56 protein-coding genes and 3 pseudogenes (1 of these 59 only partly in view) are annotated in these 55,478 nt (G+C 70.4%); 34 read left to right on the top strand and 25 right to left on the bottom strand.

Annotated features, from left to right (window positions below; translation table 11 throughout):
• Positions 1–212 precede the first annotated feature (212 nt).
• Both OHS70_RS16590 and OHS70_RS16585 read right to left on the bottom strand, forming a co-directional pair.
• Positions 213–470, bottom strand: a complete 258-nt coding sequence (locus OHS70_RS16590) for a hypothetical protein (protein ID WP_328398206.1) — start codon at positions 468–470, stop codon at positions 213–215.
• Between the two features lie 183 nt (positions 471–653).
• Positions 654–1,075: pseudogene (locus OHS70_RS16585) on the bottom strand (ATP-binding protein).
• A gap of 916 nt (positions 1,076–1,991) precedes the next feature.
• Here OHS70_RS16585 and OHS70_RS16580 point away from each other — a divergent pair.
• Complete coding sequence (locus OHS70_RS16580; RefSeq protein WP_328398204.1) at positions 1,992–2,327, top strand: MerR family transcriptional regulator; 336 nt, start codon at positions 1,992–1,994, stop codon at positions 2,325–2,327.
• A 206-nt stretch (positions 2,328–2,533) separates the two neighbouring features.
• Here OHS70_RS16580 and OHS70_RS16570 read toward each other — a convergent pair whose 3' ends face one another.
• Positions 2,534–3,094 carry a hypothetical protein gene (locus OHS70_RS16570; RefSeq protein ID WP_328398202.1) on the bottom strand — a complete coding sequence of 187 codons (561 nt, stop codon included), beginning with the start codon at positions 3,092–3,094 and terminating at the stop codon, positions 2,534–2,536.
• Between the two features lie 261 nt (positions 3,095–3,355).
• Here OHS70_RS16570 and trhA point away from each other — a divergent pair, with 261 nt between their 5' ends.
• From trhA to OHS70_RS16520, 10 genes are all read left to right on the top strand, one after another.
• Positions 3,356–4,141, top strand: coding sequence for a PAQR family membrane homeostasis protein TrhA (gene trhA / locus OHS70_RS16565; protein WP_328405670.1), 786 nt, complete (start codon positions 3,356–3,358; stop codon positions 4,139–4,141).
• Positions 4,142–4,555: 414 nt separating this feature from the next.
• On the top strand, positions 4,556–4,759 hold the full coding sequence (locus OHS70_RS16560) for a cold-shock protein (RefSeq protein ID WP_328398200.1): 204 nt from the start codon (positions 4,556–4,558) through the stop codon (positions 4,757–4,759).
• Positions 4,760–5,082: 323 nt separating this feature from the next.
• Positions 5,083–6,594, top strand: a complete 1,512-nt coding sequence (locus OHS70_RS16555) for a DEAD/DEAH box helicase (RefSeq protein ID WP_328398198.1) — start codon at positions 5,083–5,085, stop codon at positions 6,592–6,594.
• A 46-nt stretch (positions 6,595–6,640) separates the two neighbouring features.
• Positions 6,641–7,045, top strand: coding sequence for a CBS domain-containing protein (locus tag OHS70_RS16550; protein WP_328398196.1), 405 nt, complete (start codon positions 6,641–6,643; stop codon positions 7,043–7,045).
• Positions 7,046–7,099: 54 nt separating this feature from the next.
• A complete protein-coding gene (locus OHS70_RS16545) occupies positions 7,100–7,411 on the top strand; it encodes an SCO5918 family protein (RefSeq protein WP_328398194.1) in 312 nt (103 codons plus the stop codon).
• A 905-nt stretch (positions 7,412–8,316) separates the two neighbouring features.
• Positions 8,317–9,198: a hypothetical protein gene (locus OHS70_RS16540; protein WP_328398192.1), complete on the top strand. Its 882-nt coding sequence runs from the start codon at positions 8,317–8,319 to the stop codon at positions 9,196–9,198.
• A gap of 86 nt (positions 9,199–9,284) precedes the next feature.
• Positions 9,285–9,509 carry a hypothetical protein gene (locus OHS70_RS16535; RefSeq protein WP_328398190.1) on the top strand — a complete coding sequence of 75 codons (225 nt, stop codon included), beginning with the start codon at positions 9,285–9,287 and terminating at the stop codon, positions 9,507–9,509.
• Positions 9,510–9,889: 380 nt separating this feature from the next.
• A complete protein-coding gene (locus OHS70_RS16530) occupies positions 9,890–10,132 on the top strand; it encodes a type II toxin-antitoxin system Phd/YefM family antitoxin (RefSeq protein ID WP_062030294.1) in 243 nt (80 codons plus the stop codon).
• A complete protein-coding gene (locus OHS70_RS16525; RefSeq protein WP_328398185.1) occupies positions 10,132–10,506 on the top strand; it encodes a type II toxin-antitoxin system VapC family toxin in 375 nt (124 codons plus the stop codon). The genes OHS70_RS16530 and OHS70_RS16525 overlap by 1 nt, the downstream gene beginning before the upstream one ends.
• Positions 10,507–10,825: 319 nt before the next feature.
• Positions 10,826–11,179 (top strand): hypothetical protein, encoded by a 354-nt coding sequence (locus tag OHS70_RS16520; RefSeq protein WP_328406201.1) that lies wholly within the window; start codon positions 10,826–10,828, stop codon positions 11,177–11,179.
• Here the strand turns inward: OHS70_RS16520 and OHS70_RS16515 are convergent.
• Positions 11,136–11,294 (bottom strand): annotated as a pseudogene (locus OHS70_RS16515) (MFS transporter); the annotation flags it as partial. The gene OHS70_RS16520 and the pseudogene OHS70_RS16515 sit on opposite strands and share 44 nt — an antisense overlap.
• A gap of 162 nt (positions 11,295–11,456) precedes the next feature.
• Here OHS70_RS16515 and OHS70_RS16510 point away from each other — a divergent pair.
• Both OHS70_RS16510 and OHS70_RS16505 read left to right on the top strand, forming a co-directional pair.
• Entirely contained in the window at positions 11,457–12,197 is a 741-nt protein-coding gene (locus tag OHS70_RS16510; protein ID WP_328398183.1) for an SbcC/MukB-like Walker B domain-containing protein, read from the top strand.
• On the top strand, positions 12,187–13,497 hold the full coding sequence (locus tag OHS70_RS16505; protein WP_328398181.1) for a TIGR02679 domain-containing protein: 1,311 nt from the start codon (positions 12,187–12,189) through the stop codon (positions 13,495–13,497). The genes OHS70_RS16510 and OHS70_RS16505 overlap by 11 nt, the downstream gene beginning before the upstream one ends.
• Before the next feature lie 445 nt (positions 13,498–13,942).
• Here the strand turns inward: OHS70_RS16505 and OHS70_RS16500 are convergent, their stop codons facing one another.
• On the bottom strand, positions 13,943–14,353 hold the full coding sequence (locus OHS70_RS16500; RefSeq protein ID WP_328405668.1) for a winged helix-turn-helix transcriptional regulator: 411 nt from the start codon (positions 14,351–14,353) through the stop codon (positions 13,943–13,945).
• A gap of 184 nt (positions 14,354–14,537) precedes the next feature.
• Here OHS70_RS16500 and OHS70_RS16495 point away from each other — a divergent pair, with 184 nt between their 5' ends.
• The gene (locus OHS70_RS16495) at positions 14,538–15,383 is read left to right on the top strand and encodes an SDR family oxidoreductase (RefSeq protein ID WP_328398179.1); all 846 of its coding nucleotides are present in this window, start codon (positions 14,538–14,540) and stop codon (positions 15,381–15,383) included.
• A gap of 106 nt (positions 15,384–15,489) precedes the next feature.
• Here the strand turns inward: OHS70_RS16495 and OHS70_RS16490 are convergent, their stop codons facing one another.
• The 3 genes from OHS70_RS16490 to OHS70_RS16480 all read right to left on the bottom strand — a co-directional run bounded on the left by OHS70_RS16490 (position 15,490) and on the right by OHS70_RS16480 (position 20,119).
• Complete coding sequence (locus OHS70_RS16490) at positions 15,490–16,278, bottom strand: SDR family NAD(P)-dependent oxidoreductase (protein ID WP_328398177.1); 789 nt, start codon at positions 16,276–16,278, stop codon at positions 15,490–15,492.
• Between the two features lie 4 nt (positions 16,279–16,282).
• Complete coding sequence (locus OHS70_RS16485; protein ID WP_328398175.1) at positions 16,283–17,296, bottom strand: NADP-dependent oxidoreductase; 1,014 nt, start codon at positions 17,294–17,296, stop codon at positions 16,283–16,285.
• 264 nt (positions 17,297–17,560) lie between these two features.
• Positions 17,561–20,119 carry a polysaccharide lyase family 8 super-sandwich domain-containing protein gene (locus OHS70_RS16480; protein ID WP_328398173.1) on the bottom strand — a complete coding sequence of 853 codons (2,559 nt, stop codon included), beginning with the start codon at positions 20,117–20,119 and terminating at the stop codon, positions 17,561–17,563.
• Positions 20,120–20,359: 240 nt separating this feature from the next.
• Here OHS70_RS16480 and OHS70_RS16475 point away from each other — a divergent pair, with 240 nt between their 5' ends.
• Positions 20,360–20,587 (top strand): hypothetical protein, encoded by a 228-nt coding sequence (locus OHS70_RS16475; protein ID WP_328398171.1) that lies wholly within the window; start codon positions 20,360–20,362, stop codon positions 20,585–20,587.
• A gap of 96 nt (positions 20,588–20,683) precedes the next feature.
• On the opposite strand, the gene OHS70_RS16470 is transcribed toward OHS70_RS16475, so the two are convergent.
• A complete protein-coding gene (locus tag OHS70_RS16470) occupies positions 20,684–21,148 on the bottom strand; it encodes a hypothetical protein (RefSeq protein ID WP_328398169.1) in 465 nt (154 codons plus the stop codon).
• Between the two features lie 3 nt (positions 21,149–21,151).
• Here OHS70_RS16470 and OHS70_RS16465 point away from each other — a divergent pair.
• The 3 genes and pseudogenes from OHS70_RS16465 to OHS70_RS16455 form a co-directional block, all read left to right on the top strand.
• Positions 21,152–21,436 (top strand): annotated as a pseudogene (locus tag OHS70_RS16465) (excinuclease ABC subunit UvrA); the annotation flags it as partial.
• 133 nt (positions 21,437–21,569) lie between these two features.
• Complete coding sequence (locus OHS70_RS16460; protein WP_328398167.1) at positions 21,570–22,079, top strand: SigE family RNA polymerase sigma factor; 510 nt, start codon at positions 21,570–21,572, stop codon at positions 22,077–22,079.
• Between the two features lie 108 nt (positions 22,080–22,187).
• Entirely contained in the window at positions 22,188–23,456 is a 1,269-nt protein-coding gene (locus OHS70_RS16455) for a hypothetical protein (protein WP_328398165.1), read from the top strand.
• Positions 23,457–23,469: 13 nt separating this feature from the next.
• Here OHS70_RS16455 and OHS70_RS16450 read toward each other — a convergent pair whose 3' ends face one another.
• Positions 23,470–25,155, bottom strand: coding sequence for a bifunctional 3'-5' exonuclease/DNA polymerase (locus OHS70_RS16450; RefSeq protein ID WP_328398163.1), 1,686 nt, complete (start codon positions 25,153–25,155; stop codon positions 23,470–23,472).
• A gap of 52 nt (positions 25,156–25,207) precedes the next feature.
• Positions 25,208–26,494, bottom strand: a complete 1,287-nt coding sequence (locus OHS70_RS16445) for a helix-turn-helix transcriptional regulator (protein ID WP_328398161.1) — start codon at positions 26,492–26,494, stop codon at positions 25,208–25,210.
• A gap of 126 nt (positions 26,495–26,620) precedes the next feature.
• On the opposite strand from OHS70_RS16445, the gene OHS70_RS16440 reads away from it, so the two are divergent.
• Positions 26,621–27,529: an NADP-dependent oxidoreductase gene (locus tag OHS70_RS16440; RefSeq protein WP_328398159.1), complete on the top strand. Its 909-nt coding sequence runs from the start codon at positions 26,621–26,623 to the stop codon at positions 27,527–27,529.
• Here the strand turns inward: OHS70_RS16440 and OHS70_RS16435 are convergent.
• The gene (locus OHS70_RS16435; RefSeq protein WP_328398157.1) at positions 27,519–28,115 is read right to left on the bottom strand and encodes a sugar O-acetyltransferase; all 597 of its coding nucleotides are present in this window, start codon (positions 28,113–28,115) and stop codon (positions 27,519–27,521) included. The genes OHS70_RS16440 and OHS70_RS16435 overlap by 11 nt on opposite strands.
• Before the next feature lie 100 nt (positions 28,116–28,215).
• Here OHS70_RS16435 and OHS70_RS16430 point away from each other — a divergent pair, with 100 nt between their 5' ends.
• On the top strand, positions 28,216–28,929 hold the full coding sequence (locus OHS70_RS16430; RefSeq protein ID WP_328398155.1) for a lipoprotein: 714 nt from the start codon (positions 28,216–28,218) through the stop codon (positions 28,927–28,929).
• 98 nt (positions 28,930–29,027) lie between these two features.
• On the opposite strand, the gene OHS70_RS16425 is transcribed toward OHS70_RS16430, so the two are convergent.
• Both OHS70_RS16425 and OHS70_RS16420 read right to left on the bottom strand, forming a co-directional pair.
• Positions 29,028–31,148: an FtsX-like permease family protein gene (locus OHS70_RS16425; RefSeq protein WP_328398153.1), complete on the bottom strand. Its 2,121-nt coding sequence runs from the start codon at positions 31,146–31,148 to the stop codon at positions 29,028–29,030.
• Between the two features lie 157 nt (positions 31,149–31,305).
• The gene (locus OHS70_RS16420; protein ID WP_328398151.1) at positions 31,306–32,079 is read right to left on the bottom strand and encodes an ABC transporter ATP-binding protein; all 774 of its coding nucleotides are present in this window, start codon (positions 32,077–32,079) and stop codon (positions 31,306–31,308) included.
• 94 nt (positions 32,080–32,173) lie between these two features.
• On the opposite strand from OHS70_RS16420, the gene OHS70_RS16415 reads away from it, so the two are divergent.
• On the top strand, positions 32,174–33,328 hold the full coding sequence (locus OHS70_RS16415) for a DUF2786 domain-containing protein (protein ID WP_328398149.1): 1,155 nt from the start codon (positions 32,174–32,176) through the stop codon (positions 33,326–33,328).
• A gap of 255 nt (positions 33,329–33,583) precedes the next feature.
• On the opposite strand, the gene OHS70_RS16410 is transcribed toward OHS70_RS16415, so the two are convergent.
• Complete coding sequence (locus OHS70_RS16410) at positions 33,584–34,060, bottom strand: hypothetical protein (protein ID WP_328398147.1); 477 nt, start codon at positions 34,058–34,060, stop codon at positions 33,584–33,586.
• A 278-nt stretch (positions 34,061–34,338) separates the two neighbouring features.
• Between OHS70_RS16410 and OHS70_RS16405 the strand changes: the two genes are divergently transcribed.
• Positions 34,339–34,581: a DUF397 domain-containing protein gene (locus tag OHS70_RS16405; RefSeq protein ID WP_328398145.1), complete on the top strand. Its 243-nt coding sequence runs from the start codon at positions 34,339–34,341 to the stop codon at positions 34,579–34,581.
• 27 nt (positions 34,582–34,608) lie between these two features.
• Here the strand turns inward: OHS70_RS16405 and OHS70_RS16400 are convergent, their stop codons facing one another.
• A complete protein-coding gene (locus OHS70_RS16400) occupies positions 34,609–35,112 on the bottom strand; it encodes an ATP-binding protein (RefSeq protein WP_328398143.1) in 504 nt (167 codons plus the stop codon).
• Between the two features lie 439 nt (positions 35,113–35,551).
• Between OHS70_RS16400 and OHS70_RS16395 the strand changes: the two genes are divergently transcribed.
• The 3 genes from OHS70_RS16395 (at position 35,552) to OHS70_RS16385 (ending at position 38,587) form a co-directional block, all read left to right on the top strand.
• A complete protein-coding gene (locus OHS70_RS16395; protein ID WP_328405666.1) occupies positions 35,552–36,385 on the top strand; it encodes a helix-turn-helix domain-containing protein in 834 nt (277 codons plus the stop codon).
• 71 nt (positions 36,386–36,456) lie between these two features.
• Positions 36,457–37,914 (top strand): aldehyde dehydrogenase family protein, encoded by a 1,458-nt coding sequence (locus OHS70_RS16390; protein WP_328398141.1) that lies wholly within the window; start codon positions 36,457–36,459, stop codon positions 37,912–37,914.
• Between the two features lie 124 nt (positions 37,915–38,038).
• Positions 38,039–38,587 carry a DinB family protein gene (locus tag OHS70_RS16385; protein WP_328398139.1) on the top strand — a complete coding sequence of 183 codons (549 nt, stop codon included), beginning with the start codon at positions 38,039–38,041 and terminating at the stop codon, positions 38,585–38,587.
• Positions 38,588–38,596: 9 nt separating this feature from the next.
• On the opposite strand, the gene OHS70_RS16380 is transcribed toward OHS70_RS16385, so the two are convergent.
• Positions 38,597–39,313 carry a VOC family protein gene (locus tag OHS70_RS16380; protein WP_328398137.1) on the bottom strand — a complete coding sequence of 239 codons (717 nt, stop codon included), beginning with the start codon at positions 39,311–39,313 and terminating at the stop codon, positions 38,597–38,599.
• 44 nt (positions 39,314–39,357) lie between these two features.
• Between OHS70_RS16380 and OHS70_RS16375 the strand changes: the two genes are divergently transcribed.
• Positions 39,358–39,999, top strand: coding sequence for a PadR family transcriptional regulator (locus OHS70_RS16375; protein ID WP_328398135.1), 642 nt, complete (start codon positions 39,358–39,360; stop codon positions 39,997–39,999).
• Between the two features lie 17 nt (positions 40,000–40,016).
• Here OHS70_RS16375 and OHS70_RS16370 read toward each other — a convergent pair whose 3' ends face one another.
• A complete protein-coding gene (locus OHS70_RS16370; RefSeq protein ID WP_328398133.1) occupies positions 40,017–41,447 on the bottom strand; it encodes a glutamate decarboxylase in 1,431 nt (476 codons plus the stop codon).
• A gap of 150 nt (positions 41,448–41,597) precedes the next feature.
• Between OHS70_RS16370 and OHS70_RS16365 the strand changes: the two genes are divergently transcribed.
• On the top strand, positions 41,598–42,356 hold the full coding sequence (locus tag OHS70_RS16365) for a MerR family transcriptional regulator (RefSeq protein WP_328398131.1): 759 nt from the start codon (positions 41,598–41,600) through the stop codon (positions 42,354–42,356).
• A 117-nt stretch (positions 42,357–42,473) separates the two neighbouring features.
• Here OHS70_RS16365 and OHS70_RS16360 read toward each other — a convergent pair whose 3' ends face one another.
• Complete coding sequence (locus tag OHS70_RS16360) at positions 42,474–42,839, bottom strand: YbjQ family protein (protein ID WP_328398129.1); 366 nt, start codon at positions 42,837–42,839, stop codon at positions 42,474–42,476.
• Between the two features lie 184 nt (positions 42,840–43,023).
• On the opposite strand from OHS70_RS16360, the gene OHS70_RS16355 reads away from it, so the two are divergent.
• Positions 43,024–43,722 (top strand): DedA family protein, encoded by a 699-nt coding sequence (locus tag OHS70_RS16355; RefSeq protein ID WP_328398127.1) that lies wholly within the window; start codon positions 43,024–43,026, stop codon positions 43,720–43,722.
• 60 nt (positions 43,723–43,782) lie between these two features.
• Here the strand turns inward: OHS70_RS16355 and OHS70_RS16350 are convergent, their stop codons facing one another.
• Both OHS70_RS16350 and OHS70_RS16345 read right to left on the bottom strand, forming a co-directional pair.
• Complete coding sequence (locus OHS70_RS16350) at positions 43,783–45,423, bottom strand: threonine/serine ThrE exporter family protein (RefSeq protein ID WP_328398125.1); 1,641 nt, start codon at positions 45,421–45,423, stop codon at positions 43,783–43,785.
• A 158-nt stretch (positions 45,424–45,581) separates the two neighbouring features.
• Positions 45,582–46,076, bottom strand: coding sequence for an inorganic diphosphatase (locus OHS70_RS16345; RefSeq protein WP_108151010.1), 495 nt, complete (start codon positions 46,074–46,076; stop codon positions 45,582–45,584).
• Between the two features lie 176 nt (positions 46,077–46,252).
• Between OHS70_RS16345 and dacB the strand changes: the two genes are divergently transcribed.
• From dacB to folE, 6 genes are all read left to right on the top strand, one after another.
• The gene (dacB, locus tag OHS70_RS16340) at positions 46,253–47,656 is read left to right on the top strand and encodes a D-alanyl-D-alanine carboxypeptidase/D-alanyl-D-alanine endopeptidase (RefSeq protein WP_328398123.1); all 1,404 of its coding nucleotides are present in this window, start codon (positions 46,253–46,255) and stop codon (positions 47,654–47,656) included.
• 76 nt (positions 47,657–47,732) lie between these two features.
• Positions 47,733–48,881, top strand: coding sequence for a zinc-dependent metalloprotease (locus OHS70_RS16335; RefSeq protein WP_328398121.1), 1,149 nt, complete (start codon positions 47,733–47,735; stop codon positions 48,879–48,881).
• A gap of 232 nt (positions 48,882–49,113) precedes the next feature.
• Complete coding sequence (tilS, locus tag OHS70_RS16330) at positions 49,114–50,133, top strand: tRNA lysidine(34) synthetase TilS (protein WP_328398119.1); 1,020 nt, start codon at positions 49,114–49,116, stop codon at positions 50,131–50,133.
• 91 nt (positions 50,134–50,224) lie between these two features.
• Positions 50,225–50,764, top strand: a complete 540-nt coding sequence (hpt, locus tag OHS70_RS16325) for a hypoxanthine phosphoribosyltransferase (RefSeq protein ID WP_328398117.1) — start codon at positions 50,225–50,227, stop codon at positions 50,762–50,764.
• A 206-nt stretch (positions 50,765–50,970) separates the two neighbouring features.
• On the top strand, positions 50,971–52,995 hold the full coding sequence (gene ftsH / locus OHS70_RS16320; protein WP_328398115.1) for an ATP-dependent zinc metalloprotease FtsH: 2,025 nt from the start codon (positions 50,971–50,973) through the stop codon (positions 52,993–52,995).
• A 117-nt stretch (positions 52,996–53,112) separates the two neighbouring features.
• Entirely contained in the window at positions 53,113–53,718 is a 606-nt protein-coding gene (gene folE / locus OHS70_RS16315; RefSeq protein ID WP_328398113.1) for a GTP cyclohydrolase I FolE, read from the top strand.
• A 22-nt stretch (positions 53,719–53,740) separates the two neighbouring features.
• Here the strand turns inward: folE and OHS70_RS16310 are convergent, their stop codons facing one another.
• The 4 genes from OHS70_RS16310 to OHS70_RS16295 form a co-directional block, all read right to left on the bottom strand.
• Positions 53,741–54,226, bottom strand: a complete 486-nt coding sequence (locus OHS70_RS16310) for a DUF3180 domain-containing protein (protein WP_328398111.1) — start codon at positions 54,224–54,226, stop codon at positions 53,741–53,743.
• A gap of 79 nt (positions 54,227–54,305) precedes the next feature.
• Positions 54,306–54,905 (bottom strand): 2-amino-4-hydroxy-6-hydroxymethyldihydropteridine diphosphokinase, encoded by a 600-nt coding sequence (folK, locus tag OHS70_RS16305; protein ID WP_328398109.1) that lies wholly within the window; start codon positions 54,903–54,905, stop codon positions 54,306–54,308.
• Positions 54,902–55,261: a dihydroneopterin aldolase gene (folB, locus tag OHS70_RS16300; protein ID WP_328398107.1), complete on the bottom strand. Its 360-nt coding sequence runs from the start codon at positions 55,259–55,261 to the stop codon at positions 54,902–54,904. The genes folK and folB overlap by 4 nt, the downstream gene beginning before the upstream one ends.
• Positions 55,262–55,471: 210 nt before the next feature.
• A protein-coding gene (locus OHS70_RS16295; protein WP_328398105.1) for a nuclear transport factor 2 family protein crosses the window boundary here: on the bottom strand, positions 55,472–55,478 show its 3' portion. Its footprint extends 440 nt past the window's final position; only the last 7 of its 447 coding nucleotides appear in the window; its start codon lies beyond the right edge, outside the window — the gene reads right to left on this strand; its stop codon occupies positions 55,472–55,474.

The following is a 55,478-nucleotide window of genomic DNA, read 5'->3' as shown; positions in this document are numbered from 1 at the left end:
AAACGCCAACCTCTTTGAGGCCGTACGACTCGCCGCCGAGGGGACGCGAGGAACCAGGCGCAGTACCTCCAGGAGGCCGCCCAACTGGAGATGCTGCCCAGGCTCTGGGAGTTCGGTGTCCAGCTCACCGAGGACGAGTACAAGGATGCGGTGCGAGTGCGGTCGTGGATGACCCACGAGCAGGAAATCGCCAGGCACAGGGCTTTGTGCCGTTACCCGGCGCCGGCGAACTGGAGCCCGAACCCCGACATCAGGTACTTCTGGTCCCAGGATGGCCCGGGGCCCACCAGGCCGTAGTAGCCGGTCTTGCCCCGGGGGATCACGGTGAAGCCCGCGGGCACGGGGTGGACGGTGAGCCAGTCCTGCCCGCACCCGCAGTGGGTCGCGTGGTAGCGGCCCCACTTGCTCTCCAGCGGCTCGTACACGAGACGGTCGCCGTAGTCCTTCGTATCCCTCGTGAATCCCGACACCGCCGCAGTTTCCCGCCGCGCCCGGTCCCGGAACAGTGGCCGTCACCCCTGCGGAGTGGATGGGAACATCGGAACGAAATCCGGCGCTACAGGCAGCCGTCACGGCTGTCGGTACAGCGGTCATCGGTGAGATTGACCTTGGGGAGGCCACAGATCACCCCGGTCGGCGCCGGCGCCTTGGCGCTATCGGGCGAGGAGGGCACTTACGGTCTTGCCGCCGGATGGCCGCCGGATGGCCGCCGGATGGCCGCCGGATGGCCGGCGGGTCACCGCGGTGGCGCGGGCGAGGCGGTTGACCATGGGCCAGCCGAAGCCTCCGGTGCCGCCGTTCAGGTCGGGGTGCGCGTGCGTGGCGCCTGCGGACTGCGGTCATGCACGGCCACCTCGATGCTGTCCGGGTGCGCGGTCAGGTCCAGGGTGCAGGTGCCGCCGCCATGGCGCAGGGCGTTGGTGACGAGCTCCGAGACGACCAGGACCACGGTGTCGGCAGCCTCGGCGGCGATCGGATGTACGAGACCTTCGGGGAAATCCCGGGCGCTCTCGCGTGCGCCGGCGACGGATGTCGCGGAGCGGACGGTTGCGACGTTGACGCTCATCGTGTCCATCAGGTCACCCTGGTCTCTGTCGTCAATGCCCGGTCCTGTCTGCCCGGGCTTGTGCCCCGGCCTGCGGCCCGTTAGCCCGTCGGCAGTGACGGCCTTGCGCCTGCCCTCGTCGCTGTTCGAGGTCGATTACCTCACCGTCGAACACGCGGAAATCTGTGTCGGCCGGAGTAGACATTGGGTGGTGGTGTGGTTATGGTTTCTCTCGTAGCCCAGAGAGACACAGGGCCTGGCAGAGACGAACTGCCGGGCAGCAGTAACCGCAGTTGTAGTTCGCAGGACGGTGCGGTGGTGGAGTTCCGAAGCCAGGGTTGTTGCAGGGCGGCGACGGGACTGACGACCGGACCGGGTGGCCCGCAGTGATCAGGGGCCGCCGTGAGCAGTACCGCAGTTCACGCAGTAGCAGTCCAGTAAGTGCAGTTCGCAGTACCCAGCAGTGCAGTCAGTGAGCAGCACCTCGGTAAAGGCGTCGGCTGCGGGCGCGCGTACCGGGAAGTTCGGCAGTGGGGTTCTAAGCCAGAGCAGACGCAGGACGGGCGACGGGGCTGGCTGCCGAAGAGTGGCGCTGTCGCAGGCCACTGGGTAGTTCGCATCACCAGCAGTTCGCAGTAGAGCAGTACCAGCAGTACGCAGTCCCCCGCTTGGTAAGCAGTTGATCACCGAGGGAAGAACGGAGGAGCCCCGCGCCATCAGGATCGCCCGGGCGGAAGTCTTGAGCCCGGGTACCGCAGGACATCGATAGTGAGGTGGTCTTCGGTCAAGCAACCGCGATCCCCGCATTCCCCGCCCTCTCCCGGGTGGACGTGCGGACACAGAAGGCCGGCGCAGTACCAGGGCCGGCAGATGGTGTAGCAGTTCCTTCGGGGCCCTGGTGCCATACGGCACCAGGGCCCCTCCACGCGTTCCACAGAGAGGTGCAATGACAGCAGACGACTCGTTCGGCCGTCTCGATGACGACGACTACCCCGCCTACACGATGGGCCGGGCCGCCGAGATGCTCGGCACCACCCAGGGCTTCCTCCGCGCCGTCGGCGAAGCCCGCCTGATCACCCCGCTGCGCTCCGAGGGCGGCCACCGCCGCTACTCCCGCTACCAACTGCGCATCGCCGCCCGCGCCCGCGAACTCGTCGACCAGGGCACCCCCATCGAGGCCGCCTGCCGCATCGTCATCCTCGAAGACCAGCTCGAAGAAGCCCAGCGCATCAACGCCGAATACCGCCGCACCGCCGAATCAGCGAAACCGCCCGTGGCTTGAGGCAGCGCGCCCGCCTTCGCCAACGTCTACGGCGTGGGCGTTCTGCTGTGCCGTGCCACAGGAACCAAGGCGATCACCTCTGCCTCCCGCACGTTGCGGGAGGCGTACATCGGCTGGCAGGCATGAGACATGGCTACGGGAACGGTGAAGTGGTTCAACGAGGACAAGAGCTTCAGCTTCATCGCGCAGGACGGCGGAACAGACGTTCAGACACTCGTCCAGGCTTCGAGGAAGGCTTTCCGTCCAGCGGGATCGTCCGACCTGCCGTCGGCGTGCAGGACGCGCCAGGCGGTGAGTTCGAGATCTCGGAGCCATAGTTCTCCGATGACCTGTGTCTTGAGGTCGGGAAGATGATCGGACTCGGCGAGGGCTTGACCGATCACCTCCCCGGCCGCGACGCGTTGGGGCGGGGTCATCTCATCGACAGCCGAGAGGATCTGTCGGGCCAGGGCGGTTCCTTCGCCTGCCAGGGATTGCAGCACCTCAGCCTTCATGTTGGCAGGTAGCAGGTAGGCGGTGCCCGAGGACCTCCACAGTTCCAACCAGAAGCGCTCACCTGCCGCGGTGGGGGCAGGGAGCGCGGCCAGCAGCCCGAGGAGATGGCCGATGGCCGCGTAGCCACCGGAGTGAGCAGCTGCGACGACTGCGATGCCGGCTACGCGCTCCACATCGAGATGGCTGGCTTCGAGGTCTGGAGCCAGACCCAACTGGTGTTCCAACTGGTCTGTGAGGGGGGCGGATACGTGGGGGCGGACTTCAGGAAGCATCGGCGATCCTTGCGGGTAGGCGAGCAGTGGTGCCCGTTCGGAAGCCCTGATCTTTCCCACGATCGGCCGGTCTACTCGGCCTCGGGGGCCCATCGGCGGGACCAAGGGGACCGGAGTCCGCACGGCGGAGAGACAGTCCAGGCCCGGCGACTTGGGCCTGGATTTCAGGCCGGCCTCTCGAAAGGGCTGTCCTGTGAGGTCTCTTAGCATGAGCGCATGATTGCCAGTGACGCCGAGGAGTCCGGGGGAGAACGCGAAGCCATGTGCCGTGACGCCGCTGAGGTCGAATGTGGCCACGTCGCCTCAGAGTGTGGAGAACACCGCGAAGTCGGGCTGGCCCCCGGGCCACGATGTGACGATGCAGGAGAAAAGGGTCACTCGGTTGCCGCTCTGGTGGAGCAGGCGGCCGACCTGGCAGAACCGATCAAGCCGAGGTTGCGTGGCTGGCTCCATGCCGGAATGGTCCCCACCGCGCTGATCGCAGGCATCGTACTCATCTGCCTGGCCGGCACCCCGCAGGCGACTTGGGCCTGCGCCGTGTACGCGGTCACCGCCTGGCTGCTGTTCGCAACGAGCGCCATCTACCACCGCGGCACCTGGGGACCGCTCGGAGAGGCTCTTCTGCGACGTCTGGACCACGCCAACATTTCCCTGATCATCGCCGGCACCTGCACCCCCCTGGCTGTGCTTCTCCTGCCGCCGGACCAGAGGTCCATGCTGCTGTGGATCGTATGGACGGGCGCATTGGCCGGCATCGCGTTCCGGGTCCTGTGGGTCGGAGCTCCGCGCTGGTTGTACACCCCGTGCTACCTGGCCCTGGGGTGGGCACCGGTGCGCTACCTGCCCGACTTCCTGCATACCGGCGGAGCGGCCGTACTCACCCTGATCGTGGCCGGCGGTCTCCTCTACAGCGCGGGCGCAGTCGTCTACGCCCTCCAGCGCCCCGACCCCTCACCCCGCTGGTTCGGCTTTCACGAGGTGTTCCACGCGCTGACCGTGGCAGCCTTCACCGCGCACTACATCGCCATCTTCCTGAGCATCTCCTGACCGCGCCCCCGATCTGTGTCGAGACCGGCTACAGGCCGACGCCGGGCGAGATGGTGCCACCGGAACGGTTGTGCCCTCCGAGCCGTGAGCAGCGCCCGCCTTTCCTGAAAACGCTACGGTCCGGGTGGGGCAATATCTATGACCGCGAGATGAGGGTTTAACGCGCAGTGCGGGGAGTTTTTTTATGGCAACCAACGGAGTGGAGTTATTTACCGTACATGGGCCGCTACCTCATGCTACTGTCGATCTCAGTTGCAGTTGTGGTTCCCAAAAACTTTCGAGCTCCTTCGCCGGAATTTCCCGGCAATCTGGAGCTTTTTGTATTGCCGGTCTTTTTCCGGACGGGGCATCATCGCGGCGACCCGGTATCCGCACATCGCGGGTCCCGGCGTACTGCCCCAAAGGAGATATGGCATGGCGTCAGGCACAGTGAAGTGGTTCAACGCGGCCAAGGGTTTCGGCTTCATCGAGCAGGACGGTGGGGGCGCCGACGTGTTCGCCCACTTCTCGAACATCGCCGCCCAAGGCTTCCGCGAGCTGCTCGAAGGCCAGAAGGTCACCTTCGACATCGCGACGGGCCAGAAGGGCCCGACGGCCGAGAACATCGTTCCCGCCTGACGCTGACGCGGACTTCGTAGCTGGGGCCCGCATCCCTCGGGGTGCGGGCCCCAGCTACGGACGTTTCCGACAGCGGTGTCACCTGGGGGACGACACTGCCCGCAGCCCCATCCTCAGGGATACGCGCCTTTCCGTGTACCGGTCGACGTCCGGGATTTCACGTCCACATGACGTCACCTATTTCATAGCTTGCATCCCGCACCGGATTCACTGCAAGCCACATTCCTCTTTCGCATTTCCATTCGGTTCGTTCTTGTGATTCCCCGCGCTGCTCTTTCGCTGCGGGAATTCCTTGATACGCGCCGTATCAAGGAAGGTTCTCGATGAACCCCACACGTACGAACGGCCGTTCCTCCCGCCCCCGCCGGACCGAGGACCCCGCTTTCGGGTCCCGCGCCGGTTCGAGGCGGGGCGCCCGCTTCGGCTCGCCCGCCCCGACCCGTTCCGGCGCTCCGGTCCGCTCGGGCGGCCACGGCCGGCGGCCCGCCGCGGTTCAGGGCGAGTTCGCCCTGCCGAAGACGATCACTCCGGCGCTGCCCGCGGTCGAGGCGTTCGCCGACCTCGACATGCCCGCCCAACTGCTGGCCACACTGACCGCGCAAGGCGTGAGCGTCCCCTTCCCGATCCAGGGTGCGACCCTGCCCAACACCCTCGCGGGCCGCGACGCCCTGGGACGCGGGCGCACCGGCTCCGGCAAGACCCTCGCCTTCGGCCTGGCCCTGCTGGCCCGCACCGCCGGGCAGCGCGCCGAGCCCCGCCAGCCGCTGGCCCTGGTCCTCGTGCCGACGCGTGAGCTTGCCCAGCAGGTGACCGACGCACTCACCCCCTACGCCCGCTCGGTGAAGCTGCGGCTTGCCACCGTCGTCGGCGGAATGTCGATCGGCAGGCAGGCCAATGTGCTGCGGGGCGGCGCCGAGGTCGTCGTCGCGACGCCGGGCCGGCTCAAGGACCTCATCGACCGCGGCGACTGCCGACTCAATCAGGTCGCGATCACCGTCCTGGACGAGGCCGACCAGATGGCCGACATGGGCTTCATGCCCCAGGTCACCGCACTCCTGGACCAGGTACGCCCCGAGGGCCAGCGGATGCTGTTCTCCGCCACCCTCGACCGCAACGTCGACCGCCTGGTCCGCCGTTACCTCACCGACCCCGTCGTCCACTCCGTCGACCCGTCCGCGGGCGCGGTCACCACGATGGAGCACCACGTGCTGCACGTCCACGGCGCCGACAAGCACCGGACGACCACCGAGATCGCGGCCCGCGACGGCAGGGTGATCATGTTCCTGGACACCAAGCACGCCGTCGACCGGCTGACACAAGACCTGCTGAACAGCGGGGTGCGGGCCGCCGCCCTGCACGGCGGCAAGTCGCAGCCCCAACGCACCCGGACCCTGGCCCAGTTCAAGACCGGACACGTCACCGTGCTCGTGGCCACGAACGTCGCCGCCCGCGGCATCCACGTCGACGACCTCGACCTCGTCGTCAATATCGACCCGCCGACCGACCACAAGGACTACCTCCACCGCGGCGGCCGTACCGCGCGGGCCGGGGAGTCCGGCAGCGTCGTCACCCTGGTCACCCCCAACCAGCGCCGGGACATGACCCGCCTCATGACAGCGGCCGGCATCGTGCCCCAGACCACCCAGGTCCGCTCCGGCGGAGAGGCACTCAGCCAGATCACCGGCGCCCAGACCCCCTCCGGCATCCCCGTGACGATCACCGCGCCGGTAGTCGAGCGGCGTCAGCGCAGCGCGTTCTCACGCGGCCGACGCAGCCCCGCTTCGGCGGCCCGGCGCATGACAGCGCGGCAGACCTCCTTCGACGCGGCGGCCTAGAACCTTCGTGATCAGGAAACTCGCCCACCACTGCAGGAGGCACCTTTTGACGCTGGTTCAGATGCAGCCCTACTCGATGAGTGCCACCCCCGTGCACAGGACGGCGGCCGACGCCATGGACACCGGCGGACCGCAGGTCTGCGACGACATGACTGTCGAGGTCGCCCTGTCCGTCATGGCCAGCGCCCGCACCGGACACCTCATCGTCTGCGACAACGACGGCCTGTGCACCGGACTTCTCACCCAGGCCCAGCTCACCGCGGCCCGTGACAGCTCCGCGTACACGGACCGGATCCAGCTGCGCGACATCCTCGGTGACCGAGGGCCGTTCCCCCCTCCCCTGACCACCCTGGCCGAAGCCGAGCACGCGATGCGTTACAGCCGGCTCAATGCCCTGCCTGTGGTCGACGAACACGGCAGCACTCTGGGCGTCCTCGCCCTTGCTCGCTGAACCGCCTCAACCGCGGCAGAACCATCCCCCTTCGGTCCACTCCTGTGAGGCATCATGCGCTGTGTCATCGCCCGCTTCCCATTCGACCTCACCAAGAGCGGCGTCCTGGAGTCGATGAAGGGCGTCAAGCCCGAGCAGGCTTCCGGCGAGTCCGTGATCATCGGCCGCCGCACCTACCCCGTCAAGCAGGTCGGCCAGGTCGTCACACGCCAGGACCGCCGCGACTTCAGCGCCGGCGAAGTCCTCCGAGCCATGACCCAGCTCGGCTTCACCTGCCGCGGCCTTCCCTCGGCCGCCGCGCCCACGCGCGTTCTCAACCCGTTGCAAGAGGCTTCCGCGATGCTCGGCGCCCCTGCGGCAGCCTGACCGACGGGCAGGCGCGAGCCGCCACCAAAGCAGCGATGAGGGTCCGACCGGAACACGCCGGTCGGACCCTCACCGCGTACCGAATCATTCTCGGCGCGACAGTTGGTCAGTGGTCGGAGTAGCTGAAGTCGCCGATGGTCCAGGCACTGACGCCCTCGATCGGCACGCGGTACATCCCGCCCGTCTCCGGGATCCCACCGCGCCCTCGCGGGCAGCCGTCCCCTTCCGAGGCACATTGACGTCGCCGCTCCGAACGTGGCTCCTGTGGCACCCGCCACAACTCTCGTATGCGCACGCTAAGCTACCGGTGCGCGGCTGCCCTGCGAAACGGTCACTGACTCAACCTCGGGCGTAGGGGAAGCGAGCCCGCGTTCATCTCGATGCCGGTGCGAAGCTCCCCGGATTGGCTCACCGCTCCAACCAGCAACACTGCCGTTCATCACGGTCTTGGGGCCGCAGCACGGGAACGGATGGGAGCCTGGTGGGAACGGAAGGATCAGGAACGATGCAGCAAGACCGAGCGGGAGCAGGTACCTGCACCCTTCCTGACCTGCATCTTTCCCGAGGATTAAGCCATGTTGATCAAGAGCGGGATGATCACGTGCTGACTCGTAATGCGTAGGTCTCGGGTTCGAATCCCGAAGGCGGCTCTTTTTCAACCCCAGGTCACACCTATGACCTGGGGTTTCTTGCGGTTCGTGCTGTCTGGTCCGGGCGCGAGTAGGGCTGTTGACCTGCGCGGCCGTGATGCGTAGGTCAGGGTTTGATTGCGAGGGCGTTCCCTGAGGTCGAGCAAATAGATGACCCTGACCTGCTGTTTCGTGGTTTAGGTGATACCTGTTCTAGTTGTGGCTGTCGACGGGTGCGCGAGGGGAGCGCATTGGTGCACAGGTAGTGCACCTGTCGTGGAACGGCTGACCGCCCCGGACGAGGCCGAGCGACGGTGGGCGGGAGCGTTCGCCGCACACCAGGGCGAGGACAGCGTCGAGCCTCTGCACGAGGCGGCCCGGTTCCTCGCCACGGCGGGCTGCTTGCGGGCCATTGCGGGCGAGGGCCCTACGGGCGACAGCAGTTCGGGCAAGGGCCGTCTGCAGCCGACCGCGCTGGGCCGGCTGACCAGCCGCTTCATGGTCGACGCCGCCCTCGCCGACGAACTGACCGCAGCTGTGCGCGAGGCCGCCGTACCCGAAAACGCCTTCGCTGCAGAGCAGTTGCTCGCGGCCCTGCTCGGTACACGTCTTCCGACGCTCGAACAGGCCCCGTTCACCGACCGGGCACGTGCGGCGCTGCGGCGCGTACTGCGCGATGCGGAGTACGAGGCTGGGGAGACCGGTGCGTACGAGGAGTCCGGTGCGCGTGCGGAAACGGGTGCGCCTATGGAGGCCGGCGCACCCGACGACGAACCGAAGCCCGAGGTCGGTGACCTCGCTCGCGCGGTCCTGCTGCTGGTCGCGGGCCGCCCGCGCCTCTTCCGTGGCCGACCCGGCTATGTCCTCGGCATCCCCGTCGACTCCATGACCCGCATCCTGAGGAGGCCCGGCGCTATCTGGCCCGGCTCGGCGCTCAGGGACCCATCGCTACGGCCCACCCGTGGGTGGCGGTGGTCGCCGGGGACCTCGCGCTTCGTATCCGCTGGCGCACACTCGGGCCCCACCGGGGCTCCGGTCGACTGGCCACCGCGCCGCACGCGCCCCGCCTCGTCCCGCGCATGTGGCACGCGGCCCGTGCCCGCGGCATCGACGCCCCCGACTGGCCTGGCACCACCCTACCGGGCGACTGCGCCCTGACCCCGGACCGCTACCACGCCCTGCTCGCGGAGCGCGCGACCGGCGTCCGCCTGGACCTTCGGGAAGACCAGGAGGACAGGGTCGGGGTGGCGGCTCCACCGGGCTCGGTGATCCGGCTGTGGAACGGTGCGACCACCACCCTTCACATCGGCGACGGCGAGGAAACCACCCTGCTCATGCCGCCCGACGACCCGTCCGACATCTCGGCGGGCAACAGCGGGGCGGCTGTCTCCACCAGGGGCGGCGACGGGCTGGTTGGGGGTGTACGCGGCGATGCGTTCCTGACCCCGGCGCCGGGGAGGCCCGGATGAAGGCCACCACGCGCTCGCCGGGCCTGCTGGTACCAACGGCAGTCGCTTCGGCCGTACTGGGCGCCCCATGGGCGACGGGCAGGTGTGTCCCCTGCGGCGACGGGAGCGATCCACCAGTCGTCGGCCTCCGTCGGCGGGGCACGGGTTTCCCTCACCCGACGGTGAATCTCACGGCCTCGCGAAGTCTGGGACGGTTCGTAGGAGGCCGCCAGTCCCCACTTCCCGCACCTGCGGCCAGGTGCCGTCGGTGAGCAGCCTGGTCAAGGACTCCCTCATGGGGTCGATCGCCCGCGGTGGGAGTGATGGGTGCGGCGTGGCTCTCGGAGAGCTATCCTTAGTCCAGTACTTAGTCCACCCGGTGATCGTATCGTGAGGCAGTCATGGAAGCAGCCCGTCAGTACAACGTCCATGAAGCCAAGACGCACTTCTCGCGGATCCTGGAGCAGGTCGCGACCGGTGAGGAGATCGTGATCAGCAAGGCGGGGGAGCCGGTGGCCAAGGTGGTGCCGCTGCGCCCCAAGGTGAAGCGGACCGGCCGGGGCTCGCTCCGGGGGCAGATCCACATCCCCGACGACTTCGATGAACTGCCCGACGACATCGCCGACGCTTTCGGGATGCGCTGATGCGACTGTTGCTCGACACCCACGTGGTCCTTTGGTGGCTGGACGACTCGCCTGAGCTGTCCGGTGAGACCAAGGATCTGCTCGACACCGAACCCGCGGTGTACGTCAGTGCCGTGTCACCGTGGGAGATCGCCATCAAACAGTCCCTCGGGAAACTGGAAGGCCCGGAAGACCTGGCCGAGCGGGTTCGCGACAGCCAGTTCACCGGCCTGCCCATCACCGCCGGGCATGGGGTACGGGCAGGCCGGCTTCCGGCGCATCACCGGGACCCCTTCGACCGGATACTGGTCGCTCAAGCACAGATCGAAGGGATGACCCTGATGACGAGGGACAAGTGGATCCCGCAGTACGACGTGCAGGTCATGCCCGTGTGAGGGGCAGTCCGCTCCCCTTTCGTGTCACTCGTCGGCCGCCGGATCACTCGGGGGCAGATGTCCGGCCGCTATGGACCACTGGGACCGGGTGCCAGGCGCGCCAATGTCGTCCCCGTTACGGCGGCCGGTGACCGATCCAGGGATCGGGAGCCCGCCCACCGCGCCCCGCGGGGCGCGAGAAGCGCGCAAAGTAGCACAGGGCGTGCGGGCCGGAGAGCGGGTTACCCGCACTGGTGCGACTGCGGCAGACTGGTGCGGAACCCCGGCTGTCCGGCCGGGCGAACACGTGTCCAGCCGCACCAAGGAAGCCGCCAGATCCGTGAGTGACGAGCCCGACCCCACGGGGGCCGACGCCCCGGACCCCGTCGACGAGGGCGCGTTCGGCATCGACGCGTTCTCCCTCGACGACCGGCTGCGGCTGTTTCACTTCGCCGCCGCCGAGAAGCGCCACGAATACCTGTGGCTGCTGCGTGCCTTCGACCGCGGGCGCGCCAACTACCAGGTGCTGCTGCACGCTTCGGACGCGGTGGGGCTGCTGGAGCGGCTCGCCGCCGATCATTCCGCCGCGGGCGCCGTCGGCGGGACGGCCGGCCCGAATGGGACGGCTCCGACGGGGTCATCCTCGTCCGGCGGCCGGCCTCCCATATGTAGATCAGCAGACCGGAGGCCATGATCGCGGCGCCCGCCTGCAGCACCTTCCGGCCGAAGCGCGGGACCAGCATCTGAACGGACATCCCGGCCGCCGCGGAGACCGCTATCGAGAACGGCACCCCGGTCAGACCCGCGCACTGCCCGTCGCCGCCTTCGCCCAGAAGATCTCCTCCCACCGCCGTGACCAGGCCGAGCTGCTCTCCGAGTCCGAGCAGCGGATCCTGGAGGATGCCCTGCTCACCCGGCTCGCCCAGCAGATCCACGACCGCACCGTCGACGCCCGTGACCTGATCCGGCGGATGAACACCGACATGCGCAAGCGGAAGATGTCCTCGGGGACGACAGTCGGTGTGAGCTGGCTGCTCGCCGACCATCTCGACGACGAGCAGCGCGCCATCTGCGCCCTCCTCGACGCCGACGCCGCCCGCCTCGGCCCCGACGGTCTCGCCCGGGTGCGTGTCCACTTCGCCGCGCAGATCAAGACCGCTCGCGCCCGCCACCGCGACCAGCCCTACCGGGAGTTGCTCGCCGAGGTCCTCGACTACCGGCGCTGGCGGCATTTCGCGTTCCAGCTGGTACGGCCCGGCGAGTCGGGAAAGACGGAGGAGCGGCTCACCCGCGCCCGGCACAGCCGCCTGTCGGGAGGTGAGCAGTCCGTGTCGCTGCACCTGCCTCTGTTCGCCGCCGCGCACGCCATGCTCAACTCCGCCGATCCGCACGCCCCGCGCCTGCTCGCCCTCGACGAGGCCTTCGCGGGTGTGGACGACACCGGGCGCGGCGAACTCATGTCGCTGGCGGCCCAGTTCGACCTCGACCTGTTCATGACCGGGTACGACCTGTGGGCCGCCCACGCATCCGTGTCCGCCGCGGCCCACTACGACCTCGCGCACACCGCCGTCGACCACACCGTCTCCGCGCTGCTGCTCGTCTGGGACGGCGACCGGCTCCTCGCCGACGGCACCGGCGACCTCACCGCCGCCCTCGGCTCGCCGGGCACCCGGCGCGTCCCGACGCCCGAGGAGGCCGCGGTTGTCAGCTGAGCCGCGTGAGCACCGGCAGTACGACGAGTTGCGGGGCGAGGGATGGACACGGCTGCTCGCCGCCGCCCGCCGCAGGCTGGAGCGCACCGGCGGCGCGCTCGACGGTGACATCGGGCTCGCGGCGCCCAGCGAGGCCGAACGCCGCACCGTCATCGGCATCACCGGCCGCTACCGGCCCGAGACCGCCAAGCGTCTCGCCGTACCCCTGCGCGAGCTGGACGGGTATCTGTACGACCGTTTCGGCACCGGCCTCCTGACGACCCTCGGCCGACTGCACGGCCCGCTGCGTGACCGGCCGGCCGAGCGGGCGGACGAGGAAGCGCGCCGCGAACAGGCCCTGAAGTCCGCCCACTCCAGCCGGCTCGCCGGGCAGGGATGGTTCGAGGCCTGGCTGGAGCGGATCGCCGCCGACGGCACCCTCACCCGTCTCGTACGCCGTGGGGACGCACCCCTTCTCGACGCGGCGGTACGTGTCCTGGAAAGGCTCCCCGGCGACCGGGACCGCTTCCCCGGCCCCGGCTCCCAGGACCGGCTCCCCGCGCACCCGGGCACCCGTGACGGCCTGCCGCTTCCGGCCCTCGCCGAGTGGGCCACCGGCGACACCAAGGCCCTCGTTCCCGGCGCCCCGCTCGAACAGCTCGTCCTGCGCGCCCTCGCCCAGCGCACCGGCGACAGTCCGGTCGTACCGCGCGAGCGGGCCGGGCGGCGCGCCCTGTGGGAGAGCGCCGGAGCCATCGCCGACGACCTCGCCAGCCAGGTGCTCGTCCTCAACATCGGCGCGGAGGGCGACACGGTGGTCTGCGACTGGTTGCGCGACGCCGCCGACTTCGGCATCCCCTTCCGGCTCACCCTCCACCAGCTCGCCACCGCCCCCGTCGTCCCCGCCGCCCGCACCATCTTCGTCTGCGAGAACCCGGCCGTACTGCGCGCCGCGGCCGGCGAACTCGAAGGCACTGGTGCGGCCCTCGTCTGCACCGAGGGCGTCCCGTCCGCCGCCTGCCACAAACTGCTCGGCGACGCCGTCCGCGCGGGAGCCCGGCTGTACTGGCGCGCCGACTCCGACTGGGCCGGCCTGCGCATCACCGCGGACGCCGTGGCCCGTCACGGTGCCCGCCCCTGGCGGATGAGTGCCGCGGACTACACGGCGGCACTCGGCAAGGGCGAGTCCACAACGCTCGCGGGACCGCCCACGGCCAGCCCCTGGGACCCCGAACTGGCCCGTGCCATGCAGGAGTCGGGCAGCACGGTCATGGAGGAACGCCTGCTCCCGGCGCTCCTGTCCGACCTCACCCGCATCTGACCGGCGAGCCCTGAGCACGTCTCGCCTGAGCAGGCTCGACAAACCGCGTCGGTATGGTGCTCGCAAGGGGCTGTCCGGGCAGGCGTACTGCTTCGACAACGCCGGGGAGCGCAAGGGGAGCGCGGACGCCTTTGGACGGTGCAACACGGGATGCGATCAGTGGGACCGTGACATGTGCTCTGATCTGGGAAAACGGGATCTGGTACGACCGCGCAGCACAACCCGGCACGACCCCCTGTCGGGCTCGTAATGCGTAGGTCTCGGGTCCGAATCCCGAAGGCGGCTCCAGCGCCTCCCTAAGTCGTGAACATCTACTGCCCGTTCTCATGGACGTAGCCACTCTGTGCAAGCGGCTGCGCCTGCGCCGGGGCGCCCGCCGCGTGAGAGCCGGGACCTCCCCAACAGGCGGGAGCGGCCTGGTCGTTCGCCGACAGCAGTCGGTGTCCTACGGGTGGCGGCCGTGGGCAGCCCGCTCCTCCGCCTCGTCGAACTCCTGACGCGCCTGCTGGACCTTGTCCAGATGGGCGGAGGACCACTCGGCGAGCGTCGCGAACAGCGGCGCCAGGCTGCGGCCGAGTTCGCTGATCTCGTACTCCACCCTGGGGGGAACCTCGGGGTGGTAGGTGCGCAGCACCAGGCCGTCCCGTTCCATCTGCCGCAGCCGCTGGGTCAGCACCTTCGCCGTGATCGTGCCGATCCGGCGCTGCAGTTGAACGAAGCGCTGTGTGCCGTACTCGTGGAGCGTCCACAGGATCGGTGTCGTCCAGCGGCTGAAGACGATGTCGACCACCGGCCCGATCGGGCAGGCCTGCAGTGACGGGAGCGGCGCCGCAGTCGTACCGGTAGCAGTGCCCATGCTGCCCTTGTCGCCCATAAGAACTCCTCCAGGGAAGTCACTTTCCTCTAGGTACCTACTATCCAGGAGATGTTACGTTCGCGGAACCCGGCAACCAGCGGTGCCCGGTCTTGGACTCGTCAACGCCATGTTCAGCGCCGGGAGTTAACACCATGAATGCTCACGACCAGTTAGGGGAGAACTCATGATCGTCGTCACCGGAGCAACCGGAAACGTCGGCCGGCCGCTCGTGCAGGCGCTGGCCGCAGCGGGCGAGCAGGTCACGGCCGTCTCCCGGCGCCCCGCAGCGGGCGAAGCGCCGCAGGGCGTGCACTACAGGCAGGCCGACCTGGCCGACTCCGACAGCCTGCGCCCCGTACTCGAGGGAGCCGACGCACTGTTCATCCTGATCGCGGGTGAACTCCTCATGGGCGGAGAGAGCCCGGCCGGCATCCTGGACGCGGCGAAGGCCGGCGGTGTACGCCGCGTGGTCCTGCTCTCCTCCCAGGCCGCCGGGACGCGTCCCGGCGGCCTCTCTCACGCCCGACTGCGCGCCTTCGAGGAAGCCGTGAAGGAGTCGGGCCTGGAGTGGACGATTCTGCGGCCGGGCGGCTTCGCCACCAACGCGTACGCCTACGCCGAGGCGGTCCGCGGCACCCGCACCGTGGCCGCGCCGTTCGGCGATGTCGCCCTGCCGGTCGTCGACCCCGCCGACATCGCCGAGGTGGCGGCCGTGACATTGCGCGAGGACGGTCACACCGGCCGGACGTACGAGCTCACCGGCCCCGCGGCCCTCTCCCCGCGCCGGCAGGCGAAGGCGCTCGGCGACGTACTGGGGGCGGAGGTGCTCTTCGTCGAACTGACCCGCGAGGACGCCCGGACACACATGCTGCAGTTCATGCCCGAGCCCGTCGTGGACGGCACCCTCGACATCCTGGGCGAGCCGACCCCCGCCGAACAGCGGGTGAGCCCCGACGTCGAGCGGATCCTGGGCCGCGCCCCCCACAGCTTCGCGGACTGGGCGGCCCGCAACATCGCGGCCTTCACGTAGCCCTCTCCCCGCGCCCGAAGCACCCCGAAGCCCTTGCACCCCTACGGACCGCCACCGTAGGGGTGCAAGGACATGGCCCGCTCACCGGTTTTTGCCGGACCCCGGATCAGCCGTCGGCGGCCTCGTCGATGCGCCGGCGCAGGCTCCGCATGCCGCGGAGCCAGCGGTCGGTGTCGGTGGCCCGGAACGCGTAGTGGTCCCGTACTTCCGGGTGGGGAAGGATGAGGAACCGTCCGTCCGCGAGGCCTTCCATGACCTCGTCCGCCACCTGCCCGGGTTCGAGGACCGCGCCGCCGAGCACCGCCTTGGCGGCTGCGTCGGTCCGCTCGTACATTTCGGTGCGCACGCCCATCGGGCACAGGACCTGGACCGTCACACCCTGGTTCCCGTGGGTGGCGGACAGCCACTCGGCGAAGGCCAGGGCGCCGTGCTTGGAGACCGAGTACGACGCCGATTCGAGGTGGGTGAGCAGGCCGGCCGCGGAGACGGTGGCCAGGAAGTGGCCGCGTCCCCGCTCCAGCCAGGGCCCGATCAGATGACGGGCCGCACGCACATGACCCATGACGTTCACCTGCCAGACCTGGTCCCACACCTCCTCCGGGGTGTGCTCCCCGCCGCCGGGCTCGATGCCCGCATTCGCGCAGAACAGGTCGATCTCTCCGAGGTGGGCACGTGCCGCCGCCACCAGGGCGGCCACGCTCTCCTCGGCGCCGGCGTCGCCCGGCACCGCGAGCCCGCCCACCTCGTCCGCCACCCGGGCGGCCGCCGCGCCGTCCAGGTCGTTGACCACGAGCCGGGCACCCGCGGCGGCGAACCGGCGGGCGAGCGCTGCGCCGATGCCCGATCCGGCCCCGGTGACGACCACACCCGCGCCCTTGAGTTCCATGGCTGCCATCGCTCTACTCGTCCGCGACCTTGAGGACCAGCTTTCCGAGGTTCTCACCGCGGAACAGCCGCAGCAGGGTCTCGGGGAATGCCGCGACGCCGCCGGACACCACGTCCTCCAGCGACCGCAGCCGGCCCGTGGCCCGCCACTCGGCCAGCTCGGCGACGGCCTCGTGGTACCGGTCCGCGTAGTCGAAGACCACCATGCCCGTCATGGAGGCGCGGTTGACGAGCAGCGACATGTAGTTGCTCGGTCCCTTGACCGGCTCGGTGTTGTTGTACTGGGAGATCGCGCCGCAGATGACGATGCGGGCGCCGCGCGCCAGCCTGGTCAGGACCGCGTCCAGGATGTCGCCGCCGACGTTGTCGAAGTAGACGTCCACACCGTCCGGGGCGTGCTCGCGCAGGGCCTTGCGCACATCCTCGGTCTGGTAGTCGATCGCGGCGTCGAATCCCAGATCCTCCACCACGGAGCGGCACTTGAGCTCTCCGCCGGCGATGCCGATGACCCGGCAGCCGAGGATCTTGGCGATCTGGCCGACCACACTGCCGACCGCACCCGCCGCTCCGGAGACCACGACGGTCTGCCCGGGCTGCGGACGTCCGATGTCGAGCAGGCCGAAGTAGGCCGTCATGCCCGACATGCCAAGAGTGCCGAGATGCACGGGCAGCGGTGCCAGGTCCGGGTCGACCTTGGTGACGCCGCGCCCGTCCGTCAGGCAGTACTCCTGGACACCGAACGAGCCCGAGACATGGTCCCCCACCGAGAACCCGGGGTGCCGGGAGGCGATGACCCGGCCGACCGCACCGGCGCGCATCACCTCGCCGATCTCGACCGGCCGGATGTACGACTTGCCCGCGTTCATCCAGCCGCGCATGGCAGGGTCGATGGACAGGTAGAGCACCTGCACCAGCAGTTCGCCGTCGCCGGGCTCGCCGGCCGGCTCCTCGACGTGCTCCCAGTCGGTGGAGCGGGGCTGTCCCACGGGACGTGCGGCCAGGCGCAATTGACGGTTGGTGCGGCTCATCTCCGCGACTCCTCGGCTGTGGTGGGCGAATCCGGCGCGCGGCGCGAGCAGCCGGGAAGCCGGTCGCTTGCTGGATGCCGGCGTGCCACGCCATACCTACTGGTCGGTACGTATTCGTGAGGCTAGGCGCTGCCGCGCCACGAGGCAAGAGGCCCACCGCCGGCCGGGAGTGGTGCACATCACATCACCGGGCCGGGCAGGCCGGCGCGGGTCGAAGCCGGGTCCGGGTCCGGAGTCCGGGCCCCTACCGCACCGGTCGCGTGCCTACCGCAGCGTGGCCCCGAAGCTCCGGCCGTGGGCATGGTGTGTCGTGACGTCGATACGGGTGCCGCCAGGGACCCGGTGGGTGCGGACACCGGCGTCCGACGAAAGGGTCCTCATGGGCCGGCCGTGGACGGTCACCGAGACCGACCTGCGGGCCATCGTCGGGTCGGACACGGCGATCGAGGTGGTGCCGTCGGGTGCCCTCCGGAGAATCACCGACGCCGGGCCGTCGGTCGACACACGCTCGGCCCGGTGCCTGCCCGGTGCGAAGACGTTGACGGCGACCAGGCCCAGCCGTGCGTGCTTGACGGCCTGGACGCGGACGGTGTTGGCCAGGACGGACACGGGGCCGTGGGCGTACGACGCCAACTGCCGTTCGGAGGCGTTCGGTACGAGCAGGTGCGCCATGGAGGTGAGCGGCGCGGCGGGCGGCTGTTCGACGGCCACGGTGAAGACCTGCTTGCTCACCGGCGAGTCCGGGTTGGACAGGCGGACGACGCGGCGGCTGCGGGTGACGGTCTCGAGTGCGACCGTCGGCCCGGGGCCGGCCAGAAAGACATATCCGACCGCGGCGTTCTCGTCGGCGTTGGCATAGCGCAGCCAGGCGAGCGGGGCCGTGCCGGTGCCGGACCAGGGCGTGCCGTTGCGCAGCCGTCCGGTGAGCGTGACGGTGTCCGCCGGCCCGGCGATCCGGCTGTCGACCGTCGTCGCGACCGCGCGGCCCTCCGGGTCGCCCACTCCGGCGGCGAGCACGACGATCTCGTCGTCGAGCATGAACCACGACTTCGTGGCGCGGGCGCCCCGGTGGACGACGAAGTCGTCGGGAAGCGTGCCGTTCTGCTTCGCGGCGTACGCGACGTCGTCCGCCAGCACGTGGCCTGCCGCGCCGTATGCGCCGAGACGGGTGCCGCCGGAGTACGTGTTGGTGCCACGGGGGAAGTAGACGTAGGTGTTCTGCGGCTCGGACGACGGGGTGAAGCCGCGTTCCGGGTTGTCGTACCACAGCGTGCCGTAGAGCTCAGGGACGGTGCGGCGCATCTCCACGGGGGCGGTGACGCCGGACAGGCGGTGGGGCGGGACGGCGGTGTAGTGGTCGACGCCGTAGGACCGGGTCTGGTCCTGGCCGGAGAGGTAGAGGTGGTGGGCGCCGTCGCCCTGGAACCAGGGCATGAGGTTCTCGCCGCTCATGTACTCGTACTTGCTGATCCGTGCGGAGCTGCGGGCCAGGGCGAAGGCGTAGCCGGGCCGTCGGTGGACGGTCCTGTCCATCGCGTTGAACGCGATGTGGCAATGGGCGGGCGTGAGGTCCTTCGCGGGGGCCCCGGAAGCGAGGATGTCGGTGTAGCGGGCGATGCTGGCCGGGGAGACGAAAACTGTCGGGTCCAGGGCTGCCTTCGAGGACTGCCGCACATACGTGACGTAGCCCTTGAGCGCCTCGGCGTCGGCGCCTGTCGCATACGTGGAGAGGTCGACGACGGCCTCGACGACGGCCGCGACATCGGTGTAGCCGGTGGTCGTCCGGGAGACCCCCCGGCCCTTCACGATCTCCATCATCCAGCCCTCGAAGATCAGCGGGGCGAAGCCGTCGACCACCCATCGCCGGACGGCACCGATGAGATCCCCGGCGGGGACGTACCCCGTGCCGTCGAGGATCTTGACCGTCTGCACGACACGGCTGAGCAGGCCCTTGCCGTAGGAGCCCGTGTAGGCGACAGAGGCGTGCTGGATGAAGGAACCGTCCGCGTAGAAGCCGTCGGTGACGCCGTGTCGGAGCTCGTACGGGTCGATCGTCGCGAAGACGGTCAGCTGGTCGGCGACGGCCTTCCTGATGCGGGCGTCGTCGCCGAGGGCGGCGCCCTGGAGGATCCGGTTCGTCGTGATGTCGGCCAGGTTCGCGCCGGTGTGGAAGCGGGAGTCGAGGTCCACGTCGCCGTCCGTGCCGTTGCGCAGGTACGCGTCCATGGAGGCCGCGTAGGCGGCGGCGAGATCGGGCCGGTACGCCGTCAGCTCGTCCTTGAGGAGGACAAGGATCTTGCTCACGTGGGCGGAGATGCCGATCTCCCAGGTGAACCAGTTGCCGTAGTAGCCCTTCGACTGGTCGCCGTAGTAGGTCTCGTGGAGGTGGCGCAGGCCGTCGATCACCCGTCGCTGGACCGCGGGGTTGTCGCGCAGCTCCGAGGGGGCGGGGCCGGGTGTGCGGGTGGCGAGAGCGATCTCGTACAGGTACTGGAACGACCTGTTCAGATTCGGGTCGCTCGTGCCGAGCGGGATGCCGGCGAAGAGCTCGTTCCGTCCCGCGCCGTCCATCGCGGTGAGCCGGGCGCGTGCCGTCGATTCGATCGACGCTGTCTTCGGAGCGACATCCGGCCGGGCGTTGGACTCGGCGGTGCCGGCGAATACGGCGACCGTGTTGCGGATCAGGGCGGCATGGTCGGAGGGAGTGCCCTCGGCGTCGGTGTCGGCTCTCGGCTGCGGCGCGGCATGTGCCGACGGCTGAGCGGCGGCTGCCACGGTGGCCGCGGGGAACATGGACAGCAGGGTGCGACGCGAGATGTGCACCTGACGCTCCAATGCCGGGGGAAGCGCTTGCTGCAAGCAAAGCAACGGTCACTGGCCGTGTCAACGGAGCGCGGGCCGGGCCTCCCGACGGCGATCCGGGCACGGCACACGCGGGGTGGCCCTCGTCACGGCAGCCGGTTGCCGGGCCGTATCCGGTCCATCAGCCCGGCCCCGTCCTCGCTGACCTGGGCACTTCCGTTCGGTGTGCCGCTGCGCGCCCGAGGGGTGCACGCTGGGGGTATGGCCGGGAGCCAGCCGATCGTCGTGCACCGGATCTCCCCGTCGGGCGGCCGACGGGTGACCGTACGGGGACGGATCATGGGGCTGGCGCACTCGGACGGAGATGTGGTCGAGTTCCTGCGGCAGGCGGGGCTGCCTGACGAGGGGGAGCTGCTGGAGGACCCGACGTGGACGGAGTGGGTCGGGGACCGGCCGCATCAGTACGACCCGCTGGAACTGATGCCGTAGGACGGCTCGGTCCGGACGCGGCGTGCTGCCGTGGACGCGGCGCCCGGACTGTCTCGAGCCGTCCGCCTCACCGCACGGGCGGCGTCGGCGTGGTCGTCAGACCTCCGTCGCCCGGGCGGCCTTCCAGGAAGCGGCGTTGCTCTCGTCGAGGCGGTAGAACGCCTCGGCCTCGAAGTCGGAGTCAGGGTCCGTGCCCCACACGAACTGCATCGGCCAGTTCCCGCGGTCGTAGTGCGCGTGCACATGACGCGTGAACGCGGACAGGGCTCCCTTGAGCCGGCTGCGGTCGCAGTCCAGGCGGGCGACGACGGCCGTGGTGCTGAAGGACCGGCCCGGGTCGGCCGCGAGGAGGTCGAGCAGCGCCGCAACCCGCTGCACCGACGGGAGTTTCGTGGCGATCAGGGCCTTGAAGTCCTCCACCGTCCACTCCCGCTTCGGCCACTTGCCGCCCGGGTCGGCTCCCTGTGTGCCCCCGGGGAGCGGGCTGTCCGGCTTCGACGGGTGGTCCAGTCCGGCAAGAAGTGCGTAGACATGGGTGACGTGCTGAGCCGGTACGGGCACGGAGAGAAGGCGGCGACGTATGTCCTGGACGAGCCCACGACCGGACTGCACCTGGCCGACGTGGACCAGCTGCTGGCGCTGCTCGACCGGCTCGTCGACGCGGGCAACACGGTGATCGTCATCGAGCACCACCAGGCCGTGATGGCCCACGCCGACTGGCTCGTCGACCTCGGCCCGGGCGCCGGACACGACGGCGGCCGGGTGGTTTTCACCGGCACACCCGCCGATCTGGTGGCACACGGGGACACGCTCACGGCGGAGCATCTGCGGGAGTACGTCGGGGCGTGAACAGATGCGTGGCGAGGCGCACGAACAGCCGCCTGACAGCCGCCTGAAAAGACGTCTGAAACATTTCGCGGGCGTCGGCGCGTCAATGAGGTGAAGGGGTCGCCGACGTACGACGGGGAGAGTGGAAACGAGTATGGGAGCGTCCCGCGCCGAGCAGTACAGGGAGTTCGCGGCCGGCCGCGCCGCCCATCTGTACCGCTCCGCCTGCCTCCTCACCAGCGGTGACACCCATCTCGCCGAGGACCTGGTGCAGGAGACGCTGGGCCGGATGTACGTGCTGTGGGGCCGCGTCTCCCGGATCGAGAACCCGGCGGGCTACGCGCAGACCGTTCTCGTGCGTGTCTTCCTCACGCACAAGCGACGGCGCTCGGCCACCGAGCGCCCGGTCGGCGAACTTCCCGACACCGCCCCGGAGTCCGGCGAGGACCCGGCGCTGCGCATCGCGCTGCTGGGCGCGCTCGGCCAACTGGCGCCCAAGGACCGGGCGGTGGTGGTGCTGCGGTACTGGGAGGACCGCAGCATCGAGGAGACCGCCGACGCCCTGAACGTCAGCTCGGCCGCCGTACGCACCAGAGCGGTGCGCGCGCTCGCGAGGCTGCGCGAGCAACTCGGCGGCAGCCTGGTGGAGTTCGCGGCGCACTGACGCGCACGTCCACGTGCCCCCGCGCGGCGGGAGCGGGGGCCCGGCCTTCCCCCCGGGCCCCCGAGGGGTCTTGTTACGTCCGTATCTGATCAGGGAGCGTGGTTCCCCATGCCTTTCGAAGACGAGCTCGGCCAGGCACTGCACCGCACCGGTGAGACTCTCCGGCCCACGGACCGGCCCTCGCTGGTCGAAGGAGGGCTGACGCGCGGCCGCCGACGGCTCGCCCGGCGCCGCGCGGCGGCCGTGACCGGCAGCGTGCTGGCGCTGGCCGTGGTGGGTGTGACCGGTGCGTACACAGGCGGCGCCTTCGACGGGGGCGGCGAGGACGGCGCCGTCGAGATCGCCTCCCCGTCGGATCCGGCCGGGAAGGACAAGAAGGACGGATCCGCGGGCGCCGTCACCGAGGAGCGGATGCTCGGCACGCTCAAGAGCCTCCTGCCCGAGGGGAGGATCCGCCAGGAGAACGGGCGCGGACTGGAAGCGGGGCCCGGGGGCAGGTCCATGCCGCCGTACGCCTCCGTCGTGTTCGACGACGGCAGAGGTGCCGCGGCCGTCGTGCTGTCCCTGAACACCGTCGTCCCGGCCAGCGAGGAAGCCGAGGAATGGGTGACCTGCCCTTCCAAGGCGCTGGTCCCGCACGACAACTGCACGTCCGAGACCCTCGCCGACGGCTCCAAGTACATGCTGTTCCAGGGGTACGTGTACCCCGACAAGCGCGTGGCGACCAAGAACTGGCGCGCCACCCTGGTCACGCCGGCCGGTGTGCTGTTCGACGCCACTGAGTACAACGCGCCCGGCGAGAAGGGCACAGCCGTCTCCCGGCCCAACCCGCCGCTGACCCCGTCCCAGATGAAGGCCCTGGTCACGGCCGGGGCATGGAAGCCGATCGCCGAGGACTACGCGAAGACGGCGGCCGAACCGGCCGGGAAGCCCGCCGGCCAGGGCGGCGGGACGAGCGCCGACGCGGCGCACAAGACCCTCGCCTCGATGCTCCCCGAGGGTATGAAGGTCACCGACAAGGGCGGTGACAGCGGCTACGGCTTCGTGGTCGTCGACGACGGCAAGGGCAAGAGCTTCATCCAGGTCAACGTCCAGTCCGGCATGTCGGACGTACCGGGACACTGGACCGGGTCGGTCACGACGGAGCCGGACGGCACCCGGGTCATGGAGGAGCAGCAGGCGGACCCCGACCAGAAGGGCGGCGGGGGTACGGTCGGCTGGACCGTCGACACGGTGCGCACGGACGGCTTCCGCGTGGTGGTCATGGCGTTCAACGCGCCCGGCCAGGGTCAGGACGCCAGCCGCCCCGAGCCCGCGCTGACCATGGCGCAGCTCAAGAAGATCGCGCTCGACAAGAGCTGGCTCACGTACAAGTAGCCCCATCGCGTGCCTACTTCGCGTCGGAGTAGCGCTCCACCACCGCCGTGGTGAACGGAAACCGCACCGGCGTCTCCCCGAAGGCGATCCGCCCGGCCAGCTCACCGGCCGCGCGGATCGCCTTCGTCACGTGATCCGCCTCCTCGGCCGGGCAGTGCACGATCACCTCGTCGTGCTGGAAGAACACCAGCTCCGCGCGCATGCCGGCCAGTGCCTGGCGCAGGGCGGCCAGCATCAGCAGCGCCCAGTCGGCGGCGCTGCCCTGCACCACGAAGTTCCGGGTGAAACGGCCCCGCGCACGGGCGTTCGTCGATGCGTAGCCGGGCGTGAACTCGCCGTCAGCCGACGGGCCGGGGTCCTCGCCCTCCTGCGGGATGCCGGCCTCTTCGTCTTCGCCCGCGCCGGCCGCGCGCGGACTGGTGCGCCCCAGCCAGGTGCGTACCAGCCGGCCTTCCTCGCCCGCCCTGGCCGCATCGTCCACATAGGCCACGGCCTGCGGGAATCTGCGGCGCAGCGCGGCCAGGTTCTTCAGACCGTCCCCCGAGGTCTGGCCGTAGATCGCGCCCAGCAGAGCGATCTTGGCATGGTCGCGGTCGCCGGAGAAGGCCCGGTCGGACAGGACGGAGTACAGATCGCCCTCGTGCCCGGCCACCTCCATCAGGCCCGGGTCACGGGAGATCGCGGCGAGCACCCGCGGCTCCATCTGGTCGGCGTCGGCGACCACGAGCTTCCAGCCGTCGTCCGCGACCACCGCGCGCCGGATGACCTTCGGGATCTGAAGCGCTCCGCCCCCGTTGGTCGTCCAGCGGCCGGAGACCGTGCCCCCGGGCAGGTACTCGGGCCGGAACCGGCCGTCGCGCACCCAGTCCTGGAGCCAGCTCCAGCCGTGCGCGGTCCAGATGCGGTACAGCTTCTTGTACCGGATCAGCGGCTCCACCGCCGGATGGCCGAGGCCCTCGAGCTCCCAGCGCCGGGTCGACTTCACGCGGATCCCGGCCTGCGCGAAGGCCTTCACCACATCCGCGGGAAGGTCGGGACGCACCCGGCGCCCGAAGGCCGCCGACACCTCGTCGGCCAGCTCCGCGAGCCGGCGCGGCTCGCCCCCGCCCGCGTACCGCTCGCCGAGCAGCTCGTGCAGCACCTCGCGGTGCACGTCCGCCCGCCACGGCAGCCCCGAGCGGTTCATCTCTGCGGCCACCAGCATTCCCGCGGACTCGGCAGCGGTCAGCAGCCGCATCCGTGCCGGGTGCTCGGCGGCGTCGTTCCGTCGCTGCTGGTCGGCGTAGACATCGAGCAGTGCCGCCAGCGGCACGGCGACCGGCTGCGGCTCGAACAGCGACGACTGCGAGCCGGGCTCGGCCGCCCTCTGCGGCGGATCGGGCGGTACGGGGGCGTGGTGCAGACGGGCGAAGGCGGCGGCAGCCGAGCGGGGCTCGCCCAGCCGCCCTTCGTGGCCGAGCAGGAGCTGTTCCGCGTCCTCGATGTCGTAACACCGCTCGACCCGGACGCCGGCGGCCAGCAGCCGCGGATAGATCTCGGCCGTGGACCGCCACACCCAGCGCCCCACCTGCGGCCGGGACCGGACCGCCTCGGCGAGATCGGGCTCCGCGACGACCGGTCCCGCGGGCAGGCCGTCGGGGCCGAGGGGGACGAGCAGCGCTCCGTCCCCTTCCGCGGCCACAGCCCATCGTTCGCTCACGAGCGCGAGTCTGACAGGCGGGTCCGACAGCCGAGGGGCACGCCACCGAGCCCTACGCCACCGCGTGGAACATGGCCGACGCCTCGCCGCGGGTGGCGACCCCCAGCTTGGTGAGGATGTTCGCGACATGGAACTTCACCGTCGACTCGCTGATGTGCAGCTCCTGCGCGATCACGCGGTTGCGGTGGCCGCGCGCCAGATGCGTGAGCACTTCCAGCTCCCGTGCGCCCAGTGGCGCCAGCGGGTCCTCGGGCGCGGCCTGCGGCGTGCCCAGCGGGAAGGTCGCCGTCGCCGTCGTTCCCCAGCCCGGCACCGCGTCAACGTCCAGCCGGCCGCCCAGCGCCTCCAGCCGCTCGCCGACCCGCTGCGGTCCGAGGCTGCACGCCGACAGGGCACCGGGGCCGTCGTCCCGTACGGTCGCCCGCAGTTCCGTGTCGGCCAGCGACCAGCCGACATGGACGCGGCTCACCGCGTCCTGATCCAGGCAGGTGAGCAGCATGGCCCGTACGACCGCCCGCGCCGCATGTGCCACGTCCGCGGCCAGCGGGCGGGCCGACTCGGGTGCGCCGAACTCCAGCCTGACCGGGCTGTGGCGCACCAGCGGCCGCAGGGAGTCGGTGAGCCGGGCGAAGGCGTCGGTGGCCGGCTCCTCGGCGACGGCCCGGTCCCGTTCGGTCTCCGCGCGCAGGTCCACCAGGGCGGTGACGGCCAGGTCGACGGCGGTGGCGCGGGCCGCCGCGTCGTCCAGGTTCCGGCTGCGCAGCACGCTCAGCAGGCCGGACAGCGCGGTCGCGTGGTTCTCGCTCAGCTCGGCGATCACCCGGGCCCGCTCGCCGGCCGAGGCCCGCGACCGGGCGAGCGTGCCGGGCAGCGCCTCGGTGACCAGCCGGTCGAAGTGGCTGGTCACCAGGTCCCACAAGGCCTGGACGACGGCGGTGTCCGACGCGGCGAGCGGACCGTCGTCGGCACGTACGAGCACCAGCAGCGCGCCGCGGTCGGTCGCCTCGCTGGCCACGGCGAGTACCGGGCGGTCCGCCCCGCCGATGTGGGCCGTGCCCTGCCAGGGGCTGCCCGCGGACACGGAGGCGACGAGCGGGTCCAGCTCGGCGGAGGTGATCCGCCCGACCGCGCCGTCCGGGACGCCTGCTGCGGTGTGAGACTTGAACGGGGAGTGCGCGCAGTGCGTGGATCGTTCGGCCACCGCCAGATGCGGGACGAGCGGGGCCACGGTGGCCGACAGCCGGGGCAGCACCTGGCCCAGCGGCTGCCGGATCACGTCCTGGGCGGCGGCCAGCGCGGACGCCGCCGGCGCGGACGGGGTGAGTCCGGAGTGCTCCATGCCTGTCAGCGTACGGGGGCGGCTCCCCTCGGCGGCCGTTCCTTCGGACAGGTGCAACTGTCCGAAAGGCGGGCCTGATCTGTGTCCTCACCACCCGAAGGTTGACTGCGGCGGAAGGAGCCAGACATGGAAGCGATCGTCTTCGAAGAGTTCGGCGGACCCGAGGTGCTGCGATTCACCGAGGCGGAGGAGCCGCACGCAGGACCGGGTCAGGTACGGGTCAGAGTCATGGCGGCCGGGGTCAACGCGCTCGATCACAAGATCCGCAACGGCTGGATGGAGGAGCAGTTCCCGACCCCGCTGCCCAGCACGCCCGGCCTGGAGTTCGCCGGGATCGTCGACGAGGTCGGCGAGGGCGTGACCGGTACGGCGGTCGGCGACGAGGTCCTGGGCTGGACCGCCACGGGTGCCTATGCCCAGTACGCGCTGAGCGAGTCGTACGCCCCCAAGCCCGCCGGCCTGGACTGGGCCGACGCGGCGGCGCTGCCGGTGGCGACCGAGACCGCCGCGCGTGTGCTGGACCTCCTCGGGGTGCGGGACGGCGAGACCCTTCTTCTGCACGGCGCCGCCGGGGTGGTCGGATCGGCGGCGGTGCAGCTCGCGACCGCGGCCGGCGTACGCGTGATCGGCACATCGTCGCCGGGGAACCACGACTACCTCAGGGAGCTCGGTGCCGTCCCGGTCACATACGGGGAGGGTCTGGTCGAGCGGGTCCGCGCGCTGGCTCCCGACGGTGTCGACGCCGTCCTCGACGCGGCGGGCCGGGGCGCGCTCGCGGACTCCGTCGTCCTGCGCGGCGGCACGACGGACCGGATCGTCACCATCGCCGACCCCGACGCGGCCAAGCACGGGGTGACGTTCTCCTCGGGCGGCAGCAAGGCTCCGGAGCGCGCACTGGCCGGGCATGCCCGGCTGGCGGCGGACGGCAGGCTGCGGATCCGGATCGACAGCTCCCACCCGTTGCGGGACGCGGCGAAGGCCCAGACGCTGAGCGAGGCGGGTCGTGCCCGGGGGAAGCTGGTGCTCACTCCGTGACGGGAGCGCAGCCTCCGCCGGCGGACGTGCCGGGGGAGAGCGTGCGGATCACGCGGGCCGGGTTGCCGACGGCGAGCGCCCCGGCCGGCAGGTCCTTGGTGACCACCGCCCCTGCTCCGACCACGGTGTTCTCGCCGATGGTGACGCCTGGGCAGACGATCACCCCGCCGCCCAGCCACACGTTGTCGCCGATCGTGATGGGGACTGCCCTCTCCCAGCCGGCCCGGCGGCGCTCGGTGTCCAGCTCATGGGTAGGGGTGAGGAGTTGGACGTTCGGCCCGATCTGGACGTCGGCCCCGATCGTGATGGGCGCGGCGTCGAGGAGGACCGCGCCGAAGTTGATGAACGTACGGTCGCCGATGCTGATGTACCGGCCGTAGTCGCACTGGAACGGCGGCCGGATGCGGACGTCCTTGCCCAGCGAGCCGAGCAGTTCGGTGAGGATCCGCTCCCGCCCGGCGGCCCCCGCGCCGCCGGTGTTGTACGCGGCGCAGAGTTCGACGCGCCGCTCGTTGTCCGCGGCCAGTTCGGGGTCGTCGGGGAGGTACCACTCGCCCGCGAGCATCCGGTCCTTGTTCACACCCATCCCGGGTCCTTTCCCGATATCTCCAGGCTGGAACGGCCTCTTCGGAACGGCCTCTCTAGGATGGCCCGGCGCGGCATATGACCGGCGCACGCGACTCGGCATGAGCGTGACATTCACAGGGTGGGGATCCATGGTGCGCAGTGCGGTACGAGGTCTGATGTCAGGTGTGGGCCTCGCAGTTGTTCCGGCGGCGCTGCTGCTCGGGTCGGTGACCGGCTGTACGGCCGAGCCGGAAGCAGGCCGGCCGGCGAACGGGGCATCGAGCGCCAAGGGCGGCAAGGACGCCGATGGGGACAGCGGCAGGGCGGGCGGCAAGGGCGACGGCGGCGCGAAGGCCGCCGAGAAGGGCGGCTCGGTCGGCGGTGCGGGTTCGCCGTGTGCCCTGCCCGTCACCTTCGACCTTGCCAAGTCCTGGAAGCCGGAGGCCGTTCAGGCCGGATTCAGCCAGGGCGCGGTCTCGCTCGCCTGCGAGATCGACGCGAAGCCGGCGGGAAGCGTCGGCTACATCCGGGTGTGGACCGGAGGCAAGCAGGGCGACGATCTGCGCAAGGCTCTGGAGGGGTTCGTCGCGGAGGAGTCGAAGGACCGCGAGGACGAGAAGTACACCGAGACGAAGGCCGGTGCGTTCGACGCGGTCGAGATCTCGTACCTCAGCAACAGCGAGTTCCAGGACGGGCCGAAGAAGGAGCGGGCGTTCGCCGTCGCGGCCCCGAAGGGTGTGGTGGTCGTGCACCTGGGCGGACTGGACTCGCAGGAGCACGAATCGATGCTTCCGGCCTACGAGCTGGCCAAGAAGACGCTGCGGGGCGTCTGAACGAGCCTGAGGACGCGTCCCACCCGCCGCGGGTGGGACGCGCCGCCGTTTCGGGAACGGCTTTCACGGCACGGGACTTCGTCGTCGGGGACGGAACCTCAGCGGCGTACCCGCGGGCAGCTGAGCAGCGCCGTCACGGGTGCGATCACCGCGCACGCACCGAGCGCGAGACCCGCCGTCCCCCACGGCACCGCAATCGTCACGGGTGCCGAGAGCGACGCCAGCGCCGCGCCGAGCCCCGCGAGGTTGACGGCCGTGACCGCCGCGCCCAGTACCCCGCCGACGGCCACGGCGAGCAGCGCCTCGCCCGCCACGACGCGCAGGACCTGGGCGCGGGTGGCGCCGGCCAGCCGCAGGGACTTCAGTTCACCGGTGCGCGCCGCGGTGGCCATCAGCAGCGTGCCCGCGAGGGCGATCGCCGTGTAGACGAGGGCGATACCGAGGACGACGAGCAGCCCGAGACGGGTCTGCGGACCGGTGCGGGGGTGGGTGTCGGCGACCCACTCGGCCACCGGGCGCACCGTTCCGCCGGTGGCGGCGCGCAGTCGGGCGGCCACCCGCGGACCCGCTCCCGCCCCGATCCGTACGTCGATCCGGTCGACCGGAGCGGTCGGTGCGTTGGCGGCGGTGATGTACGCGCCGTTGCTGCCCGTCCCGGTGGCCAGCACTGCCGCGATCCGCAGCGTGACCGCGCGGCCGTCGCCGAGCCAGACGTCGACACGCTCGCCGACCGTGTGCCGCTCCCACTCCTCGTTGACGACGATCGACCCGTCGTCGAGGTCCCGCAGGTCACCGGCTGCGACAGGGAGCCGGGCCAGGTCCGCGAACGCCGCCGGGTCGGCGACCGCCCGAGCCTCGGACCTGATGAGGGCCGTGCCTTCCTCCCGTACGTGGACGGCGGTCGACGCGGACGCGGAGAGCGTCGCGCCCGGCACGCCGGCCTGCTTCAGGTCGTCACCCGTGACGATGAGCTGGGCGGAGGTCTGCTCCCGTGCCTCGGCCGCCTTCGACGCCGTCACGCTCCGGGCCGAACCGAGCAGCGATCCGGCCAGGGCGACGGTGACCAGCACGGGCGCGGCGACCGCGGCGGTACGGCGCAGAGAGGTGGCGGTGTTCTCCCGTACGAGCATCCCGGTGGCCCCGGGCAGCGGCAGCAGCCGGACCGTACGGCGTACGAGCAGCGGGGCGAGCAGCGCCACCGCGGTGATCAGGACCATCGGCCGGGTGGTGTAGGTCTTGCGCTTCAGCAGGTCGGCGGGATCGGTGGCGAGCCCCCAGACCAGCAGCCCGATGCCCGCTCCCGCCAGGGCGATCCCGGCCAGCAGTCTCCCGAGCGGCATCGTGCCGCTGTCCACGTCCGCCTCGCGCAGCGCCTCGGCTGGGCCGATGCGGCCGGCCCGGCGCGATGCGGCCCACACGCCGGTGAGGGCCACGGCCAGACCCGTCCAGAAGGCGGCATGGAACGGCCAGTTCACGTCCGCGCGGATCGTGAACCACTGTGGGGCGATCTCCCCGGCGACCAGGAGCCGTGCGAGCCGCGGTGCGCCCCAGGCGCCGAGCGCACAGCCGGCTGCGGAGGCGATCGTGCCGATGACGAGGGCCTCGGTCAGCAGCAGCCGGCGGATCTGGCCGGGCGTCGCGCCCGCCGTCCGCAGCAGCCCGAACTCCCTTCTGCGCAGGGCCACCGCGAAGGCGAACGTCGACGCGACGACGAAGACGGAGACGAATGCGGACACACCACCGGCGGTGCCGAGCAGCGAGTTCACCGAGATCAGCGCCTGCGCGTCCCGCTCCTGTCCGGGGTCGGCACGGCGGCGCTCGTCCCCGGTGAGCACCTGGGCGCGGTCGCCGACGACCGCGCGCACGGTCGCGGCCGGGGCGTCCACCCCGACCGCGTCGGGTCCGCCTTGGCGCACGAGGGGGCCGAGGCCACGCAGCTCGCCCAGGAGGTCCGGGTCCACAGGGTGTGGATGGGCGAGCCTGTGGGTGACACGGGCGGTTCCGGGTCCCCGCCGCACGTCCACCGAGAGGGTGTCCTGTCCCATGACCACGACGGGAGATGCGGCGAACCGCTGTGGTGCGCGTTCAGGAGCGTCGAGAGTGGAGGCGAGGCCGAGCCCCATCGCGGCGATCAGCCCGACGCCGAGCGCCAGCGCGACGGAACTCGCGACAAACGTGGTCCAGCGGGCACGCAGGGCGGAGAGGGCGACGATCAGCACGAGATGTCCTCCGGTCTCAGGGGTCCGCCGCCCGACGGGCGGACGTCGGCGGCTCGGGGTGAGGGGACGGCCGGGGCGGGCACGGGAGCGCCCGGGCGCACGGCCTGACGGGTCGCGGCCGGACGTGAGGCGGCCGGACGTGGTGCGGGCGACGGCGTCAGCACCGCGCGGTCTCCGGATCCGGGCACCGCGCCGTCTCGGGACCCGAGCTCCGCGCCGTCTCCAGACCCGCCAGGTGCGACGCGACCTGCCCGGCCGTGGGCGTGGTGAGCTCGCCGGCGATCCGGCCGTCGACCAGCAGCACGACCCGGTCCGCGAACGCCGTCGCCACCGGGTCGTGGGTGACCATCACGACGGTCTGACCCTCCCGGTCCACCATCGCCCTGAGCAGCGTCAGCACCTCGCGGCTCGTGACCGTGTCCAGCGCTCCCGTCGGCTCGTCGCCGAAGAGCACGGCCGGCCGGGTGATCAGCGCCCGCGCCAGGGCCACACGCTGCTGCTGGCCGCCGGACAGCTGCCCCGGGCGGTGCCCCGCGCGTCCCTCCAGACCCACCTGCGTCAAGGCCTCCCGCACCGCCGCACGGGACGGCCGCCTGCCGGCCAGCCGCAGCGGCAGGGCGACGTTCTGCGCGGCCGTCAGCGACGGCAGCAGATTGAACGACTGGAACACGAACCCGATCCGGTCCCGCCGCAGCAGTGTCAGGCGGCGCTCGCTCAGCCCGCCGAGGTCGGTGCCGTCGATCTCCACCCGCCCGGAGGTGGGCCGGTCGAGTCCGGCGGCGCACTGCAGCAGCGTCGACTTGCCGGAGCCGGAAGGCCCCATGACGGCGGTGAAGGAGCCGCTGGGGAGGTCGAGGTCGACACCGTCGAGCGCCGTGACGTCGCGGTGGACGCGTCGGAGTGCGGTGAGCCGTACGGCAGTTGAGGTCATGCCTCAAGGCTTGCGTCCCGCGGCACGCGGATCACGACCACTGGGGGGCGTCCGGCAGGTAGGGCCTGCCCTACCCCGTGGGACCATCTGAGGTGTGAGTGAGGTCGGCACGGTCGGGAAGGCACTGGCCGCAGCGTTGTACGCGGACGGCGACGAGGGGCTCGACACGGGCGCGTCGCTGCTGGCCGCGGATCCGGCCGCCGACGACGAGCTGCGGCGGCGCGGCGAGGAGTACGTCCGCGGCGCCTGGGAGCGCGGCTGGCAGCCGGCCGATGTCGTACGCCTCGTACGCCGTGACCTCGACGAGCCGCATGAGCGGCTGGCGGCTGAGCTGATCACGGGAGAGTCGACGCGGTACGGCACTCGGCTCGCGCCGCGCTGGCAGGCGCAGCTCGCCGAACTGTCGGGCGTCGCCCCCTACCGGGCGGACCGTTTCTCCCGCGCGACGGCCGTGCTCGAGCTGTTCCGGCTGCTGGTCCGCCTCCCGCGGATCGAGCCGGTCGCGCCGCCCCCGGGCACGGCCGCCCTGCTCTCCGTACCGTCGCCGCACGAACCGCGCATGCTCTCCCGTGTCCGCGCGCTGCTCGCGAAGGCCGAGGCGACGGGCTACCCGGAGGAGGCGGAGGCGCTCACGGCGAAGGCGCAGGAGCTGATGGCGCGCCACAGCATCGACGACGCGCTGCTGGCTGCGCGCACGCACAGCCCCGAGACCCCCTCCGCCTGCCGGATCGGCGTGGACGCGCCGTACGAGACGGCCAAGGCGATCCTTCTCGATGCCGTGGCCTCGGCGAACCGCTGCCGCGCGGTGTGGAACAGCGCCTTCGGCTTCTCGACGGTCGTCGGCTTCGAAGGGGACCTGGAGTCGGTCGAGCTGCTCCACACCTCGCTCCTCGTCCAGGGCACGACGGCCATGACCCGTGCCGAGGCGGCGCAGCGCGCGGGCGGCCGCAAGCGCACGAAGACCTTCCGCCAGTCCTTCCTGATGGCGTACGCGACCCGGCTCGGCGAGCATCTGTCGGCGGTGGCCGACGAGGTGGTCACCCAGGACCTGCTGCCGGTCCTGGCCTCGCGGGACGTGGCGGTGGCGGACCGCGCGGACCGGATGTTCCCCGAGACCACGACCACACGGGTCCGCGGCGTCACCGACCTCGGCGGCTGGCAGGACGGCACGGCTGCGGCGGACCGGGCCGAGGTCGCGGGAGGCCGGCGCCGGCTGGGCGGGACGCGTGCCGGCGACGACCGGCGGTGACGCGACCGGCCCGACGTGCAGGCATCCTGGCCGGCCCGGCCACGCCCTCCCCACCAGCGGCGGAGCCCGTCAGGCCGCGCCGTACCGCTGCTTGCCGGACTGCCGGCGCCGCACCCACCCGGTGAAGCCGGCCGGTGCGGTGGTGCGTCCGGACACCCCGCACCGGCAACCCGCGGGCAGGCAAAGGGCCGCGGACCCGTGCGGATTCCGCGGCCCGGGGCGCAGCGCTCCTGCGCGATGCCGGTGGCGGGCCCGTCAGCCGGTCGGGAGGTCCGTGGGCAGATCGGTGGGGAGTTCCGGCAGCTTGCCGGGGTCCGCCTTCTCCAGCGTGTCCTTCTTCCCGGCGTCCCAGGAGATGACCAGGGTCTTGCCGTCGTTGGACTCGATCGCGCCCATCGTGCGGTCGGTGTTCCCGTCCGCGCACTTCAGCGACAGCATCGGCTCGCCGCCCATGTCCTTCACCTGGCCGGTGCAGGCGTGACCGTCCGCGACGATCGATGCGGCCGTGCCCGAGACGGACAGCGCGACGGGCCCACCGTCGGCCATGCCCGTCCAGGCGCCCTCGAGGCTCGCGCTCTCGCCGCCGCCACTGCCGTTGTCGCCCGACTCGCCCGGCGAAGCCGAAGCCTTGGGCGTGCCGTTGTCGCCGCCATCGTCGCTGCCGCATCCGGTCAGCGCGAGCGCGGCGAGAAGACCGGCCGCGGCCGCCGATGTACGTACGAGCTTGCGCATGTCTCATTTCCCCCTGGTCGGTTGCAGGACCGCGCCAAGCTACCAGGAGGACTTCCGGCAGATCTGACCGAGGATCACGACGCAGTGAGCCGAACGGGCTTCCCGTGCGTCTGTCTCTACGAGGGGACTCACCGACGCCCGGAGCGCCCCCGCCTGTAACCAGGGGAACACCCCACGTGCACGTGCATCTGCCCGTGCAGCCGCTCATGCATCGGCATATGAACACAGCTATGATCCGGGATAGTTGACACCTGCACCTTGCATCCCGGGAGCGACTTGTGCACCACGTGTACAACGGCATGGCGGCCACGGAGCTTCAGGGGGTCGTCTGGCAGAAGAGCAGGCACAGCAACTCGCAAGGCTCCTGTGTGGAGTTCGCCAAGCTGCCCGGCGGTGACGTGGCGATGCGCAACTCGCGGCACCCCGACGGCCCCGCACTCGTCTATACGCCGGCGGAGATAGAAGCGTTGCTTCTGGGCGTCAAGGACGGGGAGTTCGACCATCTGATCGCGGGAGCCTGACGGCCGGGGACGGTCACCGGCCGCGGCTCACGCGGGCTTGCCCACGCGGAACAGTGCCCAGACCACTTTGCCGTGCAGCGAACCGGCGAGCGGGTGCCAGCCCCAGCCGTCGCTGAAGGAATCGACCAGGAAGAGCCCGCGGCCCGACTCCGCGGAGAAGTCCTCGTCGGTCTCGCGGGTCGCCGGGCCGTCCTGGCTGGGGTCGCGGACCGCACACACCAGGCGGCTCGTCCAGCGCATCAGATGCAGCCGTACCGCAGGTTCCTGGGCCGGCTCGCGCGCGGCGTCGGGGGCGGGCACGGCGTGCCGCAGTGCGTTGGTGACGAGTTCGGACACGACCAGCGCGACATCGTCGAAGCGGTCGTCGAGTTCCCACTTGCCGAGCGTCGTCCTCGTGAACCGGCGGGCTCCGCGGACCGCTTCGTAGCGGGCGGGAAGGGCGCACGAGGCGGAGCTGGAGACGGCCGCGGGATCGATCGGCGGAAGCCCCTGCCGTAACGGCTCGAGCATGGTCGATCCATTCGTCCCCATGCGAGGCACTCCCGGAAATCGCGGCTGTGGCGCTACAACACGAACGAGCACGCAGGTGCGCGAGGACCATGGTTGCGAATGCGTAGGGCAGATGCAAGGGCAGATGCACGTGCACGCGCCTGACCTGTCCATGCCCGTGCCGGTTCTTGCTCATTTCTTCCGCGATCCTCTTCCGGGGTCCTGCCCGGCCGCTTCCCGTTTCCGTAATCGCATGTGTACGGGCTGAAGCGTTTGGTGGCAGAATCCGGCTCTTGGGATTCGGGGGGATCTCGCGAAAGAGTCGAGCCGGCATCGAGGACCGGGCTTCGGGCCGGGCACATCACGCACATCGAGCACATCGGGTCACTACGAAGAGGCAGCGATGGGGAGGGTTGTAGCCGTGACGGCAGGCGAGTCGTGGGGTTACCCCCGAGGCGACGGCCCGGGCGGAGGTTCTGTGGTGCGACGCATCCTGTTGGGCTCGCAGCTGAGGCGGCTGCGGGAATCCAAAGGCATCACCCGTGAGGCCGCCGGATATTCCATCCGCGCGTCCGAATCCAAGATCAGCCGCATGGAGCTGGGCCGGGTGAGCTTCAAGGCACGGGACATCGAGGACCTGCTCACCCTCTACGGGGTGGCGGACGACATCGAGCGGGAGTCCCTGCTCGGCCTCGCCAAGGAGGCCAATGTCACCGGCTGGTGGCACAGCTTCGGCGATGTGCTGCCGGGCTGGTTCCAGACGTACATCGGCCTCGAAGGCGCCGCCTCGCTCATCCGTATCTACGAAGTGCAGTTCGTGCACGGTCTGCTGCAGACCGAGGCGTACGCGCACGCCGTCGTCACGCGCGGAATTCCGGACGCGCCCGTGGCCGAGATCGATCGCCGGGTCGCGCTGCGTCTCGAGCGCCAGAAGACGCTGGTGTCCGAGCGGGGCCCCCACTTCCATGCCGTGCTCGACGAGGCCGCGCTGCGCCGCCCGTACGGCGACCGGGCCGTGATGCAGGGGCAGTTGAGGCATCTGATCGAGATCTCCGAGCAGCCGAACATCACCCTGCAGGTGATGCCGTTCAGCTTCGGCGGGCACGCGGGCGAGAGCGGCGCGTTCACGATGCTGCGCTTCCCTGAGTCGGACCTCTCCGACATCGTCTATCTCGAGCAGCTGACCAGCGCCCTCTACCTCGACAAGCGCGAGGAGGTGGCCCAGTACGAGCGGGTCATGAAGAGGCTCCAGGAGGACAGTCCGGATCCGGCCGAGAGCCGGGACCTGCTTCGCGGACTCCTTCAACTCACGTGAAACACAAGTACGATGACGCAACATCAGAAAGATCAGACGTCCGTGCTTCCGTCTCCGGAGTAAGGGATCACATGTCCTTCTTCACCGACCTGGCCCACCAGTACATAGACGGCGAATGGAGGCCCGGCAGCGGGTCCTGGGACATCATCGACTTCAACCCGTACGACGGGGAGAAGCTGGCCTCGATCCCCGTGGCGACCGCGGACGAGGTGGACCAGGCCTACCGGGCGGCGGAGCGCGCGCAGCGCCAGTGGGCGCAGACGAACCCGTACGCGCGCCGTCTGGTCTTCGAGCGCGCCCTGAGGATCATCGAGGACCGCGAGGCGGAGATCGCCGAGACGATCATCGCGGAGCTCGGCGGCACGCATCTGAAGGCGGGCTTCGAACTGCACCTCGCCAAGGAGTTCCTGCGCGAGGCGGTCCAGCTGGCGCTGCGGCCCGAAGGCAGGATCCTGCCCTCGCCGGTCGACGGCAAGGAGAACCGGGTCTACCGCGTTCCCGTCGGCGTGGTCGGCGTCATCAGCCCGTTCAACTTCCCCTTCCTGCTGTCGATCAAGTCGGTCGCTCCTGCGCTGGCGCTCGGCAACGCCGTGGTGCTCAAGCCCCACCAGAACACGCCGATCTGCGGCGGCTCCCTGGTGGCCAAGGTCTTCGAGGACGCGGGCCTGCCCGCGGGTCTCCTCAATGTCGTGATCACCGACATCGCCGAGATAGGCGACGCGCTCATCGCGCACCCGGTCCCGAAGGCGATCTCGTTCACCGGCTCCGACAAGGTGGGCCGCCATGTCGCCACCGTCTGTGCCGCGAACTTCAAGCACGCGATCCTCGAACTCGGCGGCAACAGCGCGCTGATCGTGCTCGACGACGCCGACATCGACTATGCGGTCGACGCGGCGGTCTTCAGCCGGTACGTGCACCAGGGCCAGGTGTGCATGGCCGCCAACCGCATTCTGGTGGACCGCTCGGTGGAGCAGGAGTTCACCGAGAAGTTCGTCGCCAAGGTCAAGACGCTCAAGGTCGGTGACCCGGCCGACCCGCAGACCCACATCGGGCCGCTCATCAACTCCTCGCAGGCCGATGCGGTCACCGCCGTCGTCGACCAGACCATCGAGGCCGGCGCGACGGCCCTGCTGCGCGGGAGCACCGACGGCAATCTGGTGGCGCCCTCCGTGCTGACCGGGGTGCCGGCGAATTCGCCCGTCCTGTCGCAGGAGATCTTCGGCCCGGTGGCGCTGATCATTCCCTTCGACGGCGAGGACGAGGCGGTCCGGATCGCCAACGACACGCCGTACGGCCTGAGCGGCGCGGTGCACACGGGTGACGTGGAGCGAGGTGTGCGGCTCGCCAAGCTGATCGACACCGGCATGATCCACATCAACGACGGCACGGTCCACGACGAGCCGATCGTCCCGTTCGGCGGCGAGAAGCACTCGGGCATCGGCCGCCTGAACGGCGACTCGATGGTCGACGCGTTCACCACCCAGAAGTGGATCTCGGTGCAGCACGGGCGCTCGCAGTTCCCGTTCTGATCCTGGAGGCACCCAGGAACCCGGGCCCTTGCGGACAGTACCTGTCCGCAAGGGCCCGTAGCGTTGGTCGTGTCGGAAGGAGGGGCGGACGGGCCTCTCCGATGGATCTCGAAGGGCGGACATCATGGTCACTCACGTTCCCGCGGAGGCTCAGGGCGACGAGCGCGGCGCGCTGCTGAACTTCGTCGAGGCGCAGCGCGGGGCGATCCGCCGCTCGGTCCTCGGGCTGACCGAGGAGCAGGCCGCGAGCCGCCCGAGCGCCAGTGAGCTGTCGTTGTCCGGACTGCTCAAGCATGTGGCCGAGACCGAGCTCAACTGGCTGCGGATGGCGCAGGAGCGGCCGAACGAAAAGGCCCGCACCGAGGAGACCTGGGGCGACAGCTTCCGTCTGGTCGACGGTGAGACGATCCCGGACATGCTGGCCTTCTGGGACACGGTCGCCAAGGAGACCGAGGCCTTCATCCGCTCGGTGCCGAGTCTGGACGACACCTTTCCGCTGCCCGAGGCGCCGTGGTTCCCCAAGGAGGGCCGGGTGTCCATGCGCTGGCTGATGATCCACCTGGTGGAGGAGATCGGCCGGCACGCCGGCCACGCCGACATCATCCGCGAGTCCTTGGACGGTAAGGGCGCGTTCGACCTGGTCGCCGAGGAGGGCGCGCGGAGCAGGGCGTAGGACCTGCCGTCAGGGCGCGGCCCAAGGCCGCAGCTCCTCCAGTCTGGCCAGGCTGTCGTGCACCGACTCCCTTTCCTCATCGGTGAGCGGGAGCGCGGCGGCCCGGTCGAGGAACCTGCGCGCCGGCTCGTCGTCGCCGAGCCGCTGTGCGATGTCGCCGCGCAGGACGAGGAGCCGCAGATGCTGGACGGCGGTCGGCCGTGCGTCCGGGATCAGGTCCAGTGCGCGGTCGATGATCTTCGCCGCTCCCGGCAGGTCCTGCTTGGAGTCGGTGAAGAGATCCGCCATGTGCAGGGCCCGGTCGAAGGGCTCCTTGGGGACCGGCCGAAGGCTCTGGTCCTTGCTGGTCGCCTGCCCGACCCGGATGGAGTTGCCGCCCGGGTCGGTCATCAGGAACTGCCGCATCCCGTACGACATGTCCTTGAGCGGCCCGATGCGCGGCAGGCCGCGGAGCGGGATCTTCCCGTACGCCGCCTTGAGGCCGGCGCGGAACGTCGCGTGGAGCGTGTCGACGTCGTCGGTGACGATGTAGCAGCCCGCGTAGGACTCGGCGGGGTCGTACTGCTTCATGCCGAAGAACTGGAGCTGCACGGGTCCGCGCTCGACGGCCGCGTACGGGTACGGACTCTTCTGCAGGAATGTCGTCTCGAAACCCAGGGCGGTGTAGAAATCGACCACCGGCTGGATCGTCCGGCACGGAAGGAGCGGGATGGTCTTCTCGGTCATGCCGAGTAGTCTAGTCAAACTTGAATAGAAGGGAATCCCGGCTGATGTCAGCGATCCGTCTGCTGGTCCTGGGAGCCGTACGCCAGCACGGGCGGGCGCACGGCTACCAGGTCCGCAACGACCTGGAGTACTGGGGCGCGCACGAGTGGTCCAACGCCAAGCCCGGTTCGATCTATCACGCGCTGAAGCAGATGGCGAAGCAGGGACTGCTGCACGCTCATGAGACCGCCCCGTCGACGGCCGGCGGCCCGCCGCGCACCGAGTACGAGCTCACCGGGCAGGGCACCGAGGAGTACTTCACACTGCTCCGGGAGTCCCTGACCGCCTACGACGAGAAGCTGGACGTCCTGTCCGCGGGGGTCGGCTTCATCGTCGACCTGCCGCGGGAGGAGGCCGTGGCGCTGCTGAAGGAACGCATCCGGGGGATGCAGGAGTGGCGGTCGTCGGTGACCGAGTACTACACCCCCGAGGAGGGGCCCGAGTCGCTCGGGCACATCGGCGAGATCATGAACCTCTGGGTCTCCTCGGCGGATTCCGGAGCGGAGTGGACCCGGGGCCTGATCCGGCGGATCGAGGCCGGGGCGTACACCTTCGCGGGCGAGGGCGAGCCGTTCGTCGGAGTACTGGCGGAGGGCGAGGAGAACCCGTACGCGACAGGTGAGCCGCACGAGGGCGACAGCCGCTGAAGCGGCCGTGTGCCGGATCAGTGGTGGAAGGCGGTCACCGCCGCCGCGTCCTTGCTCATGGGTTCTTGCTGGCGCCGCAGCTCCGGCAGCACCTGGAGCAGGTCGTCCATCAGCAGGTCGGCCAGATCTGCGGAGAAGCCGTTACGGCAGACCATGCGCAGGACGGAGAGGTCCTCACGGTTCTTCGGAAAGGTGTACGCGGGTACGAGCCAGCCCTGCTCGCGCAGCCGCCGGGAGACGTCGAACACGTCGAAGGACGTCACATCGGGCGCTGTGGTGAAGGTGAAGACGGGCAACTCGTCGCCACGGGTGAGGAGTTGGAAGTCGCCCAGCGCCTCGATTCGTTCCGCGAGGCCCCGGGCGATGTCCCGGGCGGTCTGCTGGACGGCCCGGTAGCCCGCCCGCCCGAGCCGGACGAAGGTGTAGTACTGCGCCGCCACCTGTGCGCCCGGCCGGGAGAAGTTGAGGGCGAAGGTCGGCATGTCGCCGCCGAGATAGTTCACCCGGAACACCAGCTCCTCGGGCAGATCGGCGGGCGAGCGCCATAGCGCCCAGCCGACGCCGGGATAGACGAGGCCGTACTTGTGCCCCGAGGTGTTGATCGAGGCGACCCGCGGCAGCCGGAAGTCCCAGACCAGGTCCTCGTCGATGAAGGGCGCCACCATCGCCCCCGAAGCCCCGTCCACATGGACGGGAATGTCGAGGCCGGTGCGCTCCTGGAGGGCGTCCAAGGCCGCACACAGGTCGGCGACCGGTTCGTAGGACCCGTCGAACGTCGACCCGAGCACGGCCACCACGCCGATGGTGTTCTCGTCGCAGAGGTCGGCGGCCGCCTGCGGGTCGAGATGGAAGCGGTCGCCCTCCATGGGAACCAGCCGCGCCTCCACCTCCCAGAAGTTGCAGAACTTCTCCCAGCAGACCTGCACATTGATGCCCATGACCAGATTGGGCCGGGCGGACCGGGGGTAACGGTCGCCATTGCGTTTGGCCCAGCGGCGTTTGAGGGCCATCCCGGCGAGCATGCACGCCTCGCTGGAGCCCGTGGTGGAGCAGCCGACCGTGGAGGTCGGGTCCGGGGCATGCCACAGATCGGCGAGCATCGCCACGCACCGGCGCTCCAGTTCGGCCGTGCGCGGGTACTCGTCCTTGTCGATCATGTTCTTGTCGCGGCACTCGGACATCAGCACGCCGGCCTGCGGCTCCATCCAGGTGGTGACGAAGGTGGCGAGGTTCAGCCGGGAGTTGCCGTCGAGCATCAGCTCGTCATGGACCAGTTGGTAGGCGGTGGAGGGAGGCAGCGGTCCGTCGGGCAGCCGGTGCGTGGGAGGGGCGGAGGTCATCCCGCTGACCGGGTTGGCCTCCCCGTAGAAGGGGTTGAGGGAGAGTCTGCGCCGCTCCTTCTCGTTCTCCTGCTCGCTGTCGTCGGTCGCGCCCTTGTGGAGTGCCATCGCCTCGGTGCCTTCCTCCCTGGCCCCGCCTGGGCCACCTCAAGCGGGACGATACGTACATAACAGACTCTTTTCCTGTCGGGCTTGCACCTCACGCGGCGTGAGGACCCAGGCTGAGGCGCGTACCGAGAAACGAAGGAGCGGAAAGCGATGAGCTACGCCGTGGGACAGGTCGCGGCCTTCGCCGGGGTCACGGTGCGCACGCTGCACCACTACGACGAGATCGGGCTGCTCCGACCGGGTGGCCGCAGCCACGCGGGACACCGGCGCTACGACGACGCCGACCTCGACCGGCTGCAGCAGATCCTGTTCTACCGGGAGCTCGGCTTCCCGCTCGAGGAGGTCGCGGCGCTGCTGGACGACCCGGACACGGACCCGCAGGCGCATCTGCGCCGGCAGCACGAACTGCTGTCCGCCCGGATCACCAAGCTGCAGGAGATGGCCGAGGCCGTCGAACGAGCCATGGAGGCGAAGAAGATGGGCATCAACCTCACGCCCGAGGAGAAGTTCGAAGTCTTCGGGGACAACGACCCCGAGCAGTACGCGCAGGAGGTCGAGCAGCGCTGGGGCGGCACGCAGGCGTACGCCGAGTCCCAGCGGCGGGTCTCGCGCTACGGCAAGGACGACTGGAAACGGATGCAGGACGAGAGCGCCGACTGGGGCACGCGCTACGACGCCCTGATGGAAGCCGGTGAGGAGCCGGCGGGCGAGCGCGCCATGGACCTGGCCGAGGAGCACCGCCGCCACATCTGCACGTGGTTCTACGACTGCACCTACGAGATCCACACCTGCCTCGGCGAGATGTATGTCTCGGACGAGCGCTTCACGGCGTACTACGACGCCATCCGGCCCGGCATGGCCGTGCACCTGCGCGACGCGATCCTCGCCAACGCGGTGCGCAACAGCTGACCGGGACAGCTGACCGGGACGGCCTCCGGGGCGCCGCCGCCCCGGAGGCCGTCCCGGTCCCCGGGCCGGATGCCGGGCCCGGCGTGCGCGGCTGCGTCAGCCCGGTGCCCGGCTGCGTCAGGTGCGGGCGATCACCACCGCCGTGCCGTAGGCACAGACCTCGGTGCCGACGTCCGCCGCCTCCGTCACGTCGAAGCGGAACATGAGCACCGCGTTCGCGCCGCGGGAGCGGGCCTGCTCGATCAAGCGCTCCATGGCCTGGTTCCGGGTCTCCACCAGGGTCTTGGTCAGGCCCTTCAGCTCCCCGCCGATCATTGACTTCAGCCCTGCCCCGATCTGACTTCCCAGATGGCGCGAGCGCACCGTCAGACCGAAGACCTCGCCGATCACCTGCTGCACCTGGAAGCCGGGTACGTCGTTGGTGGTGACCACCAGCACGTCCGAGCCCTTGCCCTGTCCGCCGCCGTAGTCCTCGATGCCCATCAATGTCCGCCTTCCGTGCAGCTGTCGCCCCTCCCCTCGAGGCACAGCTTTGTCCCAGGTGCCGCACAGTGCATCCTGGGCAGGCCGGTGGAACGTGGAGCGGCCATCCCGCGTTGATACCTTGGGGCGGCCGTTCACGCCGATTCGCCGATCGACCGACTGAAGACTCAGGAGCCCGGACCTCGTGACTACCCTTGCGCTCGGACCGAGCTGGCTGGACCCGGACTATCTGATCGGGACGTTCGGACTCATCGGTGTACTCGTCATCGTCTTCGCCGAGTCGGGCCTGCTCATCGGTTTCTTCCTGCCGGGCGACTCGCTGCTGTTCACCACCGGCCTGCTGGTCACCTCCGGCAAGCTGGACTTCCCTCTGTGGGTGGTGTGCACGCTCGTCGTGCTGGCCGCGATCATCGGTGACCAGGTGGGCTATCTCTTCGGCCGCAAGGTCGGCCCTGCCCTCTTCAGGCGCCCGGACTCCAGGCTCTTCAAGCAGGAGAACGTCGAGAAGGCGCACGAGTTCTTCGAGAAGTACGGCCCCAAGTCGCTGGTGCTGGCCCGCTTCGTGCCCATCGTGCGCACGTTCACGCCGATCATCGCCGGTGTGAGCCGGATGAACTACCGCTCCTTCGTCACGTTCAACGTCATCGGCGGCGTGCTGTGGGGCGCCGGGGTCACCCTGCTCGGTGCGGCGCTCGGCAAGGTCGAGTTCGTCCACAAGAACATCGAGGCGATCCTGATCCTGATCGTGCTGATCTCGGTGCTCCCGATTGCGATCGAGTTCCTGCGGGCCCGTTCGAAGGGCAGGAAGCAGGCCGCAGTGGCGGACCCCGGTCCGGCCGGCGAGATGCCCCCGGGCCAGCGGGGCCGGCACGCCAAGCGCTGACCCCGCCGTACGCGGACGCCGCCGCCCGGCGGTACCCGCTCCTGTCCCGTTCGCCTCGCCTCAGAAGCCGCGCGTCCGCTTGGCCGCGCGGCGTTCGGCGCCCGGCGCCCGCAGCACCAGCCGGGAGATCTCGGCGCCCAGGTTCACCCCGATCGCGATGGCGAGCGCGAGGGCGGCCGCCTTGCTCAGTGAGGCGAGGCCCGTGTTCAGGTCGTTTCTGGCGATCGACAACAGCCCGAAGTACGTGGCGCTGCCCGGCAGCAGCGGCCCGATCGCGGCGGTGACATACGGCAGCGCGGAGGCGTACCGGTAGCGCGACAGCAGCTGCCCGAACAGGCCCACCAGACCGGCGGCGATCGCCGTCGCGGCGACCGGAGAGACATTCGCCGTGTCTGCGAGGGCCGCGTAGATCACCCACGCGACGCCGCCGTTGAGAGCGGCGAGGGGCAGGGTGTTGCGCTCCTGCTGGAGCATCACGGCGAAGAACAGGGACAGCGCCATCGCGGCGAGCGTCTGTGCCACCGGCCGTTCGACGATGTGAATGGCGGTTTCCGGGTTGAGGCCCGCGTCCAGCGCGAACCCCAGGTACAGCACCGACAGCACACCGATGACGAGGGCGACCACCAGATAGCCGACCTCGAGGAGGCGGGCGGCCGCGGTGATGTAGAAGCCGGTCAGTCCGTCCTGCACCCCGGCGACCAGCGCCCGTCCCGGGATCAGCGCGAACAGGCCGCCGGTGATCACCGCGGAGGCGCGCACGTCCAGTGGCGACAGTGTCAGGGCCACTCCCATCGCGGCCGAGGGCATGGCGGCAGCGGCGAACTGGTAGAACTCCGGCAGTCCCCGCCCGGCGCACAGCCACGCCAGCCGGTCGCCGAGCATCGCGCTGATCGCCGCCGCGATGAACACCAGCACATCGCCACCCACCAGGACGGAGGCCGCGCCCGCCAGCAGCCCGCCGGCCAGGGTGAGCGCCCAGCCCGGATAGGGATGCCGGTTGCGCCGGATCTCCGCGAGGCGCCGGTAGGCCTCCTCCAGGGTGATCTCCGACTCCTCCGCGCTGATGTCGTGCACCAGGCGGAAGACCGCGGCGAGCCGGGTGTAGTCGGTGCCACGCCGCCGTACGGTGCGATTGGCCGTCACGGGGTCGTCGACCAGGGACGGCTGATAGGTGATCGACAGCAGCGTGAAGGTGACGGTGGGCTCGCAGCGGTCCAGCCCGTAGGCACGGCAGATGGCGAACATGGCCGCCTCGACGTCCTCCGCGCCCTCGCCGCCCGCGAGCAGCAGCTCGCCGATACGCAGCGTCAGGTCCAGTACGCGGGGAACGGCGGGCCCTGCCTCGTCGTGCCGGTGCGCCGCCTCCGGTACCGGCCGCTCGTGGACCGGCATCCGCAGCATCGCGCGCATCCGGTCCTGCCAGGGCGCGCCCTTGGTGAGCTGTACGACCGGCATGCCGTGCGCCGGAGTGAACGCGGGCGGCGAGCGCCGGGCGCTGTAGACGCTCGGTGTCGCGAACGCGGAATGCTCCGGCTCGGCGGGAGGTTCGGGGGCGAAGCCCTTGGGAATCGCGAACTCCGATGACGGGTGGTCCTCTTCGGGCGCCTCCGGCTGCCCCATGCCGGCGGGCGGGGTGAAAGCGCTGTGCGCCTCGTCGGACTGAGGCTTCCGGTCTTCCGGACCCTCGGGCTCCGCCACCACGTCTGTCCTCGCTCCCTCTTGTCCGGCCGTCTGCCTGGCGCGTCTGCCCAGTATGGCCACGGACATGGGCGGCGGTACGCGACGCGGGCGGGACCCCCTCCAGGGTGTCCCGCCCGCGTCGGGCCGCTTCATGCGGCCGGTTGCTCAGTGGAGTGCGCTCAGTGCGCGCCGCCCTGCGCCTCGAGGCGCTTGTAGGAGGCCTCGATCTCGGCCTCGGCCTCGGTGCGGCCGACCCAGTTGGCGCCCTCGACGGACTTGCCGGGCTCCAGGTCCTTGTAGACCTCGAAGAAGTGCTGGATCTCCAGGCGGTCGAACTCGGACACGTGGTGGATGTCACGCAGGTGCTCCACGCGCGGGTCGGAGGCCGGAACGCACAGCAGCTTGTCGTCGCCGCCGGCCTCGTCCGTCATCCGGAACATGCCGATGGCGCGGCACTTGATCAGGCAGCCGGGGAACGTCGGCTCGTCAAGGATGACCAGGGCGTCCAGCGGGTCGCCGTCCTCGCCGAGGGTGTTCTCGACGAAGCCGTAGTCGGCCGGGTAGCTGGTCGAGGTGAAGAGTCGACGGTCCAGGCGGATCCGACCGGTCTCGTGGTCCACCTCGTACTTGTTCCGCGAACCCTTCGGGATCTCGATGGTGACGTCGAACTCCACGGGTGGCTCCTCCATGATCAACACTCAGGTCTTCTGTGGTTCTGTGCCCTCCCGGGGGATGCCCCCCGGACCCCCGGCACAGGGCCTATCGGGGTGCCATGTTCGCGGCAAGACGCAGTTCTGGTGGTTAAGTGTCCCTCACGCACGTGTGTGATCGCGAAAGGGGCTGGTGCGGGGTGCCAGAGGTCAGGACGTGGCAGCTCACTGCGGGCGCCGCCGTGGTCGGCCTCGCCCTCGCCGCCGGAGCGGTGGCTGCGGCGGGTCCCTGGGACTCGGGCCAGCGTAAGGCCGAGAGGCAGCGGGCGGCCGCTCCCGCCCGCGTGGGTGAGGCACATCACGAACCGGCCGCGCCCCGGCCCCCCGCCCCCGCGCCGAGCGCCCCCGTCGTCCTCGCCGCGCTCGGCACCCCGCGGGCCGAACCCGCCAATGCGCCGGCGAGCGGCCCGGCCGACCTGTCCAAGACCCTCGCGCCACTGCTCTCGGACCCGGCCCTCGGCACGGCCCGTACGGCCTGCGTCATCGATGTGGCCACCGGCGCACGGCTGTACGGGAAGGGTGCCGAGACCCCGATGACACCGGCGTCCACCATCAAGATCGCCACGGCTGTCGCGGCCCTGACCGCGCTCGGCCCGGACCACCGCATCCCGACGACCGTCGTCGCGGCCCCGGACGCCGAGGGGATCACCCTGGTCGGCGGCGGCGACGCCACCCTGGAGCGGGCCGGACTCGCCCGGCTGGCCGACCGGACCGCACGCGCCCTGCGCGACCGCGGGATCACCAAGGTCCGGCTCGCGTACGACACCTCGCTGTACCAGGGCCCCGCGCTGCACCCCATCGGCCGCAACGGCAACCTCGCCCCCATCAGCGCCCTGATGGTCGACCAGGGAAGGCGCGCCCCCAAGAGCACCGGCAGCGCGACCCGCTCGACCGACCCCGCCCGGGACGCGGCCCGGCTGTTCACCGAGCTGCTTGCCGGCAAAGGCGTCCGCGCGTCGGCGCACCCTGCCCCGGGCCGTCCCGCGAAGAACGCCGTCCCGCTCGCCCAGGTGCTGTCGGGGCCCCTGTCCGCAATGGTCGAACGGATGCTGACCACCAGCGACAACGACATCGCGGAGTCCCTCGCCCGCCAGACCGCCGTCGCGACCGGCCGACCGGCCCACGCCGTCGGCGCCGGCCGGGCCGTGGCCGCGCAGCTCCGCCGCCTGGAGCTGCCGGTCGAGGGCGCCAGGTTCGCCGACGGCAGTGGTCTCGACCGCAACGACAAGGTTTCCGGCGCCCTGCTCACCGCGCTGCTTGCCACGGCCGCCGACCCCGACCACCCCGAACTGCGCCCGGTCCTCACCGGGCTGCCCGTGGCGGGCTTTTCCGGCACTCTGGAGGAGCGCTACGCGAACGGCTCGGCGGGCACCGGCCTGGTGCGGGCCAAGACCGGCACCCTGTCCGGCGTCGACACGCTCGCGGGCACGGTCGTGACGGCCGACGGCCGGCTGCTGGCCTTCGCGTTCCTCGCGGGAGGCACGGAGTCCCGGGACACCGCACGGCCGGCCCTGGACCGGCTCGCCGCCGCACTGGTGCCCTGAGAGCCGGCCGCCTTCGGACGAAGCGTCGGAGCCCAACACCTCACCGCAGCCCGAGCGGAGAACGTACGGTTGACGCATGACGAGCATCGGTGGTGCCGAGATGGTCGACTGGAACCTCGCCGTCGCGACCGCGACCCGCTTCGTGCGGCCCGGTCCCGAAGTGAGCAGGGACGAGGCGCGTGCCGTCGTCGCCGAGCTGCGACGGCACGCCAAGGCCTCCGAGGAGCATGTCCGGGCATTCACCCGGCTGATCCCCGAAGGCTCCGAACCACTGGACACCCCGGTCCTGGTCGTGGACCGGGCCGGCTGGGTCCGGGCGAACGTCGCGGGCTTCCGCGAGCTGCTGCGGCCGCTGCTGGACAAGATGCAGGAACGCCGCTCGGGCACCCCGGGAGGGGCGATGCTCGGCGCGGTGGGTGGCAAGGTCACCGGCGTCGAACTGGGCATGCTGCTGTCGTTCCTGGCCTCCCGGGTGCTGGGACAGTACGAGACCTTCGCCCCCGCCCCCCGCGACCTGCCCGCCGGTGAAAGCGCCGGCTTGAGTGGCAGCGGACGGCTGCTGCTGGTCGCGCCGAACATCGTCCACGTCGAGCGCGAACTGGACGTGGACCCCCACGACTTCCGGCTCTGGGTCTGTCTGCACGAGGAGACCCACCGCACCCAGTTCACCGGCGTGCCCTGGCTGCGTGACCACCTCGAGGGCGAGATCCAGTCGTTCCTCGGGCAGACCGAGGTGGACCCGATGACCGTGCTGGAGCGGTTCCGGGAGGCCGCGCAGTCGCTCGCGGGGGCCCGTCCCGAAGGCGAGGAGGACGACACCGGCCACTCCATCGTCGAACTGGTGCAGACTCCGGCCCAGCGGGAGATCCTGAGCCGGCTGACCGCCGTGATGTCGCTGCTGGAGGGGCACGCCGACTTCGTGATGGACGGCGTCGGTCCCGATGTGGTGCCCTCGGTCGGGGAGATCAGGGAGAAGTTCCAGCAGCGCAGGGCACGCGGGGCGAGCCGGCTCGATCTCGCGCTGCGCAAGCTGCTGGGGCTCGACGCCAAGCTGCGTCAGTACCGCGACGGCGAACGCTTCGTACGGGCCGTGGTGCAGGAGGTGGGCATGGACGGCTTCAACCGGGTGTGGACGTCGCCGAACACGCTTCCGACGAAGGCGGAGATCGCCAAACCGGCGGACTGGGTCGCGAGGGTGCACCGCAAGGCCGAGGGCGCACCGTAAGGCCGAGGGCGCACCGTGGAGCAGAGTGGTGAAGCGCGGGGTGCCGACGGCAGACGGACGCCCCGCCAATCACCCATCCGAGGGACCGTGGGCGCTTGGTAGGCGTGCGATGCTCGGGGTATCGGCTCGGTTCTGTCACCATCGACGCACTCTGAGTGACCGATCGTTCGTCCTCCACCCGACGATTTCGACCGAGGCACCCCTCCCGACACTTTCACGAAGGGCACCGGACATGGGTCCCCATCCTGCGGTCGCGGCGATACGCCTGGCGGTCCGCCGCGTACTCCACGACGTGCTCACCGAGCACTCCGACAACACAGCACACTCCGTGACCCCGCAGCCGCCCCTCGTGCTGGTGGCCTGCTCGGGCGGCGCCGACTCGATGGCGCTCGCCTCCGCCCTCGCCTTCGAGGCCCGCAAGCTCTCCATCCGCGCCGGCGGCATCACCGTCGACCACGGCCTTCAGGACGGCTCCGCCCTCCGCGCCGCCGAAGTCGCCGCCCGTCTCACCGCGATGCAGCTCGACCCGGTCGAGGCCGTCACCGTGCGGGTCGGCCGCGAAGGTGGCCCCGAGGCTGCGGCCCGCTACGCCCGCTACGCCGCGCTGGACGAGGCCGCGGAGCGCCTCGGCGCCGCCGCCGTCCTGCTCGGCCACACCCGCGACGATCAGGCAGAAACCGTCCTGCTCGGCCTCGCCCGCGGCTCCGGGATCCGCTCGCTGTCGGGAATGGCCGCCGTCTCGGGGGCGGTCGGCCGTTACCGCCGCCCCTTCCTCGAGATCGACCGGCAGACCGCCCGCAAGGCATGCATGGTCCAGTCGCTGCCCGTGTGGGACGACCCGCACAACGCCGACCCCGCCTACACCCGCTCCCGGCTGCGCCACGAGGGCCTGCCCGCTCTGGAGAAGGCGCTCGGCAAGGGCGTCGTCGAGGCCCTGGCACGCACCGCCCAGCTCTCCCGCGACGATGCCGACGCCCTGGACGCCTGGGCCGCCGACGCGGAGGCCACCGTGCGGGACGACGCGGGCCGGCTGGAGTGCGCCAAGCTGTTCGCGCTGCCCCCCGCCGTACGCCGCCGGGTGCTGCGCCGGGCCGTCATCGAGGCCGGTTCGCCCGCCGGTTCGCTCTTCGCGCGGCACATCGAGGAAGTGGACCGCCTCATCACCGGCTGGCGGGGTCAGCGGGCCATCAATCTGCCCGGCCGCGTCGAGGCGCACCGGCAGGGTGGCAGACTTGTCATTCGGCAAGGCTGACCCGGCCGCAGAAATGCGCCGGCCGAGTCATTCCGGGCTCGACCCCCGGAACCCCCGGCAACAGAAAGCGACGCGGGTGAACGAGAAGGACATGAGCACCGATCTCCAGTCGGTGCTCATCACCAAGGAAGAGATCGACGCGAAGCTGGCCGAGTTGGCGGCGAAGATCGATGCGGAGTACGCGGGCAAGGATCTGCTCATCGTCGGTGTCCTCAAGGGCGCCGTGATGGTGATGGCGGACCTGGCGCGTGCACTGTCCACCCCGGTCACCATGGACTGGATGGCGGTGTCGTCCTACGGCGCGGGCACCCAGTCGTCGGGCGTGGTCCGGATCCTCAAGGACCTGGACACCGACATCAAGGGCAAGCACGTCCTGATCGTCGAGGACATCATCGACTCCGGCCTGACGCTGTCCTGGCTGCTGTCGAACCTCGGCTCGCGCGAGCCGGCCTCCCTGGAGGTGTGCACCCTGCTGCGTAAGCCGGATGCCGCAAAGGTCTCCATCGACGTGAAGTGGATCGGATTCGACATCCCGAACGAGTTCGTCGTCGGTTACGGCCTGGACTATGCGGAGAAGTACCGCAACCTCCCGTTCGTCGGGACGCTCGCCCCGCACGTCTACGGCGGCTGAACCGGCCGGAACGGGACGCCGAACCAGACGGGAACCAGAGCCCCCCTCCGGCCGTTGAAGCTTGGGAGGACGGGTTTGTCAGCCGTACCGCGCGGACGCGGCTCGCTCGCTGGGGTACCGTCCGAAGAACAGTTGTCTTTAACCAAGAGCAGTCACAGCAGCATTTACTACGGGCAGGAGGGACGGGGCGTTCTCGCCCCGTATGGATGGACGTGAAGCGATACTTCCGTGGGCCGGTCATGTGGATCGTGCTGGCCGTCCTCGCCGTGGTCGTGCTGATGCAGGTCGTCGGCTCTTCCGGCGGCTACAAGACGGTGGACACCGGCGATGTGGTCCAGGCGATCAGCAAGAACCAGGTCGACCAGGTCAAACTGACCACCGGCGACGAACAGATCATCAAGGCTGACCTCAAGGAAGGCCAGAAGGTCAAGGGCAGCGACAAGATCCAGGCCAGCTACATCGGCACCCAGGGTGCCGACCTGGCCAACACGCTGCAGGAGAAGTTCGAGGCAGGCGAGATCAAGGAGGGCTACACGGTCTCGCCCTCGAAGCAGAGCCCGTTCGTCTCGGTGCTGCTCTCCCTGCTGCCCTTCGTCCTGATCGTCGTGGTCTTCCTCTTCCTGATGAACCAGATGCAGGGCGGCGGCTCCCGTGTCATGAACTTCGGGAAGTCCAAGGCCAAGCTGATCACCAAGGACACCCCCAAGACGACCTTCTCCGATGTGGCCGGGTCCGACGAGGCCGTCGAGGAGCTCCACGAGATCAAGGAGTTCCTGCAGGAGCCGGCCAAGTTCCAGGCCGTCGGCGCCAAGATCCCCAAGGGCGTGCTGCTGTACGGCCCGCCCGGTACGGGCAAGACGCTGCTCGCCCGCGCCGTCGCGGGTGAGGCGGGCGTCCCGTTCTACTCGATCTCCGGCTCCGACTTCGTCGAGATGTTCGTCGGTGTCGGTGCCTCCCGGGTCCGCGACCTGTTCGAGCAGGCCAAGGCGAACGCCCCGGCGATCGTCTTCGTCGACGAGATCGACGCCGTCGGCCGGCACCGCGGTGCGGGTCTCGGCGGCGGCCACGACGAGCGCGAGCAGACCCTCAACCAGCTGCTCGTCGAGATGGACGGCTTCGACGTCAAGGGCGGCGTGATCCTGATCGCCGCCACCAACCGGCCTGACATCCTCGACCCGGCGCTGCTGCGCCCGGGCCGTTTCGACCGGCAGATCGCCGTCGACCGCCCCGACATGCAGGGCCGTCTGGAGATCCTCAAGGTCCACCAGAAGGGCAAGCCGGTCGCCCCGGACGTCGACCTGGGTGCGGTTGCCCGGCGTACGCCCGGCTTCACCGGCGCCGACCTGTCGAACGTGCTGAACGAAGCCGCGCTCCTCACGGCGCGCAGCGACAAGAAGCTGATCGACAACCACTCCCTGGACGAGGCGATCGACCGTGTGGTCGCGGGCCCGCAGAAGCGGACCCGGATCATGTCGGACAAGGAGAAGAAGATCACCGCGTACCACGAGGGTGGTCACGCCCTGGTCGCGGCGGCTTCGCCGAACTCCGACCCGGTCCACAAGATCACGATCCTGTCCCGCGGCCGGGCCCTCGGTTACACGATGGTGCTCCCGGAGGAGGACAAGTACTCGACCACGCGCAACGAGATGCTCGACCAGCTGGCGTACATGCTGGGCGGCCGCGCGGCGGAGGAACTGGTCTTCCACGACCCGACCACCGGTGCGGCCAACGACATCGAGAAGGCCACCGCCACGGCCCGTGCGATGGTCACGCAGTACGGCATGACCGAGCGGCTCGGCGCGATCAAGTTCGGCGGCGACAACACCGAGCCCTTCCTGGGCCGGGAGATGGCGCACCAGCGCGACTACTCGGAAGAGGTCGCGGCGCTGGTCGACGAAGAGGTCAAGAAGCTCATCGAGACCGCGCACAACGAGGCCTGGGAGATCCTGGTCGAGAACCGCGACGTCCTGGACAACCTGGTCCTGCAGCTGCTGGAGAGGGAGACGCTCGGCAAGGAGGAGATCGCCGAGATCTTCGCGCCGATCGTGAAGCGCCCGGCCCGCCCGGCGTGGACCGGCTCCGCGCGGCGTACGCCCTCCACGCGTCCGCCGGTGCTCTCGCCGAAGGAACTGGCGCTGACCAACGGCGCGGCGAACGGCACGGGTCCGACGGTGACCGATGTCACCAAGGCCCCCTCCGAGGCGGTCCCGGAGGAGCGTCCCGAGGCATGACCAGCAGGTCTTCCGCCTGGAGGGCCCCTGAACAGGAATGAACGCCGTATCTCCCAGGTTCTAGCCTGGGAGATACGGCGTTTTCACGCCACGTCGGAGTACAGGAACGAGGCACAGATGACCGACCCGGTGACGCTGGACGGCGAGGGCACCATCGGCGTGTTCGACGAGAAGCGGGCCGAGAACGCAATTCGCGAACTCCTCATCGCGGTCGGCGAGGACCCTGACCGTGAGGGTCTGCGGGAGACACCCGCGCGGGTGGCGCGGGCGTACAGGGAAATATTCGGCGGTCTGTGGCAGCAGCCCGAGGACGTACTGACGACGACGTTCGACCTGGGCCACGACGAGATGGTCCTGGTGAAGGACATCGAGGTGACCAGCTGCTGCGAGCACCACCTGGTGCCGTTCCGGGGCGTGGCGCACGTCGGCTACATCCCGTCGACCTCGGGCAAGATCACGGGTCTGTCCAAGCTGGCGCGCCTCGTGGACGTCTTCGCCCGCCGGCCGCAGGTGCAGGAGCGGCTGACCACGCAGATCGCGGACTCCCTCATGGAGATCCTGGAGCCGCGCGGCGTGATCGTGGTCATCGAGTGCGAGCACATGTGCATGTCGATGCGGGGCATCCGCAAGCCCGGTGCCAAGACGATCACGTCGGCGGTACGCGGTCAGCTGCGGGACGTGGCGACGCGCAACGAGGCGATGAGCCTGATCATGGCTCGCTGAGCCGGGCGACGGCCCGGTCCTCCTACGAGGTCCGGGCCGTCGTCGTGTTGTCGTCGTCGTCCTCGGGGAGCTTGCAGACACGTTCCAGAAAGAGTGCCGCCGCGATCACGCCGATGCCCGCCAGCACCGAGAATGCCGCGTAGATCGCCTGGTCCCGGCGGGGCGGGATGTCGAGGGAGCCGAGCAGGAACACACCCGTGCCGCCGTACATGCCGCTCACCAGGGCCGCCACGAGCGCGCTTGCCTGCCCGAACACCACCGCGCGGGCCGCCATCAACGGCTCGACCCCCTTGGCACCCGGGCGCCGCTCGCGCTGGGCCCGCAGCCGGGCGCGCAGGGAGAGCGCGGTCGCGGTGAGGACGACGGCGATCGCCGCCAGCACGATCGGCGCGGCCAGCGGCACGCTGGGCAGGGTGCCGAAGGAGTCCCACAGGCGCGCGGCCCCCCAGGACAGCACTCCTGCCGCGGCGAAGAGACCGGCCAGCACACCGAGCCGTAGTTGCTTCACCGAGAAAGCCGCCCTTCACCTGTCCAGCCGCACGAAGTCGTGGCGGGTACGTCGCGTACTCCGCGTACGAGCCTAACGACTACTCGGGCAGCCGCAGTTCCAGGTCGGCGCGGGGCTGCACACCACCGTGCCCCATGACCGCCAGCAGCTCGGCCACGGCGCCACGGCCGGGGAGCTGCGCCTCCGGCTCCACGTCGTGCCACGGCGCGAGCACGAAGGCGCGCTCATGGGCACGCGGGTGCGGCAGGGTCAGCACCGGGTCGTCGGAGACGACGTCGGCGTACGACACGATGTCGACGTCGATGGTCCGCGGCCCCCAGCGCTCCTCACGGACCCGCTCGAAGGCCTCTTCGATGGCCTGGCCGCGCTCCAGCAGCGAGGACGGGGGCAGCGTGGTCTTGATCACCACCACCGCGTTGAAGTACGACGGCTGACTGCCCGGCTCGACGCCCCACGGCTCCGTCTCGTACACGGGTGAGACGGCCTTGACCCGCAGCCCCGGGGTGTCCTCCAGGGCGTCGATGGCGCCCTGGAGCGTCTCCAGGCGGTTGCCCAGGTTGGAGCCGAGCGAGATGACGGCCCGTTTGGGATTGGACAGAGTGACATCGGCGGCGTCCACCTGCTCCATGACGGAGGACGGCACCGGCTGCACGGTCGGGTCGCTCGCTGCCTGGTTCATACTCGGCTCCGGGTGATCGTGATCGTGACGTCGTCGAAGGGCACCGTGATGGGGGCGTCCGGCTTGTGCACGACCACCTCGACCTCCGCCACGCCGTCGTGCTTCAGACACTTCTGGGCGATGCGCTCGGCGAGCGTCTCGATCAGGTCGACGGGCTCGCCCTCGACGATGGCGACGACCTCCTCCGCCACCACGCCGTAGTGCACGGTCTTCGCCAGGTCGTCGTCGGCCGCCGCGGGGCGGGTGTCGAGGCCGAGGGCCAGGTCGACGATGAAGGTCTGGCCTTCCTCGCGCTCCCGGGGGAAGACGCCATGGTGCCCACGGGCCTTGAGGCCGCGCAGCGCGACACGATCCACGCGAATCACTCCTGCTGTCGTAGTTCTTGCGGGCACCGAACCGCGTGCGGGCGACGGTGACCACGTTCGAATCTACCCGCGAGCACCGACAGCACCCGCCCATGGGGCCATGGACACAGCGGCACGAGGCTGGTAGCCGCGTATACCCCGAGGACGCCGCGCTGAATCCCTCGCCGCCCCGGTTACCCCGCGTCCGCGGGAGTGTTGCCCCTATGCG

It is taken from the genome of Streptomyces sp. NBC_00390, assembly GCF_036057275.1.
Taxonomy (GTDB): domain Bacteria; phylum Actinomycetota; class Actinomycetes; order Streptomycetales; family Streptomycetaceae; genus Streptomyces.
This window is presented reverse-complemented; position numbering and strand designations above follow the sequence as displayed.

Bases quoted from the DNA above. Each gene is read 5' to 3' on its own strand.
- OHS70_RS16455 (WP_328398165.1), top strand. From the start codon at position 22,188: ATGCCTTTCGAAGACGAGCTCGGCCAGGCACTGCACCGCACCGGTGAG.
- tilS (WP_328398119.1), top strand. From the start codon at position 49,114: ATGGGTCCCCATCCTGCGGTCGCGGCGATACGCCTGGCGGTCCGCCGC.
- folK (WP_328398109.1), bottom strand. From the start codon at position 54,905: ATGAACCAGGCAGCGAGCGACCCGACCGTGCAGCCGGTGCCGTCCTCC.
- OHS70_RS16435 (WP_328398157.1), bottom strand. From the start codon at position 28,115: ATGGGTGTGAACAAGGACCGGATGCTCGCGGGCGAGTGGTACCTCCCC.
- OHS70_RS16495 (WP_328398179.1), top strand. From the start codon at position 14,538: ATGATCGTCGTCACCGGAGCAACCGGAAACGTCGGCCGGCCGCTCGTG.
- OHS70_RS16370 (WP_328398133.1), bottom strand. From the start codon at position 41,447: ATGGCACTCCACAAGGGCGCGACCGACGACAGCGAGCAGGAGAACGAG.
- OHS70_RS16570 (WP_328398202.1), bottom strand. From the start codon at position 3,094: ATGCTTCCTGAAGTCCGCCCCCACGTATCCGCCCCCCTCACAGACCAG.
- OHS70_RS16560 (WP_328398200.1), top strand. From the start codon at position 4,556: ATGGCGTCAGGCACAGTGAAGTGGTTCAACGCGGCCAAGGGTTTCGGC.
- OHS70_RS16485 (WP_328398175.1), bottom strand. From the start codon at position 17,296: ATGAGCCGCACCAACCGTCAATTGCGCCTGGCCGCACGTCCCGTGGGA.
- OHS70_RS16400 (WP_328398143.1), bottom strand. From the start codon at position 35,112: ATGGGGACGAATGGATCGACCATGCTCGAGCCGTTACGGCAGGGGCTT.
- OHS70_RS16475 (WP_328398171.1), top strand. From the start codon at position 20,360: ATGGCCGGGAGCCAGCCGATCGTCGTGCACCGGATCTCCCCGTCGGGC.
- trhA (WP_328405670.1), top strand. From the start codon at position 3,356: ATGTGCCGTGACGCCGCTGAGGTCGAATGTGGCCACGTCGCCTCAGAG.
- OHS70_RS16385 (WP_328398139.1), top strand. From the start codon at position 38,039: ATGGTCACTCACGTTCCCGCGGAGGCTCAGGGCGACGAGCGCGGCGCG.
- OHS70_RS16490 (WP_328398177.1), bottom strand. From the start codon at position 16,278: ATGGCAGCCATGGAACTCAAGGGCGCGGGTGTGGTCGTCACCGGGGCC.
- OHS70_RS16555 (WP_328398198.1), top strand. From the start codon at position 5,083: ATGAACCCCACACGTACGAACGGCCGTTCCTCCCGCCCCCGCCGGACC.
- OHS70_RS16420 (WP_328398151.1), bottom strand. From the start codon at position 32,079: ATGACCTCAACTGCCGTACGGCTCACCGCACTCCGACGCGTCCACCGC.
- OHS70_RS16380 (WP_328398137.1), bottom strand. From the start codon at position 39,313: ATGACCGAGAAGACCATCCCGCTCCTTCCGTGCCGGACGATCCAGCCG.
- OHS70_RS16390 (WP_328398141.1), top strand. From the start codon at position 36,457: ATGTCCTTCTTCACCGACCTGGCCCACCAGTACATAGACGGCGAATGG.
- folE (WP_328398113.1), top strand. From the start codon at position 53,113: ATGACCGACCCGGTGACGCTGGACGGCGAGGGCACCATCGGCGTGTTC.
- OHS70_RS16365 (WP_328398131.1), top strand. From the start codon at position 41,598: ATGAGCTACGCCGTGGGACAGGTCGCGGCCTTCGCCGGGGTCACGGTG.
- OHS70_RS16530 (WP_062030294.1), top strand. From the start codon at position 9,890: ATGGAAGCAGCCCGTCAGTACAACGTCCATGAAGCCAAGACGCACTTC.
- OHS70_RS16430 (WP_328398155.1), top strand. From the start codon at position 28,216: ATGAGCGTGACATTCACAGGGTGGGGATCCATGGTGCGCAGTGCGGTA.
- OHS70_RS16545 (WP_328398194.1), top strand. From the start codon at position 7,100: ATGCGCTGTGTCATCGCCCGCTTCCCATTCGACCTCACCAAGAGCGGC.
- OHS70_RS16375 (WP_328398135.1), top strand. From the start codon at position 39,358: ATGTCAGCGATCCGTCTGCTGGTCCTGGGAGCCGTACGCCAGCACGGG.
- OHS70_RS16500 (WP_328405668.1), bottom strand. From the start codon at position 14,353: ATGGGCACTGCTACCGGTACGACTGCGGCGCCGCTCCCGTCACTGCAG.
- hpt (WP_328398117.1), top strand. From the start codon at position 50,225: ATGAGCACCGATCTCCAGTCGGTGCTCATCACCAAGGAAGAGATCGAC.
- OHS70_RS16510 (WP_328398183.1), top strand. From the start codon at position 11,457: ATGAACACCGACATGCGCAAGCGGAAGATGTCCTCGGGGACGACAGTC.
- OHS70_RS16525 (WP_328398185.1), top strand. From the start codon at position 10,132: ATGCGACTGTTGCTCGACACCCACGTGGTCCTTTGGTGGCTGGACGAC.
- OHS70_RS16445 (WP_328398161.1), bottom strand. From the start codon at position 26,494: ATGGAGCACTCCGGACTCACCCCGTCCGCGCCGGCGGCGTCCGCGCTG.
- OHS70_RS16335 (WP_328398121.1), top strand. From the start codon at position 47,733: ATGACGAGCATCGGTGGTGCCGAGATGGTCGACTGGAACCTCGCCGTC.
- OHS70_RS16360 (WP_328398129.1), bottom strand. From the start codon at position 42,839: ATGGGCATCGAGGACTACGGCGGCGGACAGGGCAAGGGCTCGGACGTG.
- OHS70_RS16440 (WP_328398159.1), top strand. From the start codon at position 26,621: ATGGAAGCGATCGTCTTCGAAGAGTTCGGCGGACCCGAGGTGCTGCGA.
- OHS70_RS16460 (WP_328398167.1), top strand. From the start codon at position 21,570: ATGGGAGCGTCCCGCGCCGAGCAGTACAGGGAGTTCGCGGCCGGCCGC.
- OHS70_RS16410 (WP_328398147.1), bottom strand. From the start codon at position 34,060: ATGCGCAAGCTCGTACGTACATCGGCGGCCGCGGCCGGTCTTCTCGCC.
- OHS70_RS16580 (WP_328398204.1), top strand. From the start codon at position 1,992: ATGACAGCAGACGACTCGTTCGGCCGTCTCGATGACGACGACTACCCC.
- ftsH (WP_328398115.1), top strand. From the start codon at position 50,971: ATGGACGTGAAGCGATACTTCCGTGGGCCGGTCATGTGGATCGTGCTG.